We start from the raw sequence: 55,931 nt of genomic DNA on the forward strand, positions 1-55,931 counted from the left end.
GCGGGGCTTCACGCAGGCGCTGCGCTCGCAGGCGCACGAGGCGGCGAACCGGCTGCACACGGTGGTGTCGCTGATCGAGCTGGACCGGGCCGATGAGGCGGTCGGCTTCGCCACGGCGGAGCTGGAACTGGCGCAGGCCCTGACCGACCGCGTCGTCGGCGCGGTGGCCGAACCGGTACTGGCGGCCCTGCTGCTGGGCAAGGCGGCACAGGCCAACGAGCGGGGGGTGGAGCTGGTGCTGGCGGACGACAGCCTGATCGACGACGGGGTCCTGCCCGCGTCGCTGCCGCAGCGCGACCTGGTGACCGTCCTCGGCAACCTGATCGACAACGCGGTGGACGCGGCCTCCGAGGCGGTGGCCGGCCCGCAGGGCCGTTCCGCCGACAGCGCCGTCCCCGCCCAGCGCGCCCCGCTGCCGTCCCGCCCCGCGCACGCCCGGGTCACCGTCACGGCACTCGCCGGGGACGGCGAACTCCTGCTGCGGGTCGCCGACAGCGGGACGGGCGTCGACCCCGCCGACACCGAGGAGGTGTTCCGGCGCGGCTGGTCCACGCACGGGGCAGGCCGAGGGATCGGACTGGCGCTCGTGCGGCAGGCCGCGCACCGCAACGGCGGCACGGTCACCCTGGAGCGGGGGCCGGACGGCGGCGCGGAGTTCACCGTACGGCTGCCGCTGCCCGAAGGCGACGGCGCGCGAAGGAGCATGGCCCCATGAACACAGAGATCAGGGTGCTGGTCGTCGAGGACGATCCGGTCGCCGCCGACGCCCATCAGCTCTACGTGGACCGGGTGCCGGGATTCACGGTGGCCTCGGTCGCGCACTCCCGCGCCGAGGCGGTGCGCGCGCTGGAGCGCACGCCGGTCGATCTGCTGCTCCTCGACCTGTATCTGCCGGACGGGCACGGTCTGCACCTGCTGCGCTCGCTGCGGGCCGCCGGGCACACCGCCGACGTGATCGCGGTGACCTCGGCCCGCGACCTGGCCGTGGTCCGGGAAGGGGTGTCGCTCGGTGTCGTCCAGTACGTGCTGAAGCCGTTCACCTTCGCCACCCTGCGAGACCGGCTCGTCCGCTACGCGGAGTTCCGGGCGGCGGCCGGTGAGGCGAGCGGCCAGGACGAGGTGGACCGCGCGCTCGCCTCGCTGCGCTCCCCGCAGCCCGCCCGGCTGCCGAAGGGCCTGAGCGGTCCGACGCTGGAGGCCGTGACGCGGGCGCTGCGCTCGGCCCCGGACGGCGTGACGGCCGCCGCCGCCGGCGTGGAGCTGGGGATCTCCCGCATCACCGCGCGCCGCTACCTGGAGCACCTGGTGACGGCCGGGCGCGCGGTGCGCAGTCCGCAGTACGGACAGATCGGGCGCCCGGAACTGCACTACCGATGGATGGCCGAGGCCCGCTGAACGGGCCTCCGGGCCACCCCCTCACCCCTTTGCGGACCCTAGGAGGTTCCTACGAGCGGTGGCCTCGGCGGAACAGACCGTAGTCAGACCGCCTCCGACCTCTTACGGTAGGGCCGTGCACCCCACCCCGCCTTTCAACGCCCCCGCCGCGCGCAGACTGCGCGAGGCCCTGGGAATGGCTCCCGGTCATGTCGCCTACGGCCTCGGCGCCCAGTACGGACTCCGGATCACCGCCGAGACCGTAGCCGCCTGGGAGCGCGGACTCGCCCTGCCGAGCGAGTACGAACTCACCGCGCTCGCGGGCGTGCTGTGGTGCGCCCCCGGTGAACTCCTGACCGCCGCCCGGACCCTGCGCGAGCACCGGGTCGCCAGGCAGCTGTCGCCGGACGAGCTGGCGGGTCTGCTGGGGATGGCCACCTCCGCGTATCTGCGCATGGAGGAGTCGGGGCGGTGGCGCGGCAACGAACGCCAGTCCGCGGCGCTGACCGAGGCGCTGGGCCTGACGCCCGCCGACTTCGTGACGGCGACCGGCCGCGACGAGGAGCTGGCCGAACTCCTGCGCAGCGCCGTGACGACGCGCTGGCAGGCGTACGTGAAGCCGGTCGCCAAGGTGGTGCCGGTGGACCGGCGGCTGATCCAGGGCGTCCTGGATCAGCTGCACTCCGAGTACCAGGCGCTGATGGTGTCCACACTGAGCTGGAGCAGCACCGGCACCGAACGCGAGGGCGCCACGGGCGACGCGGGCCGGGCGTTCCTGGCACAGATAGTGGGCCGGTTCTGGCAGACGACGCAGAAGTGACCGGCCGCCGACGGCTCTCACACTCCCCCGGTCCGCAGCGCCCGGTCAGCGGTGCGGGCCGGGGCCCGGCCGCAGGTCAGAAGACCGACTCGGCCTCGTGCATGCGCTCCAGCGGGACGTGCTTCAGCTGGGTCACCGCGTCGGCGAGCGGCACCATCTCGATGTCGTTGCCGCGCAGGGCGGTCATCCGGCCGAAGTCACCTCGGTGCGCCGCCTCCACCGCGTGCCAGCCGAAGCGGGTGGCGAGCACCCGGTCGTAGGCGGTGGGCGTGCCGCCGCGCTGGACGTGGCCGAGGATGACCGGGCGGGCCTCCTTGCCGAGCCGGGTCTCCAGCTCGACGGCGAGGCGGTTGCCGATGCCCTGGAAGCGCTCGTGGCCGAACTGGTCGATGGCGCCCTTGGCGTACGGCATCGAGCCCTCGGCCGGGTGCGCGCCCTCCGCGACACAGATGACGGCGAACTTCTTGCCCCGGGCGAAGCGCTCCTCGACCATCTTGACCAGGTCCTCGACCTGGAACTTCCGCTCGGGCAGGCAGATGCCGTGGGCGCCGCCTGCCATTCCGGACTCCAGCGCGATCCAGCCCGCGTGGCGGCCCATCACCTCGACGACCATGACGCGCTGGTGCGACTCGGCGGTGGTCTTCAGCCGGTCTATGGCCTCGGTGGCGACGCCGACCGCGGTGTCGAAGCCGAAGGTGCGGTCGGTGGCCGAGATGTCGTTGTCGATGGTCTTCGGGACGCCGACGACGGGCATTCCGGCGTCCGAGAGCATCCGGGCGGCCGTGAGGGTGCCCTCGCCGCCGATCGGGATCAGCGCGTCCATGCCGTAACGGCGGCTCAGCTCGGCGCAGTTCTCGGCCGCCTCGCGCAGCCGGTCGCGCTCCAGCCGGGCGGAGCCGAGGATGGTGCCGCCGCGGGCGAGGATGCCGCTGACCGCGTTGAGGTCGAGGGGGCGGAAGTGACCGTCGAGGAGCCCCTTGAACCCGTCCTCGAAGCCGATGACCTCGTCGCCGTGACCCACCACGGCACGGTGCACGACCGAGCGGATCACTGCGTTCAGGCCTGGGCAGTCTCCGCCTGCGGTGAGAACTCCGATGCGCATCGTGCTTTATCTCCTGCTCGCTAGGGGCTGTCCGGTGGCAAGTGCAGAATCCCCCGTACCGTGAGCCACGGTGATTGTCCCATGCCTGGTACGTACCTCGCGCTCCCGGACCGGTCCGGGGCCGCCAGGAGTGGCCTTCGCCCGGCGAGCGGCCCCTCGGCCCCCGCAGGTATCGTCAAACAGGCGATATCACCCATACCTGCCAGTCAAGGACGGGAGAGCACGCGTGACGCGCAGCGTGTACGTGACCGGGATCGACCGGGGAGACGGCCGCCAGGTCGTCGATCTGGGAGTCATGGAGCTCCTGACGCGTCAGGTGGACCGGGTCGGGGTGTTCCGCCCGCTGGTCCACGACGATCCGGACCGGCTGTTCGAGCTGCTGCGGGCCCGCTACCGGCTCTCGCAGGACCCGGGCACCGTCTACGGCCTCGACTACCACGAGGCCTCCGCGGTCCAGGCGGAGCAGGGTACCGACGAACTGGTCTCCCGGCTCGTCGACCGCTTCCACCGGGTCGCCCAGAAGTACGAGGTGGTCCTCGTGCTCGGCACCGACTTCGCCGCCACCCAGCTCCCCGACGAGCTGGCGCTGAACGCCCGCCTCGCCAACGAGTTCGGCGCCTCGGTCATCGCGGTGGTCGGCGGCCAGGACCAGAACGCGGAGTCCGTACGGGCCGAGACGCGCAACGCGTACCGCGCGTACGCCGGGCTGGGCTGCGACGTGGTCGCGATGGTGGTGAACCGGGTCGCGTCCGAGGACCGCGAGGCCATCGCGGAGCGGCTCGCGGCCACGCTGCCCGTCCCCTGTTCGGTGCTGCCCGACGATCCGGCCCTCTCGGCGCCCACGGTCGCCCAGATCACTTCGGCGCTGGGCGGAACGGTGCTGCTCGGCGACGACGCGGGGCTGGCCAGGGACGCGCTGGACTTCGTGTTCGGCGGCGCGATGCTGCCGAACCTGCTGAAAGCGCTGACGCCGGGCTGCGTGGTGGTGACGCCCGGGGACCGCGCCGACCTGGTCGTCGGCTCGCTGGCCGCGCACAACGCCGGGACCCCGCCCATCGCGGGCGTGCTGCTGACGCTGAACGAGCGTCCCGGCGAGGAGATACTCAAGCTGGCCGCACGCCTCGCACCGGGTACCCCGGTCGTCGCGGTGGCCGACGGTTCCTTCCCCACCGCCGAGAAGCTCTTCGCCCTGGAGGGCAAGCTGAACGCGGCGACGCCGCGCAAGGCCGAGACGGCGCTGGGACTCTTCGAGCGCCATGTCGACACCGGGGCGCTCCTCGACCGGATCTCGGTCGCCCGCAGCGGCCGGGTCACGCCGATGATGTTCGAGCACGAGCTGCTGGAGCAGGCCCGCGCGGACCGGCGCCGGGTGGTGCTGCCCGAGGGCACCGAGGAACGGCTGCTGCGCGCCGCCGACGTACTGCTGCGGCGCGACGTCTGCGATCTCACCCTCCTCGGCGACCCCGATGTCATCCGTAAGAAGGCCGCCGACCTGGGCATCGACCTGGCCGGCACCCAGCTCGTCGACCCGCAGACCTCCGAGCTGCGCCAGGGCTTCGCCGAGCGGTACGCGCAGCTGCGCGCCCACCGAGGGGTGACGGTCGAGCTCGCGTACGACGTCGTCTCGGACGTCAACTACTTCGGCACCCTGATGGTGCAGGAGGGGCTCGCGGACGGCATGGTCTCCGGGGCGGTGCACTCCACGGCGGCGACGATCCGGCCGGCCTTCGAGATCATCAGGGCAAAGGGAGCCGAGCGGAGCTCGTCAGGCAGGGTGGCGGCGGGCGCCGGGGGGACGAAGCCGGGTGCCTCGATCGTCTCCTCGGTCTTCTTCATGTGCCTCGCGGACAGGGTCCTGGTGTACGGCGACTGCGCGGTCAACCCGGACCCGAACGCGGAGCAGCTCGCGGACATCGCCGTGCAGTCGGCCGTCACCGCGGCCCGCTTCGGCGTGGAGCCCCGGATCGCGATGCTCTCGTACTCGACGGGGACCTCGGGCACGGGGGCCGATGTCGACAAGGTCCGCGAGGCGACGGAGCGGGTGCGCGCGAGCCACCCGGAGCTGATGATCGAGGGCCCGATCCAGTACGACGCGGCGGTGGAGCCGAGCGTGGCCGCGACGAAGCTGCCCGGCTCCGAGGTGGCGGGCCGGGCGACGGTGCTGATCTTCCCGGACCTGAACACCGGCAACAACACCTACAAGGCCGTGCAGCGCTCGGCGGGAGCGGTGGCCGTCGGGCCGGTCATGCAGGGGCTGCGCAAGCCCGTCAACGACCTGTCCCGGGGCGCGCTGGTGCAGGACATCGTCAACACCGTGGCCATCACGGCGATCCAGGCACAGGGCGAGGAGTGACCCGCGACATGACCACCACCGAAGGTGCCGCAGCAGGTACGGGGCCGAGCCGGGTGCTCGTCCTCAACTCCGGCTCCTCCTCCGTGAAGTACCAGCTCCTGGACATGCGCGACCACTCCCGGCTCGCGTCCGGGCTGGTCGAGCGGATCGGTGAGGAGACCTCCCGGCTGGTGCACACCCCGCTGACCGGCGGCGGTGGCGAGCCCCGGGAGCGCACCGGCCGCATCGCCGACCACGAGGCGGCGCTGAAGGCCGCCGCCGAGGAGCTGGCCGCCGACGGGCTCGGCCTGGACTCCCCCGAACTGGCGGCGATCGGCCACCGGGTGGTGCACGGCGGGCTGCGGTTCACCGAGCCGACCGTGATCACCGACGAGGTACTGAAGGAGATCGAGCGCCTCGTCCCGGTGGCGCCGCTGCACAACCCCGCGAACATCACCGGCATCCGCACCGCGCAGGCGCTGCGCCCGGACCTGCCGCAGGTGGCGGTCTTCGACACCGCGTTCCACACCACGATGCCGGAGTACGCGGCCCGGTACGCGATCGACGTGGAGACGGCCGACGCGCACCGGATCCGGCGCTACGGATTCCACGGCACCTCGCACGCCTACGTCTCGCGCAAGACGGCCGAGCTGCTGGGCCGCGCCCCCGAGGACGTCAACGTCATCGTGCTGCACCTGGGCAACGGGGCATCCGCCTCTGCCGTGGCGGGCGGCCGGTGCGTGGAGACGTCGATGGGACTGACCCCCTTGGAGGGGCTGGTCATGGGTACGCGGTCGGGGGACATCGATCCGGCCGTCACCTTCCACCTCAAGCGGGTGGCGGGGATGTCGGCGGACGAGATCGACGTCCTGCTCAACAAGAAGAGCGGTCTGGTCGGCCTCTGCGGCGACAACGACATGCGGGAGATCCGGCGCCGGATCGACGAGGGCGACGAACGCGCGGCCCTCGCCTTCGACATCTACGTCCACCGGCTGAAGAAGTACATCGGCGCCTATTCGGCGGTCCTCGGCCGGGTGGACGCCGTGGTGTTCACGGCGGGGGTCGGTGAGAACTCCGCTCCGGTACGGGAGGCTGCCATCGCCGGTCTGGAGGAGCTCGGCCTGGTGGTGGACGCGGATCTCAACGCCGTACGGTCCGGCGCGCCCCGGCTGATCTCGCCGGATTACGCACGGGTCGCGGTCGCCGTGGTGCCGACGGACGAGGAACTGGAGATCGCCGGCCAGACCTTCGCACTGGTCGACAACTGAGCGCACCCGCGCCCCTTTGTATCTTCCACCAGCCGGAATATTCCGCAGCGAAACAAACCGATAGGATCCGCCTCATGCGCCGTTCCAAAATCGTCTGCACCCTCGGTCCCGCCGTCGACTCCCATGAGCAGCTCGTCGCTCTGATCGAGGCCGGCATGAGCGTGGCCCGATTCAACTTCAGTCACGGTTCCCACGCGGAGCACCAGGGTCGTTACGACCGGGTCCGCAAGGCCGCCGCCGAGACCGGCCGGGCGGTCGGCGTACTCGCCGACCTCCAGGGCCCGAAGATCCGCCTGGCGAAGTTCGCCGAGGGCCCCGTCGAACTGGTCCGCGGGGACGAGTTCGTCATCACCGCCGAGGACGTCCCCGGGGACAAGTCGATCTGCGGCACCACCTACAAGGGCCTGCCCGGCGACGTCGCCAAGGGCGACCCGATCCTGATCAACGACGGCAACGTCGAGCTGAAGGTCGTCTCCGTGGAGGGCCCCCGGGTCCACACCATCGTCATCGAGGGCGGGGTGATCTCCGACCACAAGGGGATCAACCTGCCGGGTGCGGCGGTCAACGTCCCGGCCCTGTCCGAGAAGGACATCGACGACCTCCGCTTCGCCCTGAAGATGGGCTGCGACCTGGTCGCGCTCTCCTTCGTCCGGGACGCCGGTGACGTCAAGGACGTCCACAAGATCATGGACGAGGAGGGCCGCCGGGTCCCCGTCATCGCCAAGGTCGAGAAGCCGCAGGCCGTCGAGAACATGGAGGGCGTCGTCGCGGCGTTCGACGGTGTGATGGTCGCCCGCGGCGACCTCGCCGTCGAGTACCCGCTGGAGAAGGTCCCGATGGTGCAGAAGCGCCTGGTGGAGCTCTGCCGGCGCAACGCCAAGCCGGTGATCGTCGCGACCCAGATGATGGAGTCGATGATCACCAACTCCCGCCCGACCCGCGCCGAGGCGTCCGACGTCGCGAACGCGATCCTGGACGGCGCGGACGCGGTCATGCTCTCCGCGGAGTCCTCGGTCGGCGCGTACCCGATCGAGACGGTCAAGACGATGTCGAAGATCGTCGTCGCCGCCGAGGAGGAGCTGCTCTCCAAGGGCCTCCAGCCGCTGGTGCCGGGCAAGAAGCCGCGCACCCAGGGCGGTTCGGTGGCCCGCGCGGCCTGCGAGATCGCGGACTTCCTGAACGGCGCCGCCCTGGTGGCCTTCACCCAGTCCGGCGACACCGCCCGCCGTCTCTCCCGCTACCGCGCGGCCCAGCCCATCCTGGCCTTCACCACCGACGAGGCCACCCGCAGCCAGCTGGCCCTCAGCTGGGGCGTCGAGGCCCATGTCGTCCCGCACGTGGACAACACGGACGCGATGGTCGACCTGGTCGACGCGGAGTTGCTGAAGCTCGGCCGCTACAACACCGGCGACACGATGGTCATCACGGCCGGCTCGCCCCCCGGCGTCCCGGGCACGACCAACATGGTGCGCGTGCACCACGTGGGCGGCCAGGGCCGCGACTGATCCGGTCCGCACGGACAGCTGAAACGGCTGTGGGCCGCACCCTTCGGGGTGCGGCCCACAGCCGTTTCCACGACTCACGGACGGGCTCCGGTCAGCCGGTGCCCTTGGTGAAGTAGTTCTGCAGGCCCGGCACCGTCAGCGTCCCGCCGAACTGGCCCGCCTGGGTCACCTTCACGTTGGTGAAGAAGGCGAACGGCACGTTGATCGGCGGCGGCGTCTCGGGGCTGAACGTGATCGGGATGAGGCCGAAGAGGTTGCCCTTCAGCTCCTCCGTGTACATCGTCACCTCGCCGTCGCGGATGGTGGAGGTGGAACCCTTGCGCGACGTCACATGGCCGGTGGTGCCCGACTGCGGGCCGACCGTGAGCTGGTGGAGGTCCTTGATGTCGATGGAGGAGGCGGTGAACTTCAGCACCTTCTTCGTGGAGCCGTCGCCCTTCTGCACCTCCACTATGCCCTTGTAGTCGAGTCCGCTCAGGGTGAGCAGCGAACTCTCCAGGACCCACGGGTCGTTCGGGAGGCGGGGGATGCCCTGCTCCAGATCGGCCGCGGCCAGTGCCTTCGGGTCGGCGGTCGGGCACGGGAAGGAGGGCTTGGCGCCGTCCGGGATGTCCTCGTCCTTCTTGGGGTCGAGTCCCTTGACGTCCTCGTCCAGCTCCTCGACCGGCTTGCCGGCCTTGCCCGCCGCCTCGCGGATGGCGTCGGCGGTCTTGTCGGCCTTGTCCTTCGCCGCTTCGGTGACCTTCTCGACGGGCTTGTCGGCGGGCTTGTCCGCCGCCGTGCCGGAGGACTTGTCCGTGTCGCTCGCGGAAGGCTTCGGGGACGCGGTCGTGGCACTCGGGGACGGGCTCGCCGTCTCCTTGTCCGGTCCGTCGAAGAGGTCCTTGAGCGCGTCACCGACGCCCAGCGGGTCGAGCGGGTTCTTCGACTTGGTGGGCGAAGGAGTCGCGCTCGGCGTCTCGGCCGGGGTGTCGGCGGCCTTCTTGGCGGAGTCCGCCTCGGTGTCGCCCGAGGCGCTCGCGGACGGGGTGGCCGAGGGCTTCGGGGTGGTGGCCCCGTCACTCTTGTCCGGTGTGGGTTTGTCGCTCGCCGTGGCGGACGGCGACGGCTTCTTCGTCTCCGACGCGGAGGGCGACGGCGACTCGCTCGGCTCGTCGGAGCGGGTCACGCACGGGCCGGGCGCGTAGGGGATGTCCGCGCTGTCATCGGCCATCGCCAGCTTCGGGGTGAGCCCCATCCCGACGAACACCGCGGTCGGCATCGCGGCGAGCGCGAACGCCTTCTTGCCCGCGGGCATGTGGAGCTTGGTCAGCAGCGACTTCCTGGGGGCGGCGTGACGCGGCCCTCTTCGCTCCTGGAGCCCGCTCTCGCCCGCCGTGTCCGCCTGATTGTCGTCACCCCGCACGATGCCTCCCGCCGTCGACCTCAACTGCCGTGTCGTACTTCGCCGGCTCCTGCTGGGGAACGGCCGCCCCGTGGAGCGCGCCCCCGGGGTGACCGGCGGTCTGCTCGTCCGTCGTGAACGCGAGGCCGTCCGGCGCCGCCGCTGCGGGAACTCCCGTGGCGGGCGCGGCCTCGTCCGCCACGGGCTCACCGGGAGCCCAGGAGAGGGAGAGGGCGCCGCCGAGCAGGGAGAACAGGAAGCCGATCAGGAAGCCGCCGATGTTGGCGACGGGGATCGAGATCAGTGCGAGCAGGATCGCCGCGACACCCGCGAACACCCGGACGATGTGGTGGAACCACATCGTCAGACCGAGCGTGATCAGCAGGATCCCGATGATGAGGGATCCCGCGCCCGCGGTGGTGGACATCGCCAGCGTCATGTTGCCGAGGTGCATGTTCGCGTACGGGAAGTACGCGATGGGTACACCGCCAAGGATGGTGAACAGGCCCGCCCAGAAAGGCCGGTTACCCCGCCAGGTGCGGAAGCGTCGCCGGAAGACGCGGAGGTAGTGCTCGTTCTGCCCTGTGGATTCGGGGCTCATGGAAAACAGCTCCCTGGAACCGGTACTGCCGTGAGAAGAAGAGAAGGGTGGGCGGCCGGGAGCATGTCGCGCATGCCCCCGGCCACCCGGGCGAGTGCTTAGTAGCACTCCTTGACACCCTTGTGGAGCGACAGCTTCAGGTCAGGAAGCTTGAAGGTGCCGGCCGTGGTGGCCCACGCCTGCTGCTTGACCTTCGACAGCTTGGCGACCTCGGCCCGCTGCGAGAACCCGTACGGGTTGGCCTGGGTTCCGGGCTGGATGCCCGGGTTCTTCAGCGAACCGGCGGCGACGCCGATGTCGATGTTCGTGAACTCGGCGTCCGCGCCCAGCGAAGAGACATCGAGGTACAGGTCCTTGGCGTAGACCTTTTCCTTGCCGGTGCCCGCCTTCAGCTCCAGCGTCACACTGCCGAGACCGAACGGCAGGTCAGGGGTGACCACCGACTGGCACATGTTGGTGATCGTGGCCTCGCTGAACCCGGACACGGCGACCGGAGCGGCCATGTCCTTGCCCTTGAGGTCCTTGCCCGTCGCCACACTGCCGTACTGGACGAAGTCCTGGCCGACCAGCTGATCCGCGCTGACCTTGAACTCCTGGCCGGACACGCTGAACGAAGCGGCGAGCGCGCCCTGTGCCAGGCCGACACCCACCGCGGCGGTGGCTATGACGCTCGGCACCATGACGACAGCGAAACGCTTCCATCTCGTGCCACCGCGAACCTGGGAACTCATACTTTTCCTCCTTCTCGGACGTACATCTCCGGCCTGGCATCCTGCCCGACCTGGGATGGGAGAAGTGCTACGTCCTCGGAAAGGAGAGCGCCCGCGAACGGGGACGTGAACCGCGCCCGAATCACCGGCGATCACCCCCGAGCGACAACCACTGGCCACGCGTTCGCGCAACCTCTTCGGACAGGCCCTGCCGTTCAGCAGGAACCCCCCTGTCCGGAGCCGGCGCCACTGCCGCCGGCCCACCCGGTGGGGACCCAACAGAGCCGCCGCACCGACTGGCAGCCGGACTGGCGTTATTGGACCGAGCGTGGCCGATCGTGGTCCATTCGCGGCCGTGACACAAGGGGGTTCGTTACTCACTGGTAACGGCGCGATAACCCAGTCACGACCGGGCGGCACCGAGCGGCCACACAGGGTTGCCCCGGGCCCGCAGACGAATCACGGCATTGACGGCCGAAGCCGGACAGATCCCAGTGGGTGATTTACTCGGAGTAACAGCCGTTGCTTTTATCAAGATTTGGTAAAGTGTGGGCTTCTCTTATCGCCCTGACGCGAAAACGGCCGCGACTCCCGGAAGGAGCCGCGGCCGTGTTGTCAGATCAGAACAAGACGCGTGCGAGCGCGGTACGCGCGGCGCCCACCCGGGGGTCGTCGGGGCCGATCACCTCGAACAGCTCCAACAGCCGCACGCGGACCCGGTCCCGGTCGTCACCGAAAGTCCGGCGGACCGTCTCGACGAGACGGCCGAACGCGTCCTCGACATGACCGCCCACCAGATCCAGGTCGGCCGCGGCGAGCTGGGCCGGCACATCGGCCGGGTTCTCGGCGGCGTCCTTGCGGACCTGCTGCGGGTCCGTCTGCTGGACCCGGGCCAGGAGTTCGGCCTGGGCGAGGCCGAGCTTGGCCTCGCTGTTGGCCGGCTCGTCGGAGAGGACGTTCCTGTACGCCTGGACGGCACCGGCGAAGTCATTGGCGTCCAGCGCCTGCGCGGCCGCCTCCAGAAGGGCGTCGTACGGCCCGGCGGGCACCGGCGCGGGCTCCTGCGCGGTCGCGTCCGGAGCCGCCGCGTCCTGGTCGACCACGATGCCGGTGAGCCCGAACCGCTCCTCGCCGACCTGGATCAGCTGGTCCAGCGTCTCCCGGATCTGGGCTTCGGGAGCCGCGCCCTGGAAGAGCGGAAGCGCCTGGCCGGCGACGACGGCGAAGACCGCCGGGATGCCCTGGATCCCGAACTGCTGCATCAGCATCTGGTTGGCGTCGACATCGACCTTGGCCAGCACGAAGCGGCCGTTGTACTGCTGGGCCAGCCGCTCCAGGAGCGGTCCCAGCTGCTTGCACGGCTCGCACCACTCGGCCCAGAAGTCGATGACGACGGGGACTTCGGCGGAGCGCTGCAGTACGTCGCTCTCGAAGCCCGCCTCATCGACATCGAACACAAGGGAAGAAGCGGGTACGGCGGCGGGGCCACCCTGCCGGGCGGTCTCGGCACGGGCCTGCTCCGCCTTCACCTTGGCCTCACCGGCCGCCTTCACCGCGGCGAGGTCGACGACGCCGCTCATGGACATGTTCCTAGGCTGCATACGTACATCCTCCCCCCTTGGCACACCGATCCGGAAAGCGATACGTGAACCGCGCCCGTCCGCGACCCCCGCCGGTGTGCGAGGTGTGCGGACAGACACGGCCCGAGGGCCCCTGAAAGACCCGGTTCGGCACCCGGTCCCCACCCGGTGCCTGTGGCTGTCGTTCGTCCGTGGCGCGACGCCGGCCAGCCGACATCCTTACGCTACGACCCGTAGCGTAACTGGCCACACCCCCTGCTGAACAGGACCACTCGGTGATCTGTCTCACGGCCGACGGGGCCGGTCGGATTTAGCTACTGGCGGGTATGGTCGCGTCATGCTGAGCCACAGCCACCCCAAACCCTCACGAACGGGACGACCGCGCAATGCCGCGGCCGATGAGGCGATCCTGGAGGCGACCAGAGCCTCGCTGGTCGATCTCGGCTGGTCGAAGCTGACGATGGGTGATGTGGCGACGCGGGCCGGGGTCGCCAAGACGACGCTGTACCGGCGCTGGGCGGGCAAGAACGAACTGGTCGTGGACGCGGTCGCGGTCCTCTTCGACGAGCTGGAACTCCCCGATCTGGGCAGCCTGTCCGCCGATGTGCAGGCGGTGGTGCTGCAGTTCGCCGCGCTCCTCGAGCGCCCGGAGACCCAGACCGCGCTGATGGCGGTGGTCGCGGAGTCGACCCGGGACGAGGCGCTGCGGACCCGGATCCGTGACTCGATCGTGGACCGGCAGAAGCGTCTCGTCCTCCAGGGCCGCCGACGGGCCCAGGAACGCGGTGAGCTGCCGGAGGAGCAGGACGAGGTCACGGCGGCCCTGACGGCGGACCTGATCTTCGACGTGATCGCCGGGGCCGTGGTGCACCGGGCGCTGGTGAGCGCCGAGCCCGTCGATGCCGACTGGGCCCGGCGCTTCACCCTGCTGCTCCTGGCGGGGCTGGGCGCGGCCGCCGCCGGATAGTGCGGCGGGGGTTACTTCTGCCAGGCGCAACTGCCCAGCGTGGCCTTGCCGGCGGCGACCAGGCGGTCCGCCTGCTTCGGCGCCATCAGCTTGGTGCGGTCGCTGTGGCAGACGACGGTGCGGTCGCCCTGTCCGGCCAGGTCCACCAGGATCTGGTCCCAGTGGCGGTACTGGACGTCATGGCCGGAGTCGGCGTACGTACGGACCACCGGGGTGACGGGCAGCGCCTTGCGCCAGGTGGCGAGGGCGGCGGCCGTCGGCACGGTGGTGTCCTTGTCGCCGCCGTACAGGTAGACGGGCGCCTTCAGCTTCGACAGGTCGGGCCCGGGGCGCTGGCAGTAGAGCCGCTGCTCGTGCACCTGCGGCGCCGGATCGGACTTCTGGCCGCGCTGGTTGTACGTGCGGGCGCCCTCTTCGTACGCGGTGTCGGCGAAGCCCGGGATGGACTTGACGGCGCTGTCGTCGGGGAACGCCCACCAGGAACGCGGGTCGGCTATCGAGTCCTTGACCGCGTCGGTGAGCTGGTCGTCGCTCAGACCGCAGTAGGCGGCCTTCTCGCCGTACGGCGGGAGCGCGGCGGCCAGGTGGAGGGCCTTGATCCGGCCGGGGGCGCGGGCGGCGAGCTCGGCTGCGTAGGGTCCGCCGCCGGAGATCGCGATCACCGAGACCTCTCTGACGCCGATCCGGTCCAGGACCTCGAGGGCGTCCTTCGCGAAGTCGGCCTTGCCGAGGGACGGGTCGTACTCCGTGTCACCGAAGCCGTTGCGCTCCACGGAGATCAGCCGGAGGCCGAACGACTCCCGGGTGGACCGGAAGAAGTCCGTCATGTGCGCGGCCCGCGCGCTGGTTCCGGTTCCGCCGATGTACAGGACCGGGGTGCCGCCCCGGCGCCCCTCGTCGATGTAGTGCGCGGTGCGGCCGCTGGAGAGCTTCGCGGCCTGCACATCCGGGCCGAGCGAGTCGAAGGTGTCCTGCACCCTCGGCTTCGGCGCCGGTGCGGCGCTGACCGCCGTCGAACCGCTGACCAGCAGCGTTCCGAGTACGGCGAGTGCGGCGCCCGCGGCCGCTGTCATTCTCCCGGACAGTCTCACTGTGTTCCTCCAGAGGGGTACGAGTATCGCGGCTGCGCCTACCCGGCCCCCTGGAGGTGACACCTGTAACTACCAACTGTCTGTCAGAAACCGGGCGGTTCCGTGTAGGTGCCCCATTCCTCGCGCAGCACCCCGCAGATCTCACCCAGTGTCGCCTCGGCCCGTACGGCGTCGAGCATCGGGGCGATCATGTTGGAACCGTCGCGGGCGGCGGCCAGCATCGCGTCCAGCGCGGCGACCACCCGGGCGTCGTCGCGGCCGTCCTTGCGGCCGGCGAGCTCGCTGACCTGGTCGCGCTCGACCTCGTGGCTGACCCGCAGGATCTCCAGGTCGCCGGTCACCGAGCCGTGGTGGACGTTGACGCCGACTACCCGCTTGTCGCCCTTCTCCAGGGCTCGCTGGTACTGGAACGCGGATTCGGCGATCTCGCCGGTGAACCAGCCGTCCTCGATGCCGCGCAGGATGCCGGAGGTCATCGGGCCGATCGGGTGCTGCCCGTCCGGGTGGGCCCGGGTGCCGCGCTCCCTGATCTGCTCGAAGATCTTCTCGGCGTCCGCCTCGATCCGGTCGGTGAGCTGCTCCACGTACCAGGAACCGCCCAGCGGGTCCGCCACGTTGGCGACGCCGGTCTCCTCCATCAGCACCTGCTGGGTGCGCAGGGCGATCTCGGCGGCCTGCTCGGAGGGGAGCGCGAGGGTCTCGTCCAGGGCGTTGGTGTGCAGGGAGTTGGTACCGCCGAGGACGGCGGAGAGCGCCTCGACGGCGGTCCGTACGACGTTGTTGTAGGGCTGCTGGGCGGTGAGCGAGACCCCGGCGGTCTGGGTGTGGAAGCGGAGCCACTGCGCCTTGTCGGTCTTCGCGCCGTACGTCTCCTTCATCCAGCGGGCCCAGATCCGGCGGGCGGCGCGGAACTTGGCGATCTCCTCGAAGAAGTCGAGGTGCGCGTCGAAGAAGAAGGAGAGGCCGGGTGCGAAGGTGTCGACCTCCAGGCCGCGGGAGAGGCCGAGCTCCACGTATCCGAAGCCGTCGGCCAGGGTGTACGCCAGCTCCTGCGCGGCCGTGGCCCCGGCCTCGCGGATGTGGTAGCCGGAGACGGAGAGCGGCTTGTACGCGGGGATGTCGCGGGCGCAGTGCTCCATCAGGTCGCCGATGAGACGCAGATGGGGCTCGGGCTGGAAGAGCCACTCCTTCTGCGCGATGTACTCCTTGAAGATGTCCGTCTGGAGCGTGCCGTTGAGTACGGCCGGGTCGACGCCCTGGCGCTCGGCGGCGACCAGGTACATGCAGAAGACGGGCACGGCGGGGCCGCTGATCGTCATCGACGTGGTGACGTCACCGAGCGGGATGTCCTTGAAGAGGACCTCCATGTCGGCGGCGGAGTCGATGGCCACCCCGCAGTGGCCGACCTCGCCCAGCGCGCGGGGGTCGTCGGAGTCGCGGCCCATCAGCGTCGGCATGTCGAAGGCGACGCTGAGCCCGCCGCCGCCGGCGGCCAGGATCATCTTGTAGCGCTCGTTGGTCTGCTCGGCGTTGCCGAAGCCGGCGAACTGGCGGATCGTCCAGGTGCGGCCCCGGTAGCCGGTCGGGTGGAGCCCGCGGGTGAAGGGGTACTCACCGGGCCAGCCGATCCGCTCGAAGCCCTCGTACGCGTCCCCGGGCCGGGGGCCGTATGCGGGCTCGACCGGATCCCCGGAGAGCGTGGTGAAGTCCGCGTCACGCTTGCGGGCCTTGTCGTAACGGGCCTGCCAGCGTTGGCGGCCTTCCTCGATCGCGTCAGCGTCCATGCGTACAAATTTACTAGGACGTCCTAGTAAATGTCGATGGCAAACCGCCCGGCGCTTTGCGCGGGGCGGTTCGGACCAGATGCGGACCGGGGCCGGGACCGGGCTCCGGTCAGGCCTTCGCGGGGACCGGGGCGGCGTCCGTGAGCAGCGGCTCGACGTCGCGGACGACCTGGCGCTCGACGAAGAACGCGGCCGTCGGGATCGTGCCGGCGATCAGCACCCAGAGCAGCTTGCCCATCGGCCACTTCGCCTTGGAGCCGAGGTCGAAGGCGAAGATCAGGTAGATGATGTAGAGCACGCCGTGGATCTGCGAGACGACGAGCGTCAGGCCCTCGCCGGTGTCGAAGCCGTACTTGAAGATCATGCAGGTGCAGAGCACCAGCAACATGACGGCGGTGACGTAAGCCATCACCCGGTACCGGGTCAGGACGCTGCGTTTCATGCCATCGAGCCTAACCGGACGTCCTGGGCGATCTTGCAGCGGGCCGGGCGCGGAACCCCGCCCTCCACGGCCCGCTCAGATCTCCTCGAAGTCCTGTGCGGCGATCCGCAGCGGCCGCAGCAGCGCGAAGATCTCGCCGCACTCCTCGGCGTCGTACACCCCGAGCCCGAACTCCATCGCGACCAGGTCCTCGGTGGCCGCCTCGACGACCTCGCGCCCCTTGTCCGTGATCGAGGCGAGCGTGCCCCGGCCGTCGTTCGGATTGGGGCGCTTGTCGACCAGGCCGGAGCGCACCAGCCGGTCCACGGTGTTCGTGACGGAGGTGGGGTGCACCATCAGCCGCTCACCGATCTTGGACATCGGCAGCTCACCGGCCTTGGAGAAGGTCAGCAGGACCAGCGCCTCGTACCGTGCGAAGGTCAGCCCATACGGTTTGACCACCGCGTCGACCTCCGCGAGCAGGATCTGCTGCGCGCGCATGATCGAGGTGATCGCACCCATGGAGGGCACCGGACCCCAGCGCTGCTGCCAGTGTTCGTCGGCGCGGGCGATGGGATCGAAGGGGAGACTGAGCGGCTTCGGCACGGCATCGACCTTACCCACTGGTCACATGCTGGTCCGCCCCGTCTCGAACTTCGGTCCGAATTCGGTGAGCGGGTGCGGTTCTGCGGACCTCCGCGACGAGCACCAGCAGGCACAGGGTGCCCACGGCCCCGGCCCCGGCGACCACCTGGTGCACCGGGAAGAACTCGGCGGCCAGGCCCGCCAGCGCCATGCCGACGCCCTGGAGCGTCATGAGCCCGGCGGTGAGCAGGGTCATGGCCCGGCCCCGCAGTTCCTCCGGAACGGCCTCGACGAACCACTGGTCGAGCCCGATGATGTACGCCGAGCCCGCACCGGCCACCACCAGCGCGGCCGCGATCACCACGAGGCCGGGGCTGATCCCGTACAGCAGGAAGGGCAGCAGCCCCACCGCCGCGGCCGGCAGCACGATCAGGGAGCGGGCCCGCGGGCTCAGGGCCGCGCCCACGTACAGTTCGGCGGCGATCTGACCGACCGGCATGGCGCACATCAGCAGCCCGAGCGCGACGGTGCCCGCACCGATCTCGTCGGCGTACGGCGCCGCCAGCGCCTCCGGGGCGACGACGAACACCGGGGGCAGCCAGAAGAGCAGCAGCAAAGCCCGGATCCGGCGGTTCCCGAGGACCAGCCGGGCGCCCGTGAGCGACTCCCCCAGCAGGGTGGCGCCGCCCTTGCCGGTGCTGCGGGCGGGCCGGTCCCGGGTGCCGAGGCGCAGCAGGAGGGCCGAGCCGAGGAAGGTGGCGACGGTGATGGTGATCGCACCGCGCGGCGAGACCACCGCCAGCAGCAGCCCGCCCACGCCGAAACCGGCCAGCAGCGCGCTCTGCGAGACGATCCGCAGCAGCGAGCGGCCCAGTACGTAGAGGTCGTCCTCGCCGAGGATGTCGGCGAGCGCGGCCATCCTGGTCCCGGTGAAGACGGGCGAGACGGCGGCCACCAGGCAGCGCAGCAGGAGCAGTCCGGCGACGGGGGTGCCCGGCAGCACCATCACGGCGACGCAGGCCGCGCAGATCAGGTCGCAGGTGACCAGGACCCGGCGGGCGGGGTAGCGGTCGGCGATCCCCGCGAAGAGGGTGCCGCCGACGAGGTAGGGCAGCATGCCGAGCGCGAAGGTCAGGGCGCTGAGCAGCGGTGAGCCGGTGAGGTCGTACACGAGGACGGTCAGCGCGAGCTCGCTGACCACGACGCCGAGCAGCGAGAGCAGATGTGCGGCGAAGACGGCGCGGAACTCGACGACGGCGAAGACGGCCCGGTAGCCGCGGGAGGGCCGGGAGGGTTCCGTGCCGGGTCCCGCAACGGCGGGGGCCGGCCCGGCAGTTCCGGGCACGGTTTCGTGGGCCGCGGGGGCCCGGAGCGCGGCCGGTTCGCTCGGGTCAGGGGAACCGGCGCGCTCCGGGTCGCGGGGTATGTGGCCGCCCGCCGGCGGATCGGTGTCTCTCGGCATGGGCGCAGCCTGCTGGACCACGGCACCCGGTCCGTAGACTTTCGGTCCCACCCGAATCTTCCCGAGGCCGCGCATGCCGTTCCATCTGCATTTCGACGAGAGCGATCTGCTGCGCTGCCGGTTCGCGCTGTCCCCGATCGGGGAGACCCAGGCCGCCGTCCGGGTGCTGGCCCGGCCGGAGCGGCAGGGCTATCACCTGCCGTGGCTGCGCCGGATCCGGCACGCGGCCGCCGGGCTCGATCTCGGGCCGCTGTGGCTGCTGATGAACGAGCGCGGTCACAGTCCGGACTTCTTCTGCCCGCCGCCGCTGGGGCCGCTCACCTCGTTCGAGGAGGAGATCGCGGGCGTGCGGGCGGTCGATCCGGCGCTGGCGCGGGAGGACATCGCGTGGGCGCTGTCCGACCGGCCCGGGGCGCTGGACTCCGCCGCCGGGCAGGCGATGCTGGCCGATCCGGCACGGACCGTGCGGGAGCTGGCCGATCTGCTGGAGCTGGCCTGGCGGGCGCTGATCGAGCCGCACTGGCCCCGGCTGCGGGCGCTGCTGGAGGCGGATGTGGCCTACCACTCGCGGCGGCTCGCGGCGGTCGGCTTCGAGCGGCTGCTGAGCGAGCTGAGCCCGCAGCTGAGCTGGGCGGACTCGACGCTGACCATCGCCCGCACGGCCGGCCGGCACTCCCGGGTGCTCGGCGGGCAGGGCCTGGTGCTGATGCCGAGCGTGTTCGCCTGGCCGAACGTGGTCGGCGGCTTCGAGGCGCCCTGGCTGCCCGCGGTCATCTATCCGGCGCGCGGGATCGGCGGGCTCTGGACGGAGCCGGGCGACCGCACCCCGGACGTCCTCGCCCGGCTGCTCGGCCGGGCCCGCGCCGACGTCCTGTGCGCGCTCGACGAACCGGCCGGCACCTCGGCGCTCGCCCACCGGCTCGGCCTCGCGCCGTCCTCCGTCTCGGAGCACCTGTCGGTGCTGCGGTCCGCGGGGCTGCTGACCTCGCGCAGGTACGGGCACCAGGTGCTGTACGAGCGGACGCCGCTCGGGATCGCCCTGGCGGTGTCCCAGCCGCAGCCCCACGCGCCGTGATGAGGGGCGCCCCGAGGGGCGCCGCTCCTCGGGCGTCAGCCGGCCAGGTGGCGCTCGACCGTCTCGACCTTGGCGGTCAGCCCGTCGGTCACGCCGGGGCGGATGTCGGCCTTCAGCACGAGGGAGACCCGGCCGGCCCGCGCCTCGACGGCGGCGACGGCGCGCTTGACGACGTCCATGACCTCGTCCCACTCCCCCTCGATCGAGGTGAACATGGCGTCCGTGCGGTTGGGCAGCCCGGACTCGCGGACGACTCGGACGGCGTCGGCGACGTACTCGCCGACGTCCTCACCGACCCCCAGCGGGCTGACGGAAAAGGCAACGATCATGCGCTGACCGTACCTTCCCGGCGGGCGCGGGCCGCGATGACGCCGTCGGCCTCGTAGCGCTTCAGCACCTTGTCGCCGTAGAGCCCGCCGAACGGCAGCACGCAGAGCAGGAAGAAGAACGCGACGCGCTTGAGCGGCCACTTGGTCTTGTTCCAGACGTCGAGCAGCAGGACGACGTAGATCACGAAGAGCACGCCGTGCAGCATGCCGAGCGGCATCATCAGGAAGTCGATGTCGGAGACCCGGCTCAGCACCGAGCCGAAGATGATCAGCGCGGGGAAGGACAGCGCCTCGGGAATCGAGATGAGGCGCAGCCGGTGCAGGGCGGTAGCGGTCTTGATGTCCACGGGGGCACCTTCGGTGGGAGGACGGTGACAGCTTGTGAACGCAGGCACAAGCGCGACCATTGTGGCACCGGCCGCCACCAGGTCCTGTGGCGGGGGCCGATTCGCGCCCTTCGGGCACTCCTTGTCCTCATTCGCGGGACGGGCCGGATTTCCGGCGGCTACCGTCGCACCGTGGCAATGTTCCGACTCCAAGGCAGCAAGACGCTCGCCGTCGACCTGACCGGCGACGCCGTCAAGGCGAAGAACGGCTCGATGGTCGCGTACGACGGCCGGATGGCGTTCAAGAAGATGACCGGCGGCGGTGAGGGCCTGCGCGGCATGGTGACCCGCCGGCTGACCGGCGAGCAGATGGCCGTGATGGAGGTGAAGGGCGAGGGAACCTGCTACTTCGCCGACCGGGCCAGTGACATCAGTCTGGTCTCGCTGCGCGGCGAGAAGCTGCACGTCGAGGCGAGCAACCTGCTCTGCACCGACGCCGGTCTGCGTACCGGCACCACCTTCACCGGGCTGCGCGGCGGCGGGACGGGCAACGGACTGTTCACCACCACCGTCGAGGGAACGGGCCAGGCGGCGATCATGTCGGACGGCTCGGCCGTGACCCTGCGGGTCTCCGCCCAGTACCCGCTCTTCGTCGACCCCGGCGCCTACATCGCCCACCAGGGCAACCTCCAGCAGCACTTCCAGTCCGGGGTGAACTTCCGGACGCTGATGGGCGAGGGCTCGGGCGAGTCCTTCCAGATCCGCTTCGAGGGCGAGGGACTCGTCTACGTCCAGCCCAGTGAGCGGAACACGATCGGGGGCGATCTCTGATGCCGTTCCGTGAGATCAACTCGAAGATGGTCGAGGCGACGGTCGTCCCCGGCCAGAAGATGTTCAGCCAGCGCGGCGCGATGCTGGCCTACCGCGGCGAGGTGTCCTTCACGCCGAACATCCAGGGCGGTCAGGGCGGGGTGATGTCGATGATCGGCCGCCGGATGGCGAACGAGGCGACGCCGCTGATGACGGTCGAGGGCAGCGGCACGGTGATGTTCGGTCACGGCGGCCACCACATCCAGGTGATCAACCTGACCGGGGACACCCTCTACGTGGAGGCCGACCGGCTGCTCGCCTTCGACGGCGCGCTCCAGCAGGGCACGATGTTCATGGGCTCGCAGGGCGGCGTGATGGGCATGGTGCGCGGCCAGGTGAGCGGGCAGGGCCTGTTCACGACGACGCTGAAGGGGCACGGCGCGGTGGCGGTGATGGCGCACGGCGGGGTGATCGAGCTGCCGATCACGCCGGGCCGCGAGGTGCACGTGGACCCGCAGGCGTACGTCGCCCACCACGGCGACGTGCGCAACAAGCTGTCCACCGCGCTCGGCTGGCGCGAGATGGTGGGGCGCGGCTCCGGCGAGGGGTTCCAGCTGGAGCTCAGCGGCAACGGTGCGGTGTACGTCCAGGCCTCGGAGGAGAAGCTGTGAGCACGCCTGTCGTCTTCGACCCGATGACGCTGCCGACGGACGACAACGTCAACGCGTACACCTTCTGTGTGGAGCTCAAGGGGAGCCAGTGGTTCCTGCAGAAGGGCAAGATGATCGCCTACTACGGGCGGATCGAGTTCAACGGCATCGGGCACGGCCGCTTCGAGGGACTGGTCCGTACGAGCTTCCACTCGCCGCTGCACGCGAGTGACTGGGTGGTGGCCGAGGGCAGCGGGAAGATGCTGCTCGCGGACCGGGCCTTCGACGTGAACTCCTACGATCTGGAGGACGGGAACCTGACGATCCGGTCCGGGAACCTGCTGGCCTACCAGCCGACACTGGCGCTGAAGCAGTCGATCGTGCCGGGGTTCCTGACCCTGATCGGCACGGGGAAGTTCGTCGCCGCATCCAACGGTCCGGTGGTCTTCATGGAGCCGCCGCTGCGGGTCGACCCGCAGGCGCTGGTGGGCTGGGCGGACTGCCCCTCGCCGTGCCACCACTACGACCACGGCTACATGCGGGGCGTGCTGGGCGGGGTGCGGGCGTTCACCGGGATCGGCGGCGCCTCGGGCGAGGAGCACCAGTTCGAGTTCGTCGGCGCGGGTACGGTGCTGCTCCAGTCCACCGAGGTGCTGATGGCCGAGCAGCCGACGGGAGCGGTGCCGCAGCAGGCGGGTGTTCCGGGCGGGGGTCAACCTGGGTCCAACCCCCGCACCCCGGGCCAGCTGGGGGACCTCCAACGGCGCTTCGGGTTGTGAACGGTAGTCTGCGGAGTGTGACGCCGAAGGTCAGCGCCTCACCCGCGGGACCCGGCCGGCGCGTGCCGGGCGTCACACCAACTAACTTCGTCCGGATTTCAACTTCTTAGGTAGAATCCATATATGGAGACCGAGACGGCCACCCGCTGGCTGAGCAACGCGGAGCAGTGCGCCTGGCGCACCCACCTGGATGTCAGCAGGCTGCTGATGCACCAGCTGGAGAAGGACCTCCAGCCGTTCGGCCTGACCAACAACGACTACGAGATCCTCGTCAACCTCTCGGAGTCGCCGGACCAGCGGCTGCGGATGAGTGATCTCGCCACCGCCACCCTGCAGTCCAAGAGCAGGCTCTCGCACCAGGTCACCCGCATGGAGAGCGCGGGCCTGGTCCGCCGGGAGAACTGCGAGTCGGACCGGCGCGGGCTGTACGCGGTCCTCACCGAGACCGGCGCGGAGACGATGCGGAAGGTGGCGCCGCACCACGTGGCGTCGGTGCGCAAGCACTTCATGGACCTGCTGACCCCGGAGGCGCTGGAACAGCTGCACGCGGCCCTCGCCCCGGTCGCGGACCACCTGCGCGCCCGCCGCGTCTGACAGCGGTCCGGCGGCCCGGGGGCGCCGCTCAGCGGGGGCCCGGCAGCCACAGCTCGAACCGGGCGCCGCGCTCCCCCGCCCCGGCCACGGTCAGCCGGCCCCCGTGCCGCACGGCCACATCGCGGGCGATGGCGAGGCCCAGACCGGCCCCGCCGTCGTCGCGGGCGCGGGCGTCGTCGAGGCGCACGAAGCGCTCGAAGACCCGCTCGCGCTCCGCCTCCGGCACTCCGGCCCCGTCGTCCGTGACCACGAGGACCGCGCCCCCGCGTATCCCCCGCACCGCCACGGCCACCGAACTCACCGCGTGCCGCTCGGCGTTGTCCAGCAGATTGCCGATCACCCGGGCCAGCTGACCGCGTGAACCGGTCACTTCCGGCCCGCCCGGCTCCGGCACGGACACCGCCACCGCGATCCGGTCACCGGTGCGCTGCGAGACCTCCGCGCGGACCAGCGCGCCCAGATCCAGCCGCGCGCTCCCCGGCCGCTCCCCCGCGTCCAGCCTGGCCAGCAGCAGCAGATCGGCCGCCAGTACCTGGAGCCGCACGGTGTCGGCCACCGCACCCGGCACGTCCAGCAGCTCCGGGTGCGCGGCGCCCACCTCCAGCTGGGTGCGGAGCGAGGCGATCGGGGAGCGCAGCTCGTGCGAGGCGTCCGCGACGAACCGCCGCTGCCGGTCGACGGAGGCCTCCAGGGCGGTGAGCGTCTCGTTGGTGGTACGGGCCAGCCGTGCGACCTCGTCACGCGAAGCGGACTCCGGCACCCGTCTGCTCAGGTCCTCGGACGCGGTGATCGCCGCCATCTCGCGCCGGATGTCCTCCACCGGGCGCAGCGCCCGCCGGGTCACCAGCCAGGTCACCCCCGCGACCACGAGCAGCACGACGGGCAGCGCGGCCAGCATCGCGGCGCGCACGCTCGCGACGGCCCGCTGCTCCGCGGCGAGCGGGGCCCCGGCGTGGACGGTCAGGGTCAGCCCGGCGGAGTTCGTCGCCTCGACGGACGCGAAGCGGTAGTCGGCGCTCTCGCCGTCGACGGTGGCGGTGCCGTTACCGAAGTCCGGATCGTCGGTGGAGACCTCACCGCGTCCGGGGTCGGCGCCGGCGCCGTCGTCATCGTCGTCCCCCTCGCGGTCGCCGTCGTCGTCGCCCTTGCCCGGGGAGGCGGGCGAGGGCTGCGGGGTGACCCGGTCCGTGCCGGTGCCGGAGATCGCCTCCAGGTCCTTGGAGACGGCGACCACCCGTCCGTCCTCGTCGGTCACCTGGACCGGATGGTCCTCCTCGTCGCCCGTCTTCAGCTTGTCGTAGGGGACGTCGAGGGCCAGCTGCCCGGCGGCCTCGCGGGCCGCCACCTCGGCCTGGAGGCCCGCCTGGTCGGTGAGGTTGGCGCGCAGGACCAGCAGGGCGGCCAGCCCGGCGGCGACGAGCGCGAGGGCGACGACCACCGTGGCGCCGAGCGCCGCCCTGGCCCGTACCGATCTCACAGCGCCTCCAGCCGGTATCCGGCGCCGCGCACCGTGCGGATGGCGGCCGCGCCGAGCTTGCGGCGCAGGGTGCTCACGTACACCTCGACGATGTTCGGGTCGCCGTCGTAGGCGAAGTCCCAGACGTGCTCCAGGATCTCCGCCTTGCTCACCACCTGTCCGGCCCGCAGCGCGAGCTGTTCGAGCACGGCGAACTCCTTGGTGGTGAGCACGACCTCGTCACCGCCGAGGTGGACCCGGCGGGCGGCGGTCTCCATCCGCAGGGAGCCGACGGTGACCACCGGCGAGGCGGAGCCGCCGCGCCGGCGCAGCAGGGCGCGGACCCGGGCGACCAGCACCACGTAGCTGAACGGCTTGGTGAGGTAGTCGTCGGCGCCGGTGTCCAGCCCCTCCGCCTCGTCGTACTCCCCGTCCTTCGCCGTCAGCATCAGGATGGGCACCTCGTGGCCGGCGGCGCGCAGGGCGGCGCAGACCCGGTAGCCGTTCATCCCCGGCAGCATGATGTCCAGGACGACCAGGTCGTGCGCGCCGTCGGAGGCCCGGTGCAGCCCTTCGAGCCCGTCGTGCACGACATCTACGGCGAATCCCTCGGCGGTGAGCCCCCGGGCCAGGGAGATCGCCAGCCGCTTCTCGTCCTCCACGATCAACAGGCGCATGCGCACAGCCTCGCAAACCGGAGCTGAAGACGGCTTCAGGTGGCTTCAGGCTGCGTTCAGCATCCCCTCGGCAGGGTGGGACCCGTCGCACAACGGACCATCCGACCGGGGAGGACCCCTCATGAAGCGAAAGATCGTCATCGCCGCCGTCACCGCCGCCGTGCTGGCCGCCGGCGGGACCGCCACGGCCGTCGCACTGGCGGGCGGCGGTTCCACGAGCGGCACGCCGGGCCGCGACAGCGCCCGCGTCACCGTCGGGGACGCGGCAGCGGCCGCCGTCCGGGCCGTCCCGGGCACGGTGACCGAGGCCGAACTCGACGACGAGGACGGCCGGCTCGTCTGGGAGCTCGACGTGTACGGCTCCGACCGGACCCGGCACGACGTGACGGTGGACCCGGACAGCGGCAAGGTGCTCGCCGAGCACGCCGACACCGACGACGGCGACCGGTCCGCGCCCCGCAAGACCTCCGTGACGCTCGACGACGCGGTCCGGGCCGCGCTCGGATCGGAGCCGGGCACCGTGACCTCGGTCGAGCTGGAGGACCACGACGGCCGCGTCGGCCGGGCGGTGCACTGGGAGGTCGACGTCCGGGGGAAGGACGGCGCGAAGCACGAGCGAGACGTGGACGCGAAGACGGCGAAGGTCACGGTGGACCGGCCGGACAGCGGCCACGGGGACGACGACGGGGACGACCGCGACGACGACTGAGCAACCGTCGCCGCGGCCCTCAGGGGATGTAGCCGGAGACGACCGTGCCGTCGGCAAAGCCGAGGAACACGACGTCACCGACGGCCAGCAGCTGTGGTGGGTCACCGGGCGGGAAGGGGACACCGGTGTAACCGGTGCTGTTCTCCGGTTCCCCGTCCGTGCGCCGGTACGTGCCCACCCCGGCGCCCGTGGCCGCGAGGACCAGGTCCCCGGCGACCGAGGGCCGACCACCCCCGTCCGGGTACCGGTCGGTGGCCCACTTCGACAGGTCGCCGGCCACCGAGATGGCGTGGAGGCTGTCGTCGTCGTTGACCACCACGGTTCCGTCGTCGGTCAGCGCCACCGGGCCGTGGACCGCGATCCCTGCGGCGATGATCCGGTGCTCCCGGGGCCGGGTCACGTCGTTCATGGCGGCGAGGCCCGGCCCCGACGCCGCCCGGCAGACCAGTACGCGGCCCCTGAGCGCCGGGTCCCGGCACGGGAAGTCGTTCGCGGACAGCCGCTCCTTCACGGTGCCCGTCGCCCCGTCGACGATCCGGGTGTCCCCCGCCACCACGACCAGCCGCCCCTCATCCGCGACCAGCGCGGGCCGGGTCCCGTCGTAGGGCTTGTTCCACAGCTCGCGCCGGTCGCCGGTGAGCCGGCGGGCGGCCAGCCTGCCGGTGCCGGGGGCGCCGCCGCCGATGACGTAGTAGAGGGTGTCGCCATCCTGGACGGCGGCCGAACCGGTGTGCCCGGCCGGCAGCTTCGCGCGCCAGCGCTCCTCGCCGTCAGTCAGCCGGTAGCCGACCAGGGCCCGGCCGACGAACGCGTACACGGTCCCCTTGGTGAAGCCGGCGACGACAGCCTTGGTGGCGCTCTGTGCCCCCTTCGGGGTACGCCAGCGCTGCTTGCCGTCGGCCGCGTCGAGCGCGGTGAGCCCCTTCGTCCCGCCGCACAGCAGGGCCGACTCCGCGAAGCCGCAGTCGCCCGTGCCGCCCTGGACGGTGGACTTCCACGCCTTCCAGCCGGCGGGCCGGACGGACCGGTCGGTCGCGGCGTTGCCGAAGTCGCCCGAGCGGCCGCTGTCGGCCCGGGGAACCAGGCGGACGCCGGCGGTGTCGGCCGCGTGGGACGGACCGGCGCCGGGACCCGAGGACCGGGCGGCGCTCCCCGGATCACCGCCCCCGGCAGGCGGGTCCGGCCAGAGCACGTAGCCCAGCAGCAGGCAGACCGTGACCGCGACCGCCGCCAGGACCACCTGGGGCGCCCGGCGCGGAGCGTCCGTAAACGTGACGGCGACGGGGGGCGGGCCGGGCGGCAGCGGCGGCACGAAGGGGACGGGGTCCGGTTCGGCCGGAGCCGAGTCGGCGCACTCCCTGGCCGCGCGCCCGTAGTCGGCCTGCTGGTCCCGTACGCCCGGCGTCCAGGGGAACGGGAGCGAGGGGCCCCGGGGTAGCAGCAGAGCGGCCAGTTCCCCGGAGCCCGGGCGCTGTTCGGGCCTCGGGTCCAGGCACCGGGCGATCACGTCGCGCAGCAGCGGGGGCACCCCGGAGAGTTCGGCGTCGCCCCGGGAGATCCGGAAGATCACCGCCGCCATGTCGGAGTCGTCGAACGGGCCGCGTCCCGCCGCCGCGAACGCCAGCACCGCGCCCAGGCAGAACACGTCCGACGCGGGCACCAGTGCGGTGGAGCCGTTGACGTGCTCGGGCGAGATGTAGCCGGGGCTGCCGACCACGACACCGGTACGGGTCAGCTGTGTGGCGTCGAAGGCCTGGGCGATGCCGAAGTCGATCACCTTGGGGCCCTCGGGGCCGAGCAGCACGTTGCCCGGTTTGAGGTCGCGGTGCAGCACCCGTACGGCGTGCATGTCCGCGAGGGCCAGCGCCAGGTCCGCGCCCATGGCCCGCACCACCGGCTCGGGCAGCGGCCCGCTGCGGGTCACCGCCTCGGCCAGCGAGGGACCGGCGACGTACTCGGTGGCGAGCCAGGGCGTGCGGCCGCTCGCGTCGCCCCCGAGGAACGCGGCGGTGCGAGGACTGCGCACGGCGGCGGCCGCCTCGATCTCCCGCCGGAACCGGACCCGGAACCCGTCGTCCAGGTCGAGTTCGAGCCGTACCGTCTTCAGCGCGACGAGCGCTCCGGCGGGCATCCCGGCGGGCCGCGCCAGGTACACCTCGCCCATGCCGCCGGTGCCGAGCAGACCGAGGATCCGGTAGGGCCCGATCCGGGTCCGGGTGCCGGGGGCCGGCCGTTCGATCATGAGGCGGACGCACCGGGCAGCGGGACGGAGAACACCTGGCCGCCGTGCTGGATGACGTAGACGGCTCCGCCGACCGGCAGGACCTCCGGCGGCAGCACCTCGTTGGACAGCACGACCCCCCACTGGAGCATGTCGTAGTCCTTGCGCGTCTCGGGCCCCGGGGCGCCCTCGATCGCGGTCCTGCGCAGCGGTCCCGGCTTCGCCGCGCCGTTCAGGGCGACGCTGTACAGGCTGGTGCTGTCCGCCCACACCAGGGTGTCCGCGACGATCACCGGGGACGAGGCGGCGTTGACCGGGCTGTCGAAGGAGCGCCGGTCGAGCGGGTAGCGGGCGAGGGTCCTGCCGTCCTCCCGCCGGACCACGACGATCTCCGGGTCGGTGTCGTCCTCCTCCCAGGGAGCACCGCGCCGGACCAGGACGACCACGTGGTCGTCGACAGCGCCGAGGGCGGCCCCGTCGGTGAGTCCGTCCGGCAGCGGAATCTCACCGTCGGATTCGAGCGTGGGGATGCGGAGCCGCTGGACGGCCATGGGAGCGCCGTCGGCGGTGTACGAGTACGCGGCGCAGTAGACGTGCGGGGCGCGGATCAGTGCGTCGTAGCACCGGGAGCCCTGCCCCTCCTTCCTGCGGCCGAGTTCGGCGCCGTCGCCGGTGCGCAGGGCGCGCAGTCCGTCCTGGCCGCGCAGGTAGAGCACCCCGTCGCTGGTGGTGAGCGGCCAGAAGTCGTATTCGTCGACCTTCGCGAGGTTGTCGCCCACCAGCGGTTTGCGCCACTGCTCCTTGCCGGTGGCGAGGTCGAACGCGGCGACCCGGGCGCCTTCCGGGACGGGGCCGATGTCCGCGAAGACCAGCCCGTCGGCGACCAGCGGCGCGCTCTCGAAGCCGTGCGTCGATCCGGCGCGGGTCTCCCAGCGGGGCTTGCCGGTACGGGAGTCCAGCGAGACGATCCGGTCACCGGTGGCGAGCAGCACGGAATCGCCGTAGATGGCGGGCCGGGTCGATCCGGACGGCATGAAGACCTGCCCCGTGGGGCCGATCCGGGCACCGACCTCGTCCGCGTCCAGCCGGGCCGAGTAGTCCCACAGCTTCTTTCCGTCGGACGGGGAGAGCGCCTCGTACGCGCCGCCCGCGGTGCGGCAGACCAGCACGTCCCGGCCCGCCGCGCAGCCGAACGGGCGCCCGGTCAGCTCGCCCTGCCAGGTGTGCCACCCGGCAGGCCGGACGTCACGGCCGTACGGGACGGTGCCGGCGCCCTCCGGGCCGCCCTGGGCGTCGATACCGGCGAGCACCTCGGCCGGCTGCTTCCGGTCCCCGCTGCTCTTGCCGCCGTCGCGCAGCGCCAGCAGTGCGCCGGTCGCTGCCCCGAGGAGGACGAGCGCGGCGAGGGCCGCCAGGAGGTTCCGGCGCCGCCGGGAGCGCGGCGGCGCGGCCTGCTCCGGCGCGGGCGCGGGCACGTGGGGCGGGCGCAGCGCGAAGTCCGTCGCCACCGTGTGGTGGCGGGGCGCGGCCCCGCGGCTGCCGGTGGCCGCCTCGGTGGGCGTGTATCCGGGCAGCAGCGGCCCGTCCAGCGCGCCGACCCGGGCCAGTTCCCGTTCGTACTCCGCGATCTGTCCGCCCACCGGTGCGGGCCACCCGTCGGCGGCGCCCGGGGTGAGCCGGGCGGCCAGTGCGGCGGCGGTGGGGCGGGCGGCGGGGTCGGCGCTCAGGCAGTCGTCCAGGACCGCGCGCAGCCCCTGGGGCACCTCCGCCAGGTCGGCCTCGACGTACTTGACCCGGTACAGGACCGCGGCGACGGGCCCGTCCCCGAACGGGTCGCGGCCGGTGGCGGCGAAGCAGAGCACGGAGGCGAGGCAGAAGACGTCGGAGGCCGGTACGACGCGTCCGCTGCCCGCCACGTGCTCCGGCGACATGAAGGCGGGGCTGCCGACCATCCGGCTGGTGGTGGTGAGCGGGGTGCCCCCGGCGTCCCGGGCGATCCCGAAGTCGATGAGGCGCGGCCCGTCGGCGGCGAGCATCACATTGCCGGGCTTCACATCGCGGTGGACGATGCCCGCCGCGTGGACGGCCGCCAGGGCGCGGGCCAGTCCGGCGCCCAGCATCCGGACCTCGGCCTCGCCCAGCGCGCCCGCGCCCCGGACGGCGGCGGACAGGGTGGGCCCGGCGACGTACTGGGTGGCGAGCCAGGGGACCTCGGCGTCGGCGTCCCCGTCGAGCAGCGGCGCGAGGCGGGGGCCGGTGACGGAGCGGGCGAGGGTGATCTCGCGGCGGAAGCGGCTGCGGAAGCCGGGGTCCTGGGCGACGTCGCGGCGGACGGTCTTGACGGCGGCCGGGCCGGACCCGTCGCCCCGGTCCCCGAGGAAGACCTCCCCCATGCCGCCCGCGCCGAGCCGGGCCCGTATCGCGTACGGGCCGATCCGTCTGGGCGAGTCCTCCCGCAGCGGACCCAGCATGTGCCGCTCCCCCCTGGCGCGCATGACATGACCGGCGGCAATCGTGTCACGTGCGGGGCGGGTGCGGCAGGGCGGAAAGACGTGAACGGCGCACTCCCGCCGTATGACTGACGCGTTATCAGCCCTGCGGGGCGGGATACCCCGTGTCCGGGGTCCCGCCCGGCCTGACGGGTCCCGGCGGCCTGACGGGAGCCGAGCGGCCGGGCGGGCCGCTCCGGCCGCCCAGGCTCCCCGCTCAGGCCTCCCCGGTCAGGCCCGCCACCAGTTCGTCCGCCGCCGTGTACGGGTCGAGCCGGCCCGCCACGATGCGCTCGGCGAGAGCGCCCAGGCGCCGGTCGCCGTGCAGGTCCCCGATGCGTTCGCGGAGCCGGGTGACCGCGATCGTCTCGACCTCGCGGGCGGCGCGGGAGGCGCGGCGCTCGGTGAGCACCCCGTGCTCCTCCATCCACGCCCGGTGCTTCTCCAGCGCCTCGACGACCTCGTCGATGCCCTCGCCCCGGGCGGCGACCGTCTTCACGATCGGCGGCCGCCAGTCGCCGGGTCCCCGGGACTCCCCGAGGCCCAGCATGTGGTTGAGCTCGCGGGCGGTGGCGTCGGCGCCGTCCCGGTCGGCCTTGTTGACCACGTACACATCGCCGATCTCCAGGATCCCGGCCTTGGCCGCCTGGATCCCGTCACCCATGCCGGGGGCGAGGAGGACGACCGAGGTGTCGGCCTGGGAGGCGATCTCCACCTCCGACTGGCCGACACCCACGGTCTCCACCAGGATCACGTCGCAGCCCGCCGCGTCCAGCACCCGGATCGCCTGCGGGGCCGACCAGGCGAGGCCGCCCAGGTGGCCCCGGGTGGCCATGGAGCGGATGTAGACGCCCGGGTCGGAGGCGTGGTCCGACATCCGGACCCGGTCTCCGAGCAGCGCGCCGCCGGAGAACGGTGACGACGGGTCGACGGCGAGTACGGCGACCCGCTTGCCCTGCCGCCGGTAGGCGGAGACGAGCGCCGAGGTGGATGTCGACTTGCCGACACCGGGCGAGCCGGTCAGTCCGACGACGTAGGCGTTGCCCGCCAGCGGCGCCAGGGCCGCCATCACCTCACGCAGCTGCGGCGACGCCCCCTCCACCAGGGAGATGAGCCGGGCCACCGCCCGCGGCCTGCCCTCGCGGGCCTGCTCCACCAGGGTGGGGACGTCCACCATCACCGCTCCGTTCACTCACTCGCTCGCTCGCTGCGTGTTGTGCGTACTGCGTACTGCGTTCCTACTTGCCCGGTACGCGGAGGATCAGCGCATCGCCCTGACCGCCGCCGCCGCACAGCGCCGCCGCACCGGTGCCGCCGCCGCGCCGCTTCAGCTCCAGCGCCAGGTGCAGCACCACCCGGGCGCCGGACATCCCGATCGGGTGGCCGAGCGCGATGGCGCCGCCGTTGACGTTGACCTTCTCGGAGGTCACGCCGAGGTCCTTCATGGACTGGACCGCGACGGCCGCGAACGCCTCGTTGATCTCGATGAGGTCGAGGTCCTCGACGCCGATGCCCTCCTTCTTGAGGGCGTGCCGGATCGCGTTGGACGGCTGCGACTGGAGCGAGTTGTCCGGGCCCGCCACATTGCCGTGGGCGCCGATCTCGGCGATCCAGTCCAGGCCCAGCGACTCGGCCTTGGCCCTGCTCATGACGACGACCGCGGCGGCGCCGTCGGAGATCTGCGAGGAGGTGCCCGCGGTGATCGTGCCGTCCTTGGCGAAGGCGGGGCGCAGCTTGCCGAGCGACTCCGCGGTCGTGTCGGCGCGGATGCCCTCGTCCTTGGAGAAGAGGACCGGGTCGCCCTTGCGCTGCGGGATCTCGACCGGGGTGATCTCGGCCTCGAAGATGCCGTTCTTCTGGGCGGCGGCGGCCCGCTGGTGGGACTGGGCGCCGATCTCGTCCTGGGCCGCGCGGTCCAGGCCGAGGCGGGTGTTGTGCTTCTCGGTGGACTCGCCCATCGGGATGTTCTCGTAGGCGTCGGTCAGGCCGTCGTACGCCATCGAGTCGAGCATCTCGATCGCGCCGTACTTGTGGCCCTCGCGGGACTTCGGGAGCAGGTGGGGGGCGTTCGTCATGGACTCCTGGCCGCCGGCCACGACGATGTCGAACTCACCCGCCCGGATCAGCTGGTCGGCCAGCGCGATGGCGTCGAGTCCGGAGAGGCACACCTTGTTGACGGTGAGCGCCGGGACGCTCAGCGGGATGCCCGCCTTGACCGCGGCCTGCCGTGCCGGGATCTGGCCCGCCCCGGCCTGCAGCACCTGGCCCATGATCACGTACTCGACCTGCTCGCCGCCGATGCCGGCCCGCTCCAGCGCCGCCTTGATGGCGAAGCCTCCGAGGTCGGCCCCGGAGAAGCTCTTCAGCGAGCCGAGGAGACGGCCCATGGGCGTACGGGCGCCCGCGACGATCACAGAAGTCGTACCGGTCGTTCCTGACATGAGGCGCAGCCCCTTGGGATTGGTTGTGAACGAGGGTGGGAGGGGCCCGCACATGAGGGGCGGCGTCACAGGGCCGGGTGCGCCCATCTGCGGCGTTGTCGTCGGTCGGCATGGCTCCGCCATGCCTCCCTCCTCCGCCTTGCAGCTGCACGCACCCGGCCCTGCTCCTTCCTCCACCCCTCATGTGCGGGCCCCTCCGCTTGAATGTACTGAGCGGTACCCGGCCCGTCATCCGGCGGCGGGTGTGATCGCGCGCACGTTGCGTAACCGCCCCCGGAGCGCTGCACTGTTCCCATGCTGACGCGAATCGACCACATCGGGATCGCCTGTTTCGACCTCGACGCCACCGTCGAGTTCTACCGCTCGACCTACGGGTTCGAGGTCTTCCACTCCGAGGTCAACGAGGAGCAGGGCGTACGCGAGGCCATGCTCAAGATCAACGAGACGTCGGACGGCGGCGCCTCCTACCTCCAGCTGCTGGAACCGACCCGGGAGGACTCCGCGGTCGGCAAATGGCTAGCCAAGAACGGTGAGGGTGTGCACCACATCGCCTTCGGTACGGCGGACGTGGACGCGGACGCCGCGGACATCCGGGAGAAGGGCGTCAGGGTGCTGTACGAGGAGCCCAGGACGGGTTCCATGGGGTCCCGGATCACCTTCCTGCACCCCAAGGACTGCCACGGTGTCCTGACCGAACTGGTCACGTCCGGGACAGAGCGCTGAGGACAACAGCTTCTCAGGGATACCCGGCCCGGTAGAGTGGGCTGTTCCGGGCCGGGGCCGGGTCGGGGCCGCGCCGCGTCCTCAGCCGTTGATCTGTCACCATTCCCCGGGGGGACCGTTCGCCGGCGAACGGTACTCATGAGGAGTTTGCGACCAGGGTTGGGGCCTCCCCCTGCTCAGTGGGGCATCCCCTGCTCGAACGAAATTGAGAGCTTGGGGAAAGAGTTCAGAGCTCGGGGAAGGATGGGACCGCGCAGTGCGGGGCTACGAACGCCAGGAGAGCCACCGGGCTGAAGACGACCATCTCTCGCGGTTCGAGGCCGAGATGGACCGGCTGAAGACCGACCGGGAGAAGGCCGTCCAGCACGCCGAGGACCTCGGTTACCAGGTCGAGGTCTTGCGCGCCAAGCTGCACGAGGCCCGCCGCAGTCTGGCGACCCGTCCCGCGTACGACAGCGCGGACATCGGCTACCAGGCGGAGCAGTTGCTCCGTAACGCCCAGGTCCAGGCCGAGTCGCTGCGCAGCGACGCCGAGCGCGAGCTGCGCGACGCCCGTGCGCAGACGCAGCGGATCCTTCAGGAGCACGCCGAGCACCAGGCGCGGCTCCAGGCCGAGCTGCACAACGAGGCCGTGCAGCGGCGCCAGCGGCTCGACCAGGAGCTGGCGGAGCGCCGCCAGACCGTCGAGTCCCACGTCAACGAGAACGTCGCGTGGGCCGAGCAGCTGCGGGCCAGGACCGAGTCCCAGGCCCGCCGGCTCCTCGATGAGTCACGGGCCGAGGCCGAGCAGGCGCTGACCGCCGCCCGTGCCGAGGCCGGCCGGCTGGCGGACGAGACGCGGCAGCGGCTGGGCTCCGAGGCGGAGTCCGCCAGGTCCGAGGCCGAGTCGATCCTGCTGCGGGCCCGCAAGGACGCCGAGCGGATGCTGAACGCCGCCTCCAGCCAGGCGCAGGAGGCGACCAGTCACGCCGAGCAGCTGCGTTCGTCGACGACGGCCGAGACCGAGCAGACCCGGCAGCAGACCGCCGAGCTGAACCGGACCGCCGAGCAGCGCGTGCAGGAGGCCGAGACGCAGCTGCGCGAGGCCCGGGTGGAGTCCGAGAAGGTCCTGTCCGAGGCGAAGGAGGCCGCGGTCAAGCGGCTGGCCGGCGCCGAGTCGCAGAACGAGCAGCGCACCCGTACCGCCAAGTCGGAGATCGCCCGGCTGGTCGGTGAGGCCACCAAGGACGCCGAGTCGCTGAAGGCGGAGGCCGAGCAGGCGCTCGCCGACGCCCGCGCCGAGGCGGACCGGCTCCGTTCCGAGGCCGCCGACAGCGCCCGCACCGCCGCCGCCGAGGACGCCGCGGCCCAGCTCGCCAAGGCGGCCCGCGCCGCCGAGGAGGTGCTGACCAAGGCGTCCGACGACGCGAAGTCGACCACCCGCGCCGCGGGCGAGGAGGCCGAGCGGATCCGCCGCGAGGCCGAGTCCGAGGCGGACCGGCTGCGCGGCGAGGCCACCGAGCAGGCCGACCAGCTCAAGGGCGCGGCCAAGGACGACACCAAGGAGTACCGGGCCAAGACGGTCGAGCTCCAGGAGGAGGCGCGCCGGCTGCGCGGCGAGGCCGAGCAGCTGCGTTCCGAAGCGGTCGCCGAGGGTGAGCGGATCCGCGGCGAGGCCCGCCGGGAGGCCGTCCAGCAGATCGAGGAGGGCGCGAAGACCGCCGAGGAGCTCCTCGCCAAGGCGAAGGCCGACGCGGAGGAGCTGCGCGGCGCCGCCGGCACCGAGAGCGAGCGGGTCCGCACCGAGGCCACCGAGCGGGCGGCCACGCTGAAGAAGCAGGCGGACGAGGCCCTTCAGCGGGCCCACGCCGAGGCCGAGCAGCTGCGTACCGAGGCCGAGGAGCTGGTGGAGGCGACGACGTCCGCCGCCGAGCAGGCCGCGGCGGAGCTGCGCGAGGGGACCGAGCGCGCGGTCGCGGCGAGGCAGGCCGAGGCGGCCGACGAGCTGACCCGGCTGCACACCGAGGCCGAGACCAGGGTCACCACGGCCGAGCAGACGCTGGGCGAGGCCCGCACCGACGCGGAGCGCATCCGGCGCGAGACGAACGAGGAGTCCGAGCGGCTGCGCACCGAGGCCGCCGAGCGGCTGCGCACCCTCCAGGAGCAGGCCGAGACCGAGGCCCAGCGGCTGCGCGACGAGGCCGCGTCCGACGCCTCGCGCTCCCGCGCGGAGGGCGAGTCCGTCGCCGTGCGGCTGCGGAGCGAGGCGGCCGCCGAGGCGGAGCGGCTGAAGACCGAGGCGCAGGAGAGTGCCGACCGGGTGCGGTCGGAGGCCGCGGCCGCCGCCGAGCGGGTGGGCACCGAGGCCGCCGAGGCGCTGGCCGCCGCCCAGGAGGAGGCGAACCGGCGCCGCCGCGAGGCGCAGGAGACGCTCGACGCAGCGCGCGGCGAGGCGAACCAGGAGCGCGAGCGGGCCCGCGAGCAGAGCGAGGAGCTCCTCGCCTCCGCCCGCAAGCGGGTCGAGCAGGCCCAGGCCGAGGCCCAGCGGCTGGTCGAGGAGGCGGACGGCCGGGCGACCGAGATGGTCTCCGCCGCCGAGCAGACCGCCCAGCAGGTACGGGACGCGGTCAGCGGTCTCCAGGAGCAGGCCGAGGCGGAGATCGCCGGGCTGCGCTCCACCGCCGAGCACGTCGCGGAGCGGACGAAGTCCGAGGCGCAGGAGGAGGCGGACCGGCTCCGCGCCGACGCGCACGCCGAGCGGGAGCGGGCCGGCGAGGACGCGGCCAGGATCCGCGTCGTCGCGAACGAGGAGACCGAGGCCGCCAAGGCGATGGCCGAGCGGACGGTCTCCGACGCGATCACGGAGTCCGAGAAGCTGCGGTCCGACACCGCGGAGTACAGCCAGCGGATGCGTACCGAGGCGTCCGACGCCCTGGCCTCCGCCGAGCAGGACGCGGCGCGCAGCCGTGCCGAGGCCCGCGAGGACGCCAACCGGATGCGGTCGGACGCGGCGGTCCAGGCCGACCGGCTGCTGGCCGAGGCGACCGCCGAGAGCGAGCGCGCCGTTGCGGAGGCGGCGCAGCAGGCGGCCCGCATCGGCGACGAGGCGGCGGGCGAGTCGGAGCGGCTGCGGGCGGAGGCGGCGGCCACCCTCGGTTCCGCGCAGGAGCACGCGGTCCGCACCCGCGAGGAGTCGGAGCGGCTGCGCAGCGATGCCGAGGCCGCGGCCGAACAGATGCGTGCCGAGGCCCGCCAGGAGGCGGACCGGCTGCTCGACGAGGCCCGCGAATCGGCCTCCAAGCGCCGGGCCGACGCCGCCGAACAGGCCGACCAGCTGATCAACAAGGCCCAGGAGGAGGCGCTGCGCGCGGCCACCGAAGCCGAGGAACAGGCAGACACGATGGTCGGGGCTGCCCGGAACGAGGCGGTCCGGATCACCTCCGACGCCACGGTCGAGGGCAACTCCCTGGTCGAGCGGGCCCGGACGGACGCGGACGAGCTGCTGGTCGGCGCGCGCCGGGACGCCACCGCCATCCGGGAGCGGGCCGAGGAGCTCAGGACCCGCCTGGAGGGTGAGATCGAGGAGCTGCACGACCGGGCCCGGCGGGAGACCTCCGAGCAGATGAAGACGGCCGGCGAGCGCGTCGACAACCTGATGAGGGCGGCGACCGAGCAGCGCGAGGAAGCGGCGGCGAAGGCCAAGGAGCTGCTGTCCGACGCGAATTCGGAAGCGAGCAAGGTCCGGATCGCCGCCGTGAAGCGGGCCGAGTCGCTGCTCAAGGAGGCCGAGCAGAAGAAGGCCAGCCTGGTGCGCGAGGCCGAGAAGCTGCGGTCCGACGCCGAGACCGAGGCCAAGCGGACGGTGGACGAGGGCCGGCGCGAACTCGACGTCCTGGTACGCCGGCGCGCGGACATCAACACGGAGATCTCCCGTGTCCAGGACGTGCTGGAGGCGTTGGAGTCTTTCGAGACCCCCGCGGCGGGCGGTAAGGGCGCCGACAGTGCCAAGGCCGGCGCGGCGGCGGGCACTCGTTCGAGTGGCAAGCCGTCCGATGGGTAGGACCTGTCCGGCGGGCTTCCGCGGTCCGGCATGGACGTTCAGCCCTCCGAGTGGCAAGGCTTGCGCGGGTTAGCCACTCAAAAGGGGTGTCATTCTCCAGATCAAACAGGCATCTGCTCGATGACACGCCGTCCGGGCCCCTAGGATTCCCCCTATCACCTCACCGGTCTTACTTCGACAGGAACCCCATGAGTGACCCTTCCTCCCCCTTCGGCTTCGAGCTCGTGCGGCGTGGTTACGACCGCGGTCAGGTGGATGACCGCATTACCAAGATCGTCGCCGACCGTGATAGTGCTCTCACCCGCATCACCTCGCTGGAAAAGCGCATCGAGGAGCTGCACCTCGAAACGCAGAACGCACAGGCCCAGGTGAACGACGCGGAGCCGTCGTACGCCGGTCTCGGCGCGCGCGTGGAGAAGATTCTCCGCCTTGCCGAGGAGGAGGCGAAGGACCTGCGAGAAGAGGCCCGTCGCGCCGCCGAGCAGCACCGCGAACTCGCCGAGTCCGCGGCCCAGCAGGTCCGCAACGACGCCGAGACGTTCGCCGCGGAGCGCAAGACCAAGGCCGAGGACGACGGCGTCCGCATCGTCGAGAAGGCAAAGGGCGAGGCCACCACGCTCCGCTCGGACGCGCAGAAGGACGCCTCGCAGAAGCGCGAGGAGGCCGACGCGCTCTTCGAGGAGACCCGCGCCAAGGCCGCCCAGGCCGCCGCGGACTTCGAGACCAACCTGGCCAAGCGCCGCGACCAGTCGGAGCGCGACCTCGCCTCCCGTCAGGCCAAGGCCGAGAAGCGTCTGGCCGAGATCGAGCACCGCGCCGAGCAGCTCCGCCTGGAGGCCGAGAAGCTCCGTACGGACGCCGAGCGCCGGGCCCGTCAGACGGTGGAGACCGCGCAGCGCCAGTCCGAGGACATCGTGGCCGACGCCAACGCGAAGGCCGACCGGATCCGCAGCGAGTCCGAGCGCGAGCTGGCGGCGCTCACCAACCGCCGCGACTCGATCAACGCGCAGCTGACCAACGTCCGCGAGATGCTGGCGACGCTGACCGGCGCCGCCGTGGCCGCCGCCGGCACCCCCGCCGACGAGGAGCCCGCCTCGCGCGGCGTTCCGGCCCAGCAGACCCGCTGACGTCAGGAACGACGCGGCAGCGACCGGTGGTCCCCCGACACACCGGCCGGTCCGATTCCGACGCGCCCGGTTCCGCCTTTCTGGTGGCGCCGGGCGCGCGGCCGTTCTAGCGTGAACGCATGATCGAGCTCGATGGCCTCACCAAGCGTTTCGGCAGCAAGGTTGCCGTCGACCAGTTGTCGTGCCGGATCAAGCCGGGAATGGTGACGGGTTTTCTGGGTCCCAACGGGGCGGGCAAGTCCACCACCATGCGGATGATGCTCGATCTCGACAACCCCACCAGCGGATCGGTGCGGATCGACGGCAAGCACTACCGCGAGCTGGAAGAACCCCTGAAGTACATCGGTGCGCTGCTCGACGCCAAATCGATGCACGGCGGTCGCAGCGCGTACAACAACCTGCTCTGTCTCGCGCAGAGCAACCGCATTCCGCAGAGCCGGGTGGCCGAGGTGCTGGACACCGTCGGACTGAGCGCGGTGGCGAAGAAGAAGTCCAAGGGCTTCTCGCTCGGAATGGGGCAGCGGCTGGGTATCGCCTCGGCGCTGCTCGGTGATCCCGAGATCCTGATGTTCGACGAACCCGTCAACGGTCTGGACCCGGAGGGCATCCACTGGATCCGGAACCTGATGAAGGCGCTCGCCGCCGAAGGCCGGACGATCTTCGTCTCCTCGCACCTGATGAGCGAGATGGCGCTGACGGCGGATCATCTGATCGTGATCGGCCAGGGCAGGCTGCTGGCCGACACCTCGATGGCCGACTTCATCCACCAGAACTCCCGCAGCTACGTACGGCTGCGCTCGCCGCAGCAGGAGCGGCTGCGCGACGTACTGCACGAGGAGGGCCTCGTCGCGGTCGAGTCGGGCAACGGCACGCTGGAGATCGACGGCGCCACCACCGAGGACCTGGGCGAGCTGGCCGCCCGGCACTCCATCGTGCTGCATGAGCTCAGTTCCCAGCGGGCCTCGCTGGAGGAGGCGTTCATGCAGATGACGGCGGACTCGGTGGAGTACCACGCACACTCGGAACGAGGAGCCGCGCCACCGCAGGTGGGACCGCACTGGGGCGACCAGTGGGATCAGCCGCCCGGCGCCGCCCCCGGTCCTCCCGACGGCACTCCCGGCGCCCCCGGCACCGGAAAGGGGGCATGACGACGATGGCATCGGTACCCGCGGTCCTGACCTCCGAATGGACCAAGATCCGTACGGTCTCCTCGACCACCTGGACGCTGATCTCCGCGTTCGTCGTCACCGTGGCGATGGGCGCCGCCCTCTGCGCGGTGATGAACTCCCAGTTCAACGACCTCTCCGACGCGGAGCGGGCCACCTTCGACCCCACCTTCATCAGCTTCTCCGGGATGATCCTCGGTCAGCTGGCGATGGTGGTCTTCGGTGTCCTGGTGGTCGGCACGGAGTACAGCTCGGGCATGATCCGCGTCTCGCTGGCGGCCGTGCCGCAGCGCACCACGTTCCTCTTCAGCAAGATGCTGGTGGCCGGGGTGCTGGCCCTGGTGGTCGGTCTGGCCACCAGCTTCGTCACGTTCTTCCTCGGCCAGGCCCTGCTGGGCGACCACGGCACGGACCTCGGCGCGGACAACGTGCTGCGGGCGGTCTTCGGCGGCGGCATCTACATGGGGCTGATCGCGGTCTTCTCCATGGCGGTGGCGACGATGCTGCGCAGCTCGATGCTGTCGCTCGGCATCCTGATGCCGTTCTTCTTCCTGGTCTCGCAGATCCTGTCGGCGGTGCCCGGCGCCAAGAAGGTGGCCCAGTACTTCCCCGACCAGGCCGGTTCCAAGATCATGCAGGTGGTGCCCGACGCGATGAACAGCGATCCGGCGCCCTACGGGCCGTGGGCCGGGCTGCTGATCATGGTGGCGTGGGTGGCGGCCGCGGTGATCGGCGCCTTCCTCGTACTCAAGAAGCGGGACGCCTGACAGCCGCCCCCGCCGGAGGCCTCGGACCCCGGTCCGAGGCCTCCGGCGGGGGCGCGCCGCCGCAACGGCTTGGCCGGAACCGTAAAGGCCTGGTTATCCTCCTAACTCTTACGGGGGCCGTGCGGCCGGACGGCCTGGGCCCCGACGACAGATAAGTCGATGGGGCTGGAGCATGATCGAGGCAGTCGGCCTGACCAAGCGCTATGGCGCGAAGACGGCCGTGTACAACCTTTCCTTCCAGGTGCGGCCAGGCACCGTCACCGGGTTCCTCGGTCCCAACGGGTCGGGCAAATCAACGACCATGCGGATGATGCTCGGCCTGGACCGGCCGACCGCCGGTCATGTGACGATCGGTGGCCACGCCTACCGCAGCCTGCCGAACGCGCCGCGCCAGGTGGGCGCCCTGCTGGACGCCAAGGCGGTGCACGGTGGCCGCAGCGCCCGCAACCACCTGCTCTCGCTGGCCCAGCTCGCCGGGATTCCCCCCACACGGGTCGACGAGGTGCTCGGTGTCGTCGGCCTCCAGGACGTCGCCCGCAAGCGCTCCAAGGGCTTCTCGCTCGGAATGGGGCAGCGGCTGGGCATCGCTGCCGCGCTGCTGGGCGACCCGCAGGTGCTGCTCTTCGACGAACCGGTCAACGGCCTCGACCCGGAAGGCATCCTCTGGGTCCGCAACCTGATGAAGATGCTGGCCTCCGAGGGCCGCACGGTCTTCGTCTCCAGCCACCTCATGAGCGAGATGGCACTCACCGCCGACCATCTGATCGTGATCGGCCGGGGCCAGCTCATGGCCGATATGAGCATCACGGACTTCATCTCGGCCAACTCGGCCGACTTCGCCCGGGTCCGCGTCCAGGACAACGGCTCCGAGCAGCGGGAGAAGCTCACCGCCACCCTCACCGAGGCCGGCGGCCAGGTCATGCCCGAGCCGGACGGCGCACTGCGCATCACCGGGCTGAAGCTGCCCCGGATCAGCGATCTCGCCCATGACTCCGACGTACGGCTGTGGGAGCTGTCGCCCCACCAGGCCTCGCTGGAGGAGGCGTACATGCGGCTGACGCAGGGCGCCGTGGACTACCGCTCGACGGTGGACCAGCGGGCGGGGCTGCAACCGCCGCAGCCGACGGCGGGATACGGGCAGCCGCACCCCGGGTACGCCCCGCCGCAGGCCGCCGCCCCCGAGGTGCCGCAGCAGGGCTGGTACGCCCCGCCGCCGCCCGGGGACAACCCGTACGCGAACCCGCCCGGCCCCGGCGGCCCAGCGGCCGCAGCCCCGGCCCAGCCGCCGGTGGCGCCCCCCGTCGCACCCGCCGCTCCTGCCCCCGCCCCCACCGCTCCTGCTCCCGCCCCGGCAGCGCCCGCCGCGGCTCCGGCAGACCTGACCGCGCGCGACACCAGCGAGGACCCCCGATGACAACGCCGTCCACGCCGCAGACGCCGTTCCAGCAGCAGGCGTACCAGTACCAGCAGCCGCCCGCACCGCAGCAGTACGCGGGGGCCGGCTTCTACACCTCGCCGATCCCGGTGCGCCGGGCCACCCTCGCCGATGCGCTCGCCTCCGAGTGGACCAAGATCCGTTCGGTGCGCTCGACGATGTGGACGCTCGGCGTCCAGATCGTGCTGCTGCTCGCCATCGGCCTGCTCTCGGCCATCGCCGTAGACGCGTCGGACACCGACCTGGGCTCCACCCCGGTGCTCAGCCTCGGCTTCTTCGGCGTGCTGCTCGGCTCGATCTGCGTGATCACGCTGGGCGTGATGACGATCGCCTCGGAGTACGGCACCGGGATGATCCGCACGACGATGACTGCCTGCCCCAGCCCCGGCCGGGTGCTCGGCGCGAAGGCCATCGTCTTCTTCCTGCTCACCTTCGTCCTGACCACCGTGATGACCTCGGTGGTCGCGGTGCTCCAGACGGCCATCCTGGACGCCGATGCGCCCAGCGGTGCGGACTGGCTGCGCAGCACGGTCGGGGTCGGCCTCTACACCGCGACGCTGGGGCTGCTCTCGCTGGCGGTCGGCGCGCTGATCCGGCACTCGGCGGGTGCGATCACGCTCATGATCGGCGTGGTGCTGCTGCCGCTCGTCCTGGCGATCTTCATGTTCGCCGAGTCGCTCGCGAGGGTCCAGAAGTGGCTCCTGGAGTATTCGATCCCCAACCAGCTCAGCAATTTCTACGACACCTCGGTCACCGGGTCGGGACCGTCCGGCTGGGAACCGCTGTGGATCATTCTCGGGGTGACCGCCCTGGCCATGGGCGGCGCCTATCTCGCGATGAGCCGCCGCGACGTCTGACCGGCCACCGCCCGGTGACCTGCACCGAGGGCGGGACGCCGGTTCAGTAGCGAGGCGCGTTCCTGGACCGCTGCACCCGGGTGGTGCGGCGGTCCCGCGCGTTCCAGCACGCCTTGTGCCAGTGCCTGCGGTCGTCGATGCCGCCGTACTCGGGCCAGGCCACCAGGTGCGGGACGCCGGAGGGGATCTCCTGGTCGCAGCCGGGGCACCGGTAGCGCTTGCCCGCCGCGCTCGCACCGCTCACCGGGCGGACGGACCAGTCCTCGCCCTGCCACTCCTCCGCGCGCCCGCCACCCCCGTACCGGTCCCCCACCGCGCCGGCGCTATCGGTGGGGCTCTCGCCGCCTCGGGGGCGGTTGCGGCGCGGGGACACGTGACACCTCACGGGGCAGGCTGGGCAGTTCCCGTCCAGCGTAGGGCCATTCGGCCGGGGCATACGTACCGCACCGCGCACCGCCGGACCCGGGGCGGGACGGGTTACCGGAAAATCGCAACAACTTCATGACCGACCGTGCCTTTGGCACGTGTCAGACGTTGTTGCCAGCAGGGGAGAGCCGCGTCGGCCGCAAGGAGGCATTAGGCGATGCGTGTGGGAACGTTTGTACTGGCAGCCCAGTTCCCGGGGCAGGGGCCGGGGGAAGCGCTGCATCGCGCGATCCGGTCCGCCGAGGTCGCGGAGGAGTCCGGACTCGACTCGGTCTGGCTGGCAGAACATCATTTCGTGCCGTACGGGGTTTGCCCGTCCGCGGTGACACTGGCCGCGCTGCTGCTCGGCCGCACCCGCAGGATCCGGGTGGGCACCGCGGTGAGCGTGCTGCCGACACAGCATCCGGTCGCGCTCGGCGAGCAGGCCGCGCTGCTCCACCTCACCAGTGGCGGCCGGTTCGTCCTCGGCGTCGGCCGGGGCGGCCCCTGGATCGACCTGGAGGTGTTCGGCGGCGGCCTGGAGGCCTACGAGACGGGCTTCCCGGAGTCCCTGGGGCTGTTGCTCGACTGGCTGCGCGAACCGCGTGTGGCGGGCCGTGGGGAGCGTTACGGCTTCCCCGAGGTGGCGGTGGTGCCCCGGGCCGACGAGCTGTTCGACCCGGAGAGCGGTGAGAACCCCGGCGGTCCCGAGGTGGTCGTCGCGTGCACCTCGCCCAAGAGCGTGCGGCTCGCGGCCGAGAACGGCCTGCCGATGCTGCTCGGGATGCACTGCGGGGACGAGGAGAAGGCCGAGATGGTCGGCCTCTGGCGGACCGCCGCACTGGCCGCGGGCCGCTCGCCGGAGAGCGTGCGGCGGGCCGGGCACGTATCGGCCGGGGTGGCCCAGATCGCGGACCGCACCGAGGACGCCACCGAGACCCTCGTGAAGGCGATGCCCGGCTGGCTGCGCCAGGGCCTCGACGCCCATGTCACGGTCGACGGCCGGCACCGGGTGATGCGGGACCCGGTCGGCTATACGGAGATGCTGTGCGGTATTCACCCGGTGGGCCCGCCCCGGCTCGCCGCGGACCGGCTCGCGGCCACGGCGGAGCGCACGGGTATCACCCGGTTCGCGCTCCTGGTCGAAGGTTCGGGAGATCTGGTGGCCACGGAGGAGAACGTAGCGCGGCTGGGCACAGAGGTGCTGCCGCTCCTGAAATGACCGCCGGAATACGCTCTTCCGTCGTAAGAGGGGGAGCTGCCGCCCCGGACCAGTCGCACCTCCCGCGGCCCGGGACGGCAGCAGAGTCGTTCAGCAGTCCCGTAGTTCGGGCGACTGGTTGAGCAACTGGCCCCTCACCGAGGTGAACTTGGCCAGCCGGTCGTCGACCGAGGCGTCCAGCGGGAACACCGCGACGCGGTGGCAGTTCTGGAATGCCAGACGCACCCCGAAGTGCCGCTGCAGCGCGCCGCGTATCGCGTCACTTGCGAGTGCACGCAGCAGCTGGCCGCGTGCCTGCTCGCTGGGCGGCGGCGTCTGGTTGTCGGCGAACTCGCCGCCGTCGACCTTCAGCTGAGCCACCAGCGAGCTGATCATCTCCCACGCGAAGGGCAGGGAGGTCCGGACGCAGTCGACGAAGTCGGCTTCGTCGACCTCGCCTCGCTCGGCCTGTTCCAACAGCGCCGGTGAGACGTCGAGCGACATGGGTTCTCCTCTCGCGACCCCGACGGAGGGCCGGGGCCTTACGGGCAGGGAAGGAGGACGGCGACGCAGCGTGCACAGACGGCGACCTCCTGCATCCACGGTAAGGGTGCAGTCCGGGCCGCACCAGGAGATTGGGAACACAACCGGCCAATAACGAAGGGGTTCAAAGACGGACAAGCCAGATTCGGTCAGGTACGGGCGAGGGCGGAGTGACGGGTGGGTGAATCGCGTCGACCACCAGTCGTCGAGTAGCGTTGCCCACCATGCGTCTCGTCATCGCCCGCTGCTCCGTGGACTACGCGGGCCGGCTCACGGCCCACCTGCCCTCCGCTCCCCGTCTGATCCTGGTGAAGGCGGACGGAAGCGTGTCGATCCACGCCGACGACAGGGCGTACAAACCGCTCAACTGGATGTCACCGCCCTGCACCCTGAAAGAGGGCGCCGACGACACCGAGGGCGTCTGGACCGTGGTGAACAAGGCGGGCGAAAAACTGATCATCACGATGGAGGAAATCCTCCACGACTCGTCCCACGAACTGGGCGTCGATCCGGGCCTGATCAAGGACGGCGTGGAAGCGCACCTGCAGGAACTGCTCGCTGACCGGATCGAGACCCTCGGCGAGGGCTACACCCTGATCCGCCGCGAGTACTTCACCGCCATCGGCCCGGTCGACATCCTGTGCCGCGACGCCGACGGGCAGACCGTGGCCGTCGAGCTGAAGCGACGTGGCGACATCGACGGCGTGGAGCAGCTGACCCGCTATCTGGAGCTGCTCAACCGCGATCCGCATCTCGCCCCGGTGAAGGGCATCTTCGCCGCCCAGGAGATCAAGCCACAGGCCCGCGTGCTGGCGACGGACCGGGGAATCGGCTGTGTGGTCCTCGACTACAACGCGATGCGCGGCATCGAGGACGACAAACTCCGGCTGTTCTGACCTCCGGGCACACAGCAACCGCATCGAGCCCGTCCGGCGATTGAGGACATCACCTCGTCCCGGAGACCGGGACCCCGCCGGACGGGCGGCATTTCAAGCCCGTCCGGCGATTGAGGACGAGGCGCCCGGCCCAGGCGCCCGCACCCGCAGCCCGTCCCTCAGAGGACCGACGGGCTGCCCGACGGCTCCCCCGACCCCTCCGCACTCGCGCTCATCGCCCCCGAGGGCCCGCTCGCCGACGAGTCGGACTCGCTCGGCTCGTCCGTCGCGGTGTCCGTGGGCGACGGCGAATCGCTCGCCGGCGGCGGCGTGGTCGGCGTCTCGCTCGCCGGCGGCTCCTCCGACTCGGACTCCGACGGCTCGGTCGACTCGGACGCCGTGTCCGTCGGGCTCGGCCTGTCGCTCGACGGCTTCCCCGGGGACGACGGGGTGTCCTGCGGGGCACTCGACCCCGGGGACGAACTCCCTCTCCCGGCCGGCGCGGACCCGGTGCCCGTCGGCCCGGGTGTCGACGCGGTGGAGCCGGTCGCCGGGCTGGACGGGGCCGTCCGGTCCGTCGGCTCCTCGGCCGGGACCTCGTTCTCGCTGTCGTCGCCCTCGCTCACCGACTGCTCGGTCGAGACGGCGGGGTCGTCCTGCGGATCGCTGTTCGACGTCAGTCCGAGCGTCACCACCGTGCCGAGCACCCCGGCCAGCAGCACACCCGCTCCCGCGGCGACCAGGTTGCGGCGCGCCCCGCCCAGCACCGCGAGGCGCCCGGCCGGCCCGCTGCCGGGGCCCTTCGGAGCGGTCTGCCGGGGCAGGACGGTGGTCTCGTCCGCGTACGGCGCCCGCATGGTGACCGGTATGACGGACGTCGGGCCGGCGGGCGACGCCTCGAACCGGCTCGCCGGTGCCTCCTCGCCCACCGGGAGCTGCCCCACCACCGCGGTGCCGGCAAGGTCGTCGACCAGGGCGAGCGCCCGGCGCCCGGCCACGGCTCCCGGCTTGTCGGCGAGCGCCCCGCGCATGCTGATGGAGGTCTCCAGCTCGGCCCTGGCCCGGTCCGGATTGCCGGTGCAGAGTGCGAGTACGCCCAGCTCGTGGTGGAAGTAGGCCTCTTCGGCCACCTCACCGGCGATCCGGGCGGCTTCCTGGCCGATCCGCAGGGCCTTCTCCCAGGCGCTCCAGTGCAGACCCGCCGCGAAGGCGGGCGAGGCGCTGCGGGCCAGCAGCACGGCGACGCTGGTCTGTCCGGCGCCGTCCCCCGGCACCAGTTGGGTCATCGCCGCGACGATCGCGTCGGCCTCGGCGACCGCGCGTGCGGGGGTGACCGAGGGGTGACCGGCCCACCAGGCGTAGTGCTGGGCGGCCGTACGGGCCCGGCCCGTGGCGTCCTCCCCGTATCCGGCGGCCGCCAGCTGGGCGAGCACCCCGGCGGCCAGCCGGTAGCGGGATCCGGCCGGGGAGAGCAGTCCGCAGCCGGCCAGTTCCCCGAGCGCGGCATCGGCGTGGGTGTCCCCCACGAGGGCCGGCAGATGTGCCTGGTGCGGCACCTCGCCGCCCAGCGCGACCGCGAAGCGCAGGGTGTCGTGCGCGGCGCCGCTCAGCCGTGAGGCGAGCAGCGCGGCGGGCGCGGCGCCCTCCCCGAGGCTGGGCAGCGGCACATCGAGGGGCTCGGCGGGCAGCGGTGCCTCGGCGGGCCGGCTGTCGAGGTAGCCGTACTCGTCGTACGCGGTGGAGTCGGCGCGCAGCAGGTCGCGCTGGCGCAGCAGGGCGCCCGCCTGGACGAAGCGCAGCGGGAGTCCCTCGGACTCAAACCAGAGGTCGCCCGCCCAGTTGGCCTCCTCCTCGGTGAGCGGCCGCTCCACCACCCGTTCCATCAGGACGACCGAGGCGTCGCGGTCGAGCCCGGTGAGGAAGACCTCTTCGAGGTGGGAGTCGGCGTCCGGCGCGGCGACGTCGGGCGTCGCGGCGAGCAGGAAGGCGCATTCGGGCGTCGCGTCGAACAGTTCGTCCAGCGCGGCGCCGCCGAACTCCAGGTCGTCCAGGACGACCACGGCGCCGGTGGTGCGCAGTGTCTCCAGCAGCAGCGTGCGGTCCGGGCGGTGCAGCGGTGCGTCGTGGACGGCGTCGAAGAGCCCGTGCAGCAGGTCGGTGACGGTCCGCTTGTGGCCGTTGAGCCGTACGACCCCGTCCGGTGCGAGTTGCGCGCAGTCCGCGGCGACCGCGTCCAGGAGCGCGGTTCGGCCGGATCCGGCCGGTCCGGTGAGCCGTACCGAGCGTCCGCGGGCCAGCAGGCGCACCAGCCGCTCGCGTTCACCGTCGCGCTCCAGGAGGGGCAGCTGCGGGGCGGGGGGTCCGGGCGGCACGGGGGGCGCGGCGGCGCGTTCGCGGTCGGTGCGCTCGGCGGGGGTGCGCCGGACCGGCTCGTCGGGGTGCTCGCCCGGCCGGACCGGTTCGACCTCGCTGCCGTCGACCGGGTTGACCGTGAGCAGGAGGCCGCCCGATATGAGCTGGACGATACGTGCCTGTTGCGGTGTTTGCTGACCGAAATCAGGCGTCAGCGGATCGCGTGAGGGCCGCCGGCGGCCGGCGTCCTGCGCGGAGTCGTCGCTGTCGTGGCCGTACTCTTCCGGCCCCCGGTGTGTCGGGTCCATCGCCAAAGCCCCCAAGACGCGTCGAGCGCGGTTGTCCCTCCCGGCCTCGCACGTCCAGCTGTTGCTTCCGGTCCGGTGTCAGCCAGGTGGGTCCGTCAATCGGCAGACGGCCGAACCCTAAACCTTCGCACAGTATCTACGAACATCCGGGGTGCCGTGCCGCCCGACAGATCACGGTCTCGTGAGGATTGTGCGGGATCGGCCCGGGGGTGCGGCCGGGCGTCCGCCACCGCCGGGTTCCTCAGACGCGCGGCAGGGACTCCGCCGCGATGCCGCCCTCGATGGCCAGGATGCGGTGCAGTCTGGTGGCGACCAGAAGTCGTTGCATCTGCGGCGGCACCCCGCGGAGCACCAGCCGCCGGCCGGCCCGTCCGGCCCGTCTGTGCGCGCCCATGATGACACCGAGTCCGGTGGCATCCCATGAATCCAGCTCGGTCAGGTCCAGCACCAGATCGCCGACTCCGTCGTCGAGCGCCGTGTGCAGGACCGTACGGGCGTCCGCCGCGCTTCGGACGTCGAGGCGGCCCCCGACGACCAGCTCGGCGTGGTCGCCCCTGATGTGCATATGCGCTCCCCTTGAATGCCCCGTAGCAAGGTCCGTCTGTCTGAAACTGTCTCTGCCCCAACTGACTGCGGCAGCGACAGGGAAGTTGCCGTCTGTAAGCGAACCGATACCGAATTCACTCCGTGGAGTGAACCGGGTCCGCCGTGGATCCGAGGTGGATCCGATGCGTGGCTTGTACGGATCCGATGATCGCGGGGGGCGACCCCCGGGTCCTCCGGGCCTGATTGACGGCGAATCAGACACCGGAGGACCAGAAACGATCAGTAGGTGTAAAAACCCTGCCCGCTCTTGCGGCCGATGTCACCTGCGTCGACCATCCGGCGCATCAGCTCCGGAGCGGCGAACTTCTCGTCCTGGGACTCGGTGTAGATGTTGCCGGTGGCGTGCAGCAGGATGTCGACGCCGGTCAGGTCCGCGGTGGCGAGCGGGCCCATGGCGTGGCCGAAACCGAGCTTGCAGGCGATGTCGATGTCCTCGGCCGAGGCGACGCCCGACTCGTACAGCTTGGCGGCCTCGACGACCAGCGCCGAGATCAGCCGGGTGGTGACGAAGCCGGCCACGTCGCGGTTGACCACGATGCAGGTCTTGCCGACCGACTCGGCGAACTCGCGTGCGGTGGCCAGGGTTTCGTCGCTCGTCTTGTAGCCGCGCACGAGCTCGCAGAGCTGCATCATCGGGACCGGCGAGAAGAAGTGCACACCGACGACGCGCTCCGGGCGCTCCGTCACGGCCGCGATCTTGGTGATCGGGATGGCGGAGGTGTTGGAGGCGAGCACGGCGTCGTCCCGGACGATCTTGTCGAGGGCCCGGAAGATCTCGTGCTTCACCTCCAGCTTCTCGAAGACCGCCTCGACGACGACGTCCGCGTCGGCGACCGCGTCGAGATCGGTGGTCGTGGTGATGCGGGCGAGCGCGGCCTCGGCGTCGGCGGCCGCGAGCTTGCCCTTGGAGACGAACCTGTCACAGGAAGCGCTGATGCCGTCACGGCCCCGGTTCAGGGCCGCGTCGGTGACATCACGCAGCACGACGTCCCAGCCCGCCTGGGCGGAGACCTGCGCGATACCGGACCCCATGAGTCCGGCTCCGATGACGGCGAGCTTCCTGGCCACGTTGGCACCCCTGCTTTCCATACGGTTCCTGTTCCATGCTCTCCGGCGGAGGTTAGTCCCCGTGAGGGGCGCTGGGGCAGCGAAGAGATGCGCGTCACGTCTCAAATGACGGACATCACACCGGGATGCGTCATTCGGCGGTGCGCCGGGCGTAGTTGAGCACCTTTTCGCCCAGCAGGTCCTCGATGTCGTCGAGCAGGACGAGGGCGTCCCTGGACACCTCGGCGGCCCGGCGGCCCGCCACCATCTCGCGTCCGATGTACGCCATGAGCGTGCTGTGCACCCAGGAGAGCTGACCGGCCACCAGGACCGGAGTCCGGTCCCCGGGCTCCGCGCCGCACTCCTCCAGGAGCGTCGCCTCCAGGTGCTGGAGGGCCTCCTGCTGTACGTGCCAGAGGCGGGCCTTGAGGCTGTCGGCGCCCTCGATGACCCGCATGAAGCGTTCGTACCCCTCCATCAGGCCGACGGCGGGCGACACGCCCTCCACCTGGATGCGCAGTTCGCGCAGGACGGCGTCGGCGGCGGACTCGCCCCGGTCCCGGCCGCGGACGTACCGCGAGAGGCGTTCGACGATGCCTTGGCTGCGGTCCAGGAAGAGGTCCTCCTTGGCCGGGAAGTAGTTGTAGACCGTGTTCACCGAGACGTCGGCGGCGCGGGCGACCTCCGCGATGGTGACCGCGTCGAAGCCCCGGTCGAGGAAGAGACCGGTGGCCACGTCCGAGAGGTGCTGTCTGGTCCGGCGCTTCTTGCGCTCCCTGAGTCCCTCAGCCATGCCCCCACCCTATGACCTCTCTGGGGTCCATGAATTTTTGGTGTCATTGCAATTTTTCAGTGACTCTGTTTTTGTGGTCGCTATGCCAATCATCAGTACGGCCGGGCTCGCCCGGACCTTCGACACCAAGGCCGGTCCGGTGCGGGCCGTCCGCTCAGTCGACCTGACGGTCGCGACCGGCGAGATCGTCGGGCTGCTCGGCCCCAACGGAGCGGGCAAGACGACGACCCTGCGCATGCTCACCACGCTGCTCGCCCCGACCGGCGGCGCCGCCACCGTCGCCGGCCACGACCTGATCGCGGACCCGGCGGGCGTACGGGAGAACTGCGGGTACGTCGCCCAGTCCGGCGGCGTCGACCCGCACATCACGGTGCGGGAGGAGCTGGTCACCCAGGGCCGGATGTACCGGCTCGGCAAGGCCGGGGCGACCGCCCGCGCCGATGAGCTGGCCGGGGAGCTGGGCCTCGCGGAGCTGCTCGACCGCAGAACGGCCTCGCTCTCCGGGGGCCAGCGCCGACGGCTCGACATCGCGATGGGGCTCACCCACCGCCCGCCGCTGCTCTTCCTCGACGAGCCGACGACCGGCCTCGACCCGGGCAGCCGCACCGACCTGTGGAACCTGGTGCGGCGGCTGCGCGACGAGTACGGCACCACTGTCGTGCTCACCACCCACTACCTCGACGAGGCGGACGCCCTCGCCGACCGGCTGGTCGTGATCGACGGCGGCCTGGTGGCGGCCCAGGGCACGCCGGCCGAGCTGAAGACCCGGTACGCGGACTCCCCCGCCGCCTCGCTCCAGGAGGCATTCCTCGCGATCACCGGCCGCGCCCCGGCCGCCGGCACCGCACCCGTCGCCGTTTAGGAACCGAACCCGATGCTTCTCCACGACACCGCACTCGTCTTCGGGCGGTACGCCCGCCAGACCCTTCGCTCGAAGTTCCAGATCCTCTTCGGCATCCTCATGCCATTGCTCTACCTGCTCTTCTTCGGCCCGCTGCTGACCGGGCTGCCGCTCGGCCGGTCCGGTGACTCCTGGCAGATCCTGGTTCCCGGACTGCTGCTGCAGCTCGGCCTGTTCGGCGCCTCGTTCGCCGGCTTCGCCATCATCATCGACAAGTCGACCGGAGTCGTGGAGCGGATGCGCGTCACGCCGGTCAGCCGGATGGCGCTGCTGCTGGGCCGGGTCCTGCGGGACGCCCTGCTGTTCATGTTCCAGGCGGTGCTGCTGGTGCTCGCCGCAGTGGCGATGGGTCTGCGCGCACCGCTGCCCGGCGTGCTGATCGGCTTCGCCTTCGTCGGCCTGCTGACGGTCTCGCTGGCCTCGCTCTCGTACGCCCTGGCGATGAAGGTGAGCACGCCGCAGGAGTTCGGCCCGGTGATCAACTCGCTCACCATGCCGGCCATGCTGCTCTCCGGCCTGATGCTGCCGATGACGCTGGGGCCGGCGTGGCTGGACGTGCTCTCCCACCTCACGCCGTTCCGCTACCTCGTGGACGCGGTACGGGACGCGTACACCGGCTCGTACGCCACCGCGCACATGCTCTACGGGGTACTGGTCGCCCTCGGATTCGCCGCGATCGCCGTGACAACGGGCACACGTGTGTTCCGCAGGACCGGTGCGTAACTACGCTGACCGCATGGTCAACCTGACACGCATCTACACCCGCACCGGCGACCGGGGCACCACCGCCCTCGGTGACATGAGCCGGACCGCCAAGACCGATCTGCGGATCTCCGCGTACGCCGACACCAACGAGGCCAACGCGGTCATCGGCACGGCGATCGCACTCGGGCAGCTGACCGACGACGTCGTGAAGGTCCTCGTCCGCGTGCAGAACGACCTGTTCGACGTGGGCGCCGACCTCTCGACACCGGTCGTCGAGGAACCGGAGTACCCGCCGCTGCGGGTGGAGCAGTTCTACATCGACAAGCTGGAGGCGGACTGCGACCACTTCCTGGAGCAGGTGGAGAAGCTCCGCAGCTTCATCCTGCCGGGCGGCACCCCGGGAGCGGCCCTGCTCCACCAGGCCTGCACGGTGGTCCGGCGCGCCGAGCGGTCCACCTGGGCGGCGTTCGAGGTGCACGGTGAGGTGATGAACGCCCTGACGGCGACGTATCTCAACCGGCTCTCCGACCTGCTGTTCATCCTCGCCCGGGTGGCGAACAAGGAGGTCGGGGACGTGCTGTGGGTGCCGGGCGGCGAACGTTAGGCCCGGGCCCCTCCAGTACCACCGGGCCCGTCCGGCGGCGCGGTACAGCGCCTCAGCCGGGCGGGCCCTGCACCTTCTCCGGGTCGCGCTCCGGGTCCCGTTTCGGGAACAGCGTGTAGCTCACCGCGATCACCAGGTTGATCCCGATCACGAACAGCATCGTCCGCTGCCAGGACCGCAGCGACACCACGTCCCCGTCGCCTCCCACGTACCAGACCGCCGCCTGGAGCAGCGCCAGCGCCGTCATCGCGGCCACCGTCCACCGGCCGGCCACCCGCCACTCGTGCACCGCCCGCGCCTTCCCGTACTTCGGCGGCTTCACCGGCGGCGGTCCGCCCGCGAAGCGGTGGGCGACCCGGGCGTCGACCCATCGGATCGTGGAGTGCCCGAGGCCCACCGTGAAGCCGATGTACACGGCGGCGAGGCCGTGCTTCCAGTCCGGCTCGGCGCCGTTCTTCAGGTCGACGGCCGTCACCACCAGCAGGATCACCTCCAGCAGCGGCTCGCACAGCAGCACCGCGCCACCGAGCCGCGGCTTCTTCGCCACGTAGCGCAGGGCGAGTCCCGCGGCCAGCAGTACCCAGAAGGCGATCTCGCAGAGGACGATCAGTGTGACGATCACGGTCCGGCTCCTTGTCTCTTGCCTCCAGCGTCCCCGCCCCGGCGGGCCGGGTCGTCGCCCGGAGTGAGGAACCGCCGCTGCATACTTCGATGTACTCGCGGCTCACTCCCCGTACGGACGTCGCGGCACCGCCCGCCGTGTTGGATGGAAGGGTGCTCATCCATCCCCGCCCCCACCGCGACGACGTCCTCATCGCGGTCACCGGTCTGCTCGGCGGAGTGGTGCTGTGGCTGCTCGGCCTGCACATGCAGAACGGCCGGCCGCTGGAAGCGCCCGGCATCGAGCTGGTCCCGCTCGCCGTGATGTCCTCGCTGGCGCTGCTGCGCCGGACCGCACCGCAGACCGCCCTGGTCGTCGGCACCCTCGCGCTGGTCCTGGACCAGTTCACGCCCGGGAACCTGGCGACCGTGCTGCTGTACACCGACGTCATGTACGCCGCCGTGCTGTACGGCACCCCGGCGGCCGCCCGCCGCATCCCGGTGACCACGCTCCTGATCACCGTCGCCGTCACGATCGGCTTCCTGGCCTGGTTCCGCACCGCCGAGGCGCTGCTCATCGGCATCGTCACCGGACTGGTCTCGTTCGTGCCCGCCCTGACCGGGGTCAGTGTGCGAAACCACCGCGAGGCCGCCGAGACCGAACGGCTGCGCGCCGATCAGACGGCTCTGCTGGCCGAGATGGACCGGGCGCAGGCGGTGACCGCCGAACGGGCCCGGATGGCGCGCGAACTGCACGACCTGGTCGCCAACCACCTCTCCGCGATCGCCATCCACTCCACCGCCGCGCTCTCCATCGACGAGCCGGAGACCTCCCGGAACGCCCTGGGGGTCATCCGGGAGAACAGCGTCGACGGTCTGGCCGAAATGCGCCGCCTGATCGGGCTGCTGCGCACCGGGGCGGCGGATCCCGGCCCCAGCACCTCGCCCACGCTCGGCTCGCTGGACGTCCTGATCGAGCAGCACCGGACGAACGCCGCGTCCAGCGGGCTGACGTGCGTGCTGGAGGATGCGCGCACCGGACCCCGCCCGCTGCCCGCGCCGGTCGAGCTGGCCGCGTACCGCATCGTGCAGGAGTCCCTCACCAACGCGCTCAAGCACGCCGGGCCGGGTCCGGTCACGGTCCGCCTCGGGCAGCCGGGGCAGCGGCTGACGGTGGAGGTCACCAGCGCGCTCGGGAGCCGGCCCGGTCCGCGCGCACCCGGTTCGGGGGCCGGGCTGGTCGGGATGCGGGAGCGGGTGGCGCTGCTCGGCGGGGAGTTCGAGGCTGGGCCGGTGTCCACCGGGAGCGGGCCGAAGATCTGGCGTGTACGGGCC

Annotated in this window: 51 protein-coding genes (2 of these 51 running past the window's edge); 26 read left to right on the forward strand and 25 right to left on the reverse strand. The window is 71.7% G+C overall.

Features of this window, described 5'->3' with window-relative positions; genetic code table 11:
- From ACGFU6_RS16595 to ACGFU6_RS16605, 3 genes are all read left to right on the forward strand, one after another.
- A protein-coding gene (locus ACGFU6_RS16595; protein WP_393611449.1) for an ATP-binding protein crosses the window boundary here: on the forward strand, positions 1-715 show its final stretch. The gene continues 977 nt to the left of window position 1, outside the view; only the last 715 of its 1,692 coding nucleotides appear in the window; the start codon falls outside the window, past its left edge; its stop codon occupies positions 713-715.
- Complete coding sequence (locus ACGFU6_RS16600; protein WP_393611451.1) at positions 712-1,395, forward strand: response regulator; 684 nt, start codon at positions 712-714, stop codon at positions 1,393-1,395. Before ACGFU6_RS16595 ends, ACGFU6_RS16600 begins: the two co-directional genes overlap by 4 nt.
- 175 nt (positions 1,396-1,570) lie before the next feature.
- Complete coding sequence (locus ACGFU6_RS16605; RefSeq protein ID WP_393611584.1) at positions 1,571-2,194, forward strand: helix-turn-helix domain-containing protein; 624 nt, start codon at positions 1,571-1,573, stop codon at positions 2,192-2,194.
- A 76-nt stretch (positions 2,195-2,270) separates the two neighbouring features.
- On the opposite strand, the gene ACGFU6_RS16610 is transcribed toward ACGFU6_RS16605, so the two are convergent.
- Positions 2,271-3,296, reverse strand: a complete 1,026-nt coding sequence (locus ACGFU6_RS16610) for an ATP-dependent 6-phosphofructokinase (protein ID WP_123523464.1) — start codon at positions 3,294-3,296, stop codon at positions 2,271-2,273.
- Between the two features lie 226 nt (positions 3,297-3,522).
- Here ACGFU6_RS16610 and pta point away from each other — a divergent pair, with 226 nt between their 5' ends.
- The 3 genes from pta (at position 3,523) to pyk (ending at position 8,401) form a co-directional block, all read left to right on the forward strand.
- Complete coding sequence (pta, locus tag ACGFU6_RS16615; protein WP_393611453.1) at positions 3,523-5,649, forward strand: phosphate acetyltransferase; 2,127 nt, start codon at positions 3,523-3,525, stop codon at positions 5,647-5,649.
- Positions 5,650-5,657: 8 nt separating this feature from the next.
- Positions 5,658-6,896 carry an acetate kinase gene (locus ACGFU6_RS16620; RefSeq protein ID WP_393611455.1) on the forward strand — a complete coding sequence of 413 codons (1,239 nt, stop codon included), beginning with the start codon at positions 5,658-5,660 and terminating at the stop codon, positions 6,894-6,896.
- A 74-nt stretch (positions 6,897-6,970) separates the two neighbouring features.
- A complete protein-coding gene (gene pyk, locus ACGFU6_RS16625; protein WP_393611457.1) occupies positions 6,971-8,401 on the forward strand; it encodes a pyruvate kinase in 1,431 nt (476 codons plus the stop codon).
- Positions 8,402-8,492: 91 nt separating this feature from the next.
- On the opposite strand, the gene ACGFU6_RS16630 is transcribed toward pyk, so the two are convergent.
- The 4 genes from ACGFU6_RS16630 to ACGFU6_RS16645 form a co-directional block, all read right to left on the reverse strand.
- Positions 8,493-9,806: a hypothetical protein gene (locus tag ACGFU6_RS16630; protein WP_393611458.1), complete on the reverse strand. Its 1,314-nt coding sequence runs from the start codon at positions 9,804-9,806 to the stop codon at positions 8,493-8,495.
- Positions 9,796-10,386, reverse strand: coding sequence for a DUF6114 domain-containing protein (locus tag ACGFU6_RS16635; protein WP_393611460.1), 591 nt, complete (start codon positions 10,384-10,386; stop codon positions 9,796-9,798). The genes ACGFU6_RS16630 and ACGFU6_RS16635 overlap by 11 nt, the downstream gene beginning before the upstream one ends.
- A gap of 98 nt (positions 10,387-10,484) precedes the next feature.
- The gene (locus ACGFU6_RS16640) at positions 10,485-11,117 is read right to left on the reverse strand and encodes a DUF6230 family protein (RefSeq protein WP_393611462.1); all 633 of its coding nucleotides are present in this window, start codon (positions 11,115-11,117) and stop codon (positions 10,485-10,487) included.
- A gap of 599 nt (positions 11,118-11,716) precedes the next feature.
- Positions 11,717-12,697 carry a tetratricopeptide repeat protein gene (locus ACGFU6_RS16645; protein ID WP_393611464.1) on the reverse strand — a complete coding sequence of 327 codons (981 nt, stop codon included), beginning with the start codon at positions 12,695-12,697 and terminating at the stop codon, positions 11,717-11,719.
- 316 nt (positions 12,698-13,013) lie between these two features.
- On the opposite strand from ACGFU6_RS16645, the gene ACGFU6_RS16650 reads away from it, so the two are divergent.
- Positions 13,014-13,643 carry a TetR/AcrR family transcriptional regulator gene (locus tag ACGFU6_RS16650; protein WP_393611465.1) on the forward strand — a complete coding sequence of 210 codons (630 nt, stop codon included), beginning with the start codon at positions 13,014-13,016 and terminating at the stop codon, positions 13,641-13,643.
- Between the two features lie 11 nt (positions 13,644-13,654).
- Here ACGFU6_RS16650 and ACGFU6_RS16655 read toward each other — a convergent pair whose 3' ends face one another.
- The 5 genes from ACGFU6_RS16655 to ACGFU6_RS16675 all read right to left on the reverse strand — a co-directional run bounded on the left by ACGFU6_RS16655 (position 13,655) and on the right by ACGFU6_RS16675 (position 18,986).
- Positions 13,655-14,716, reverse strand: coding sequence for an alpha/beta fold hydrolase (locus ACGFU6_RS16655; protein WP_393611467.1), 1,062 nt, complete (start codon positions 14,714-14,716; stop codon positions 13,655-13,657).
- Between the two features lie 101 nt (positions 14,717-14,817).
- On the reverse strand, positions 14,818-16,518 hold the full coding sequence (locus tag ACGFU6_RS16660) for a methylmalonyl-CoA mutase (protein ID WP_393611468.1): 1,701 nt from the start codon (positions 16,516-16,518) through the stop codon (positions 14,818-14,820).
- Between the two features lie 109 nt (positions 16,519-16,627).
- Positions 16,628-16,960 (reverse strand): DUF3817 domain-containing protein, encoded by a 333-nt coding sequence (locus ACGFU6_RS16665; protein WP_393611470.1) that lies wholly within the window; start codon positions 16,958-16,960, stop codon positions 16,628-16,630.
- 75 nt (positions 16,961-17,035) lie between these two features.
- The gene (locus ACGFU6_RS16670) at positions 17,036-17,545 is read right to left on the reverse strand and encodes a MarR family winged helix-turn-helix transcriptional regulator (RefSeq protein ID WP_073737055.1); all 510 of its coding nucleotides are present in this window, start codon (positions 17,543-17,545) and stop codon (positions 17,036-17,038) included.
- A 10-nt stretch (positions 17,546-17,555) separates the two neighbouring features.
- The gene (locus tag ACGFU6_RS16675) at positions 17,556-18,986 is read right to left on the reverse strand and encodes an MFS transporter (protein ID WP_393611471.1); all 1,431 of its coding nucleotides are present in this window, start codon (positions 18,984-18,986) and stop codon (positions 17,556-17,558) included.
- 73 nt (positions 18,987-19,059) lie between these two features.
- Here ACGFU6_RS16675 and ACGFU6_RS16680 point away from each other — a divergent pair, with 73 nt between their 5' ends.
- Positions 19,060-20,061, forward strand: coding sequence for a DUF5937 family protein (locus ACGFU6_RS16680; RefSeq protein WP_393611472.1), 1,002 nt, complete (start codon positions 19,060-19,062; stop codon positions 20,059-20,061).
- Positions 20,062-20,096: 35 nt separating this feature from the next.
- Here ACGFU6_RS16680 and ACGFU6_RS16685 read toward each other — a convergent pair whose 3' ends face one another.
- Entirely contained in the window at positions 20,097-20,390 is a 294-nt protein-coding gene (locus ACGFU6_RS16685; RefSeq protein ID WP_393611473.1) for an MTH1187 family thiamine-binding protein, read from the reverse strand.
- Positions 20,387-20,737, reverse strand: a complete 351-nt coding sequence (locus ACGFU6_RS16690; protein WP_123523478.1) for a DUF3817 domain-containing protein — start codon at positions 20,735-20,737, stop codon at positions 20,387-20,389. The genes ACGFU6_RS16685 and ACGFU6_RS16690 overlap by 4 nt, the downstream gene beginning before the upstream one ends.
- Before the next feature lie 177 nt (positions 20,738-20,914).
- Between ACGFU6_RS16690 and ACGFU6_RS16695 the strand changes: the two genes are divergently transcribed.
- From ACGFU6_RS16695 to ACGFU6_RS16710, 4 genes are all read left to right on the forward strand, one after another.
- Positions 20,915-21,547 carry an AIM24 family protein gene (locus tag ACGFU6_RS16695; protein ID WP_393611586.1) on the forward strand — a complete coding sequence of 211 codons (633 nt, stop codon included), beginning with the start codon at positions 20,915-20,917 and terminating at the stop codon, positions 21,545-21,547.
- Positions 21,547-22,197, forward strand: a complete 651-nt coding sequence (locus tag ACGFU6_RS16700; RefSeq protein WP_393611474.1) for an AIM24 family protein — start codon at positions 21,547-21,549, stop codon at positions 22,195-22,197. Before ACGFU6_RS16695 ends, ACGFU6_RS16700 begins: the two co-directional genes overlap by 1 nt.
- Positions 22,194-22,955 carry an AIM24 family protein gene (locus ACGFU6_RS16705; RefSeq protein ID WP_393611475.1) on the forward strand — a complete coding sequence of 254 codons (762 nt, stop codon included), beginning with the start codon at positions 22,194-22,196 and terminating at the stop codon, positions 22,953-22,955. Before ACGFU6_RS16700 ends, ACGFU6_RS16705 begins: the two co-directional genes overlap by 4 nt.
- A 123-nt stretch (positions 22,956-23,078) precedes the next feature.
- Positions 23,079-23,549, forward strand: a complete 471-nt coding sequence (locus tag ACGFU6_RS16710) for a MarR family winged helix-turn-helix transcriptional regulator (RefSeq protein WP_123523481.1) — start codon at positions 23,079-23,081, stop codon at positions 23,547-23,549.
- A 28-nt stretch (positions 23,550-23,577) separates the two neighbouring features.
- Here the strand turns inward: ACGFU6_RS16710 and ACGFU6_RS16715 are convergent, their stop codons facing one another.
- Both ACGFU6_RS16715 and ACGFU6_RS16720 read right to left on the reverse strand, forming a co-directional pair.
- Positions 23,578-25,026, reverse strand: coding sequence for a sensor histidine kinase (locus tag ACGFU6_RS16715; RefSeq protein WP_393611477.1), 1,449 nt, complete (start codon positions 25,024-25,026; stop codon positions 23,578-23,580).
- Positions 25,023-25,682, reverse strand: coding sequence for a response regulator transcription factor (locus tag ACGFU6_RS16720; RefSeq protein ID WP_393611478.1), 660 nt, complete (start codon positions 25,680-25,682; stop codon positions 25,023-25,025). Before ACGFU6_RS16720 ends, ACGFU6_RS16715 begins: the two co-directional genes overlap by 4 nt.
- A 121-nt stretch (positions 25,683-25,803) precedes the next feature.
- On the opposite strand from ACGFU6_RS16720, the gene ACGFU6_RS16725 reads away from it, so the two are divergent.
- Positions 25,804-26,391 carry a PepSY domain-containing protein gene (locus tag ACGFU6_RS16725; protein ID WP_393611480.1) on the forward strand — a complete coding sequence of 196 codons (588 nt, stop codon included), beginning with the start codon at positions 25,804-25,806 and terminating at the stop codon, positions 26,389-26,391.
- A gap of 19 nt (positions 26,392-26,410) precedes the next feature.
- Here the strand turns inward: ACGFU6_RS16725 and ACGFU6_RS16730 are convergent, their stop codons facing one another.
- From ACGFU6_RS16730 to ACGFU6_RS16745, 4 genes are all read right to left on the reverse strand, one after another.
- Positions 26,411-28,633 carry a protein kinase gene (locus ACGFU6_RS16730; protein WP_393611482.1) on the reverse strand — a complete coding sequence of 741 codons (2,223 nt, stop codon included), beginning with the start codon at positions 28,631-28,633 and terminating at the stop codon, positions 26,411-26,413.
- Entirely contained in the window at positions 28,630-31,083 is a 2,454-nt protein-coding gene (locus tag ACGFU6_RS16735) for a PQQ-binding-like beta-propeller repeat protein (RefSeq protein WP_393611484.1), read from the reverse strand. Before ACGFU6_RS16735 ends, ACGFU6_RS16730 begins: the two co-directional genes overlap by 4 nt.
- A 235-nt stretch (positions 31,084-31,318) precedes the next feature.
- Positions 31,319-32,278, reverse strand: coding sequence for a methylmalonyl Co-A mutase-associated GTPase MeaB (gene meaB, locus ACGFU6_RS16740; protein ID WP_393611485.1), 960 nt, complete (start codon positions 32,276-32,278; stop codon positions 31,319-31,321).
- A 61-nt stretch (positions 32,279-32,339) separates the two neighbouring features.
- Positions 32,340-33,542, reverse strand: coding sequence for an acetyl-CoA C-acetyltransferase (locus ACGFU6_RS16745; RefSeq protein ID WP_393611487.1), 1,203 nt, complete (start codon positions 33,540-33,542; stop codon positions 32,340-32,342).
- Positions 33,543-33,836: 294 nt separating this feature from the next.
- Here ACGFU6_RS16745 and mce point away from each other — a divergent pair, with 294 nt between their 5' ends.
- The 7 genes from mce to ACGFU6_RS16780 all read left to right on the forward strand — a co-directional run bounded on the left by mce (position 33,837) and on the right by ACGFU6_RS16780 (position 43,656).
- The gene (gene mce, locus ACGFU6_RS16750; protein WP_393611489.1) at positions 33,837-34,265 is read left to right on the forward strand and encodes a methylmalonyl-CoA epimerase; all 429 of its coding nucleotides are present in this window, start codon (positions 33,837-33,839) and stop codon (positions 34,263-34,265) included.
- 256 nt (positions 34,266-34,521) lie between these two features.
- Positions 34,522-38,304 (forward strand): polarized growth protein Scy, encoded by a 3,783-nt coding sequence (scy, locus tag ACGFU6_RS16755; protein ID WP_393611491.1) that lies wholly within the window; start codon positions 34,522-34,524, stop codon positions 38,302-38,304.
- 188 nt (positions 38,305-38,492) lie between these two features.
- Positions 38,493-39,431, forward strand: a complete 939-nt coding sequence (locus ACGFU6_RS16760; protein ID WP_393611493.1) for a cellulose-binding protein — start codon at positions 38,493-38,495, stop codon at positions 39,429-39,431.
- A gap of 119 nt (positions 39,432-39,550) precedes the next feature.
- Positions 39,551-40,579 carry an ATP-binding cassette domain-containing protein gene (locus ACGFU6_RS16765; RefSeq protein ID WP_393611494.1) on the forward strand — a complete coding sequence of 343 codons (1,029 nt, stop codon included), beginning with the start codon at positions 39,551-39,553 and terminating at the stop codon, positions 40,577-40,579.
- Positions 40,580-40,584: 5 nt separating this feature from the next.
- The gene (locus tag ACGFU6_RS16770; protein ID WP_393611496.1) at positions 40,585-41,364 is read left to right on the forward strand and encodes an ABC transporter permease subunit; all 780 of its coding nucleotides are present in this window, start codon (positions 40,585-40,587) and stop codon (positions 41,362-41,364) included.
- Between the two features lie 172 nt (positions 41,365-41,536).
- Positions 41,537-42,778: an ATP-binding cassette domain-containing protein gene (locus ACGFU6_RS16775; RefSeq protein ID WP_393611498.1), complete on the forward strand. Its 1,242-nt coding sequence runs from the start codon at positions 41,537-41,539 to the stop codon at positions 42,776-42,778.
- Positions 42,775-43,656: an ABC transporter permease gene (locus ACGFU6_RS16780; RefSeq protein ID WP_393611499.1), complete on the forward strand. Its 882-nt coding sequence runs from the start codon at positions 42,775-42,777 to the stop codon at positions 43,654-43,656. The genes ACGFU6_RS16775 and ACGFU6_RS16780 overlap by 4 nt, the downstream gene beginning before the upstream one ends.
- A gap of 43 nt (positions 43,657-43,699) precedes the next feature.
- On the opposite strand, the gene ACGFU6_RS16785 is transcribed toward ACGFU6_RS16780, so the two are convergent.
- The gene (locus ACGFU6_RS16785) at positions 43,700-44,029 is read right to left on the reverse strand and encodes an ATP/GTP-binding protein (protein ID WP_393611501.1); all 330 of its coding nucleotides are present in this window, start codon (positions 44,027-44,029) and stop codon (positions 43,700-43,702) included.
- Between the two features lie 210 nt (positions 44,030-44,239).
- Between ACGFU6_RS16785 and ACGFU6_RS16790 the strand changes: the two genes are divergently transcribed.
- Entirely contained in the window at positions 44,240-45,283 is a 1,044-nt protein-coding gene (locus ACGFU6_RS16790; protein ID WP_123523496.1) for an LLM class flavin-dependent oxidoreductase, read from the forward strand.
- A 90-nt stretch (positions 45,284-45,373) separates the two neighbouring features.
- Here the strand turns inward: ACGFU6_RS16790 and ACGFU6_RS16795 are convergent, their stop codons facing one another.
- A complete protein-coding gene (locus ACGFU6_RS16795; protein ID WP_024490852.1) occupies positions 45,374-45,766 on the reverse strand; it encodes an SCO5389 family protein in 393 nt (130 codons plus the stop codon).
- Between the two features lie 263 nt (positions 45,767-46,029).
- Between ACGFU6_RS16795 and nucS the strand changes: the two genes are divergently transcribed.
- Positions 46,030-46,701, forward strand: a complete 672-nt coding sequence (nucS, locus tag ACGFU6_RS16800; RefSeq protein ID WP_123523497.1) for an endonuclease NucS — start codon at positions 46,030-46,032, stop codon at positions 46,699-46,701.
- Positions 46,702-46,859: 158 nt separating this feature from the next.
- Here the strand turns inward: nucS and ACGFU6_RS16805 are convergent, their stop codons facing one another.
- From ACGFU6_RS16805 to ACGFU6_RS16820, 4 genes are all read right to left on the reverse strand, one after another.
- Positions 46,860-49,340: an ATP-binding protein gene (locus tag ACGFU6_RS16805; RefSeq protein ID WP_393611503.1), complete on the reverse strand. Its 2,481-nt coding sequence runs from the start codon at positions 49,338-49,340 to the stop codon at positions 46,860-46,862.
- A gap of 241 nt (positions 49,341-49,581) precedes the next feature.
- Entirely contained in the window at positions 49,582-49,905 is a 324-nt protein-coding gene (locus ACGFU6_RS16810) for an STAS domain-containing protein (protein ID WP_111338216.1), read from the reverse strand.
- A gap of 260 nt (positions 49,906-50,165) precedes the next feature.
- Positions 50,166-51,014 (reverse strand): 3-hydroxyacyl-CoA dehydrogenase family protein, encoded by an 849-nt coding sequence (locus ACGFU6_RS16815; RefSeq protein WP_393611588.1) that lies wholly within the window; start codon positions 51,012-51,014, stop codon positions 50,166-50,168.
- A gap of 130 nt (positions 51,015-51,144) precedes the next feature.
- A complete protein-coding gene (locus tag ACGFU6_RS16820) occupies positions 51,145-51,786 on the reverse strand; it encodes a TetR/AcrR family transcriptional regulator (protein ID WP_393611505.1) in 642 nt (213 codons plus the stop codon).
- An 82-nt stretch (positions 51,787-51,868) separates the two neighbouring features.
- Here ACGFU6_RS16820 and ACGFU6_RS16825 point away from each other — a divergent pair, with 82 nt between their 5' ends.
- The 3 genes from ACGFU6_RS16825 to ACGFU6_RS16835 are packed head-to-tail and all read left to right on the forward strand — an operon-like array spanning position 51,869 to position 53,996.
- Positions 51,869-52,648 carry an ABC transporter ATP-binding protein gene (locus ACGFU6_RS16825; RefSeq protein ID WP_393611507.1) on the forward strand — a complete coding sequence of 260 codons (780 nt, stop codon included), beginning with the start codon at positions 51,869-51,871 and terminating at the stop codon, positions 52,646-52,648.
- A gap of 12 nt (positions 52,649-52,660) precedes the next feature.
- On the forward strand, positions 52,661-53,410 hold the full coding sequence (locus ACGFU6_RS16830) for an ABC transporter permease (RefSeq protein ID WP_393611509.1): 750 nt from the start codon (positions 52,661-52,663) through the stop codon (positions 53,408-53,410).
- A 13-nt stretch (positions 53,411-53,423) separates the two neighbouring features.
- Positions 53,424-53,996 (forward strand): cob(I)yrinic acid a,c-diamide adenosyltransferase, encoded by a 573-nt coding sequence (locus ACGFU6_RS16835; RefSeq protein WP_393611511.1) that lies wholly within the window; start codon positions 53,424-53,426, stop codon positions 53,994-53,996.
- Positions 53,997-54,048: 52 nt separating this feature from the next.
- On the opposite strand, the gene ACGFU6_RS16840 is transcribed toward ACGFU6_RS16835, so the two are convergent.
- Positions 54,049-54,618, reverse strand: coding sequence for a hypothetical protein (locus tag ACGFU6_RS16840; RefSeq protein ID WP_393611512.1), 570 nt, complete (start codon positions 54,616-54,618; stop codon positions 54,049-54,051).
- Between the two features lie 152 nt (positions 54,619-54,770).
- On the opposite strand from ACGFU6_RS16840, the gene ACGFU6_RS16845 reads away from it, so the two are divergent.
- On the forward strand, positions 54,771-55,931 hold the 5' portion of the coding sequence (locus tag ACGFU6_RS16845; RefSeq protein WP_393611514.1) for a sensor histidine kinase. It continues 36 nt past the right edge of the window; only the first 1,161 of its 1,197 coding nucleotides appear in the window; its start codon is at positions 54,771-54,773; its stop codon lies beyond the right edge, outside the window.

Origin of the sequence: Streptomyces sp. NPDC048462, from assembly GCF_043200175.1 — a bacterium.
In the GTDB taxonomy this organism is placed as follows: domain Bacteria; phylum Actinomycetota; class Actinomycetes; order Streptomycetales; family Streptomycetaceae; genus Streptomyces.

Bases quoted from the DNA above. Each gene is read 5' to 3' on its own strand.
- ACGFU6_RS16600 (WP_393611451.1), top strand. From the start codon at position 712: ATGAACACAGAGATCAGGGTGCTGGTCGTCGAGGACGATCCGGTCGCC.
- ACGFU6_RS16605 (WP_393611584.1), top strand. From the start codon at position 1,571: ATGGCTCCCGGTCATGTCGCCTACGGCCTCGGCGCCCAGTACGGACTC.
- ACGFU6_RS16610 (WP_123523464.1), bottom strand. From the start codon at position 3,296: ATGCGCATCGGAGTTCTCACCGCAGGCGGAGACTGCCCAGGCCTGAAC.
- ACGFU6_RS16620 (WP_393611455.1), top strand. From the start codon at position 5,658: ATGACCACCACCGAAGGTGCCGCAGCAGGTACGGGGCCGAGCCGGGTG.
- pyk (WP_393611457.1), top strand. From the start codon at position 6,971: ATGCGCCGTTCCAAAATCGTCTGCACCCTCGGTCCCGCCGTCGACTCC.
- ACGFU6_RS16635 (WP_393611460.1), bottom strand. From the start codon at position 10,386: ATGAGCCCCGAATCCACAGGGCAGAACGAGCACTACCTCCGCGTCTTC.
- ACGFU6_RS16640 (WP_393611462.1), bottom strand. From the start codon at position 11,117: ATGAGTTCCCAGGTTCGCGGTGGCACGAGATGGAAGCGTTTCGCTGTC.
- ACGFU6_RS16645 (WP_393611464.1), bottom strand. From the start codon at position 12,697: ATGCAGCCTAGGAACATGTCCATGAGCGGCGTCGTCGACCTCGCCGCG.
- ACGFU6_RS16650 (WP_393611465.1), top strand. From the start codon at position 13,014: ATGCTGAGCCACAGCCACCCCAAACCCTCACGAACGGGACGACCGCGC.
- ACGFU6_RS16655 (WP_393611467.1), bottom strand. From the start codon at position 14,716: ATGACAGCGGCCGCGGGCGCCGCACTCGCCGTACTCGGAACGCTGCTG.
- ACGFU6_RS16660 (WP_393611468.1), bottom strand. From the start codon at position 16,518: ATGGACGCTGACGCGATCGAGGAAGGCCGCCAACGCTGGCAGGCCCGT.
- ACGFU6_RS16665 (WP_393611470.1), bottom strand. From the start codon at position 16,960: ATGAAACGCAGCGTCCTGACCCGGTACCGGGTGATGGCTTACGTCACC.
- ACGFU6_RS16675 (WP_393611471.1), bottom strand. From the start codon at position 18,986: ATGCCGAGAGACACCGATCCGCCGGCGGGCGGCCACATACCCCGCGAC.
- ACGFU6_RS16680 (WP_393611472.1), top strand. From the start codon at position 19,060: ATGCCGTTCCATCTGCATTTCGACGAGAGCGATCTGCTGCGCTGCCGG.
- ACGFU6_RS16685 (WP_393611473.1), bottom strand. From the start codon at position 20,390: ATGATCGTTGCCTTTTCCGTCAGCCCGCTGGGGGTCGGTGAGGACGTC.
- ACGFU6_RS16695 (WP_393611586.1), top strand. From the start codon at position 20,915: ATGTTCCGACTCCAAGGCAGCAAGACGCTCGCCGTCGACCTGACCGGC.
- ACGFU6_RS16700 (WP_393611474.1), top strand. From the start codon at position 21,547: ATGCCGTTCCGTGAGATCAACTCGAAGATGGTCGAGGCGACGGTCGTC.
- ACGFU6_RS16710 (WP_123523481.1), top strand. From the start codon at position 23,079: ATGGAGACCGAGACGGCCACCCGCTGGCTGAGCAACGCGGAGCAGTGC.
- ACGFU6_RS16720 (WP_393611478.1), bottom strand. From the start codon at position 25,682: ATGCGCCTGTTGATCGTGGAGGACGAGAAGCGGCTGGCGATCTCCCTG.
- ACGFU6_RS16725 (WP_393611480.1), top strand. From the start codon at position 25,804: ATGAAGCGAAAGATCGTCATCGCCGCCGTCACCGCCGCCGTGCTGGCC.
- ACGFU6_RS16730 (WP_393611482.1), bottom strand. From the start codon at position 28,633: ATGATCGAACGGCCGGCCCCCGGCACCCGGACCCGGATCGGGCCCTAC.
- ACGFU6_RS16735 (WP_393611484.1), bottom strand. From the start codon at position 31,083: ATGCTGGGTCCGCTGCGGGAGGACTCGCCCAGACGGATCGGCCCGTAC.
- meaB (WP_393611485.1), bottom strand. From the start codon at position 32,278: ATGGTGGACGTCCCCACCCTGGTGGAGCAGGCCCGCGAGGGCAGGCCG.
- ACGFU6_RS16745 (WP_393611487.1), bottom strand. From the start codon at position 33,542: ATGTCAGGAACGACCGGTACGACTTCTGTGATCGTCGCGGGCGCCCGT.
- mce (WP_393611489.1), top strand. From the start codon at position 33,837: ATGCTGACGCGAATCGACCACATCGGGATCGCCTGTTTCGACCTCGAC.
- ACGFU6_RS16760 (WP_393611493.1), top strand. From the start codon at position 38,493: ATGAGTGACCCTTCCTCCCCCTTCGGCTTCGAGCTCGTGCGGCGTGGT.
- ACGFU6_RS16765 (WP_393611494.1), top strand. From the start codon at position 39,551: ATGATCGAGCTCGATGGCCTCACCAAGCGTTTCGGCAGCAAGGTTGCC.
- ACGFU6_RS16770 (WP_393611496.1), top strand. From the start codon at position 40,585: ATGGCATCGGTACCCGCGGTCCTGACCTCCGAATGGACCAAGATCCGT.
- ACGFU6_RS16775 (WP_393611498.1), top strand. From the start codon at position 41,537: ATGATCGAGGCAGTCGGCCTGACCAAGCGCTATGGCGCGAAGACGGCC.
- ACGFU6_RS16780 (WP_393611499.1), top strand. From the start codon at position 42,775: ATGACAACGCCGTCCACGCCGCAGACGCCGTTCCAGCAGCAGGCGTAC.
- ACGFU6_RS16790 (WP_123523496.1), top strand. From the start codon at position 44,240: ATGCGTGTGGGAACGTTTGTACTGGCAGCCCAGTTCCCGGGGCAGGGG.
- ACGFU6_RS16795 (WP_024490852.1), bottom strand. From the start codon at position 45,766: ATGTCGCTCGACGTCTCACCGGCGCTGTTGGAACAGGCCGAGCGAGGC.
- nucS (WP_123523497.1), top strand. From the start codon at position 46,030: ATGCGTCTCGTCATCGCCCGCTGCTCCGTGGACTACGCGGGCCGGCTC.
- ACGFU6_RS16805 (WP_393611503.1), bottom strand. From the start codon at position 49,340: ATGGACCCGACACACCGGGGGCCGGAAGAGTACGGCCACGACAGCGAC.
- ACGFU6_RS16810 (WP_111338216.1), bottom strand. From the start codon at position 49,905: ATGCACATCAGGGGCGACCACGCCGAGCTGGTCGTCGGGGGCCGCCTC.
- ACGFU6_RS16820 (WP_393611505.1), bottom strand. From the start codon at position 51,786: ATGGCTGAGGGACTCAGGGAGCGCAAGAAGCGCCGGACCAGACAGCAC.
- ACGFU6_RS16825 (WP_393611507.1), top strand. From the start codon at position 51,869: ATGCCAATCATCAGTACGGCCGGGCTCGCCCGGACCTTCGACACCAAG.
- ACGFU6_RS16830 (WP_393611509.1), top strand. From the start codon at position 52,661: ATGCTTCTCCACGACACCGCACTCGTCTTCGGGCGGTACGCCCGCCAG.
- ACGFU6_RS16835 (WP_393611511.1), top strand. From the start codon at position 53,424: ATGGTCAACCTGACACGCATCTACACCCGCACCGGCGACCGGGGCACC.